General features: G+C 41.0%; 38 protein-coding genes (2 of these 38 cut by a window edge). 11 read left to right on the forward strand and 27 right to left on the reverse strand.

Annotated features, from left to right (window positions below; translation table 11 throughout):
* Nucleotides 1–1,392 carry the 3' portion of a GumC family protein gene (locus tag AACU25_RS24965; protein ID WP_096580266.1) on the forward strand. 783 nt of this gene lie to the left of the window's left edge, so only the last 1,392 of its 2,175 coding nucleotides appear in the window; the start codon falls outside the window, past its left edge; its stop codon occupies nucleotides 1,390–1,392.
* A 98-nt stretch (nucleotides 1,393–1,490) separates the two neighbouring features.
* On the opposite strand, the gene AACU25_RS24970 is transcribed toward AACU25_RS24965, so the two are convergent.
* Nucleotides 1,491–2,834: an ATP-binding protein gene (locus AACU25_RS24970; protein WP_321206643.1), complete on the reverse strand. Its 1,344-nt coding sequence runs from the start codon at nucleotides 2,832–2,834 to the stop codon at nucleotides 1,491–1,493.
* Nucleotides 2,835–3,234: 400 nt separating this feature from the next.
* On the opposite strand from AACU25_RS24970, the gene AACU25_RS24975 reads away from it, so the two are divergent.
* The gene (locus AACU25_RS24975; RefSeq protein ID WP_096580268.1) at nucleotides 3,235–3,738 is read left to right on the forward strand and encodes a hypothetical protein; all 504 of its coding nucleotides are present in this window, start codon (nucleotides 3,235–3,237) and stop codon (nucleotides 3,736–3,738) included.
* A 600-nt stretch (nucleotides 3,739–4,338) separates the two neighbouring features.
* On the opposite strand, the gene AACU25_RS24980 is transcribed toward AACU25_RS24975, so the two are convergent.
* Entirely contained in the window at nucleotides 4,339–5,193 is an 855-nt protein-coding gene (locus AACU25_RS24980) for an eCIS core domain-containing protein (RefSeq protein ID WP_096580269.1), read from the reverse strand.
* 653 nt (nucleotides 5,194–5,846) lie between these two features.
* Between AACU25_RS24980 and AACU25_RS24985 the strand changes: the two genes are divergently transcribed.
* Nucleotides 5,847–6,239 carry a hypothetical protein gene (locus tag AACU25_RS24985; RefSeq protein WP_190445709.1) on the forward strand — a complete coding sequence of 131 codons (393 nt, stop codon included), beginning with the start codon at nucleotides 5,847–5,849 and terminating at the stop codon, nucleotides 6,237–6,239.
* A gap of 32 nt (nucleotides 6,240–6,271) precedes the next feature.
* Here the strand turns inward: AACU25_RS24985 and AACU25_RS24990 are convergent, their stop codons facing one another.
* The 18 genes from AACU25_RS24990 to AACU25_RS25075 all read right to left on the reverse strand — a co-directional run bounded on the left by AACU25_RS24990 (nucleotide 6,272) and on the right by AACU25_RS25075 (nucleotide 37,826).
* Nucleotides 6,272–7,459, reverse strand: a complete 1,188-nt coding sequence (locus AACU25_RS24990; protein WP_096580273.1) for a type III secretion system chaperone family protein — start codon at nucleotides 7,457–7,459, stop codon at nucleotides 6,272–6,274.
* 124 nt (nucleotides 7,460–7,583) lie between these two features.
* Complete coding sequence (locus tag AACU25_RS24995) at nucleotides 7,584–8,327, reverse strand: hypothetical protein (protein WP_096580275.1); 744 nt, start codon at nucleotides 8,325–8,327, stop codon at nucleotides 7,584–7,586.
* A 57-nt stretch (nucleotides 8,328–8,384) separates the two neighbouring features.
* Nucleotides 8,385–12,794, reverse strand: coding sequence for an eCIS core domain-containing protein (locus tag AACU25_RS25000; protein ID WP_096580277.1), 4,410 nt, complete (start codon nucleotides 12,792–12,794; stop codon nucleotides 8,385–8,387).
* Nucleotides 12,795–12,798: 4 nt separating this feature from the next.
* A complete protein-coding gene (locus AACU25_RS25005) occupies nucleotides 12,799–14,844 on the reverse strand; it encodes a contractile injection system tape measure protein (RefSeq protein WP_096580279.1) in 2,046 nt (681 codons plus the stop codon).
* Between the two features lie 72 nt (nucleotides 14,845–14,916).
* On the reverse strand, nucleotides 14,917–20,820 hold the full coding sequence (locus tag AACU25_RS25010; RefSeq protein WP_096580282.1) for a hypothetical protein: 5,904 nt from the start codon (nucleotides 20,818–20,820) through the stop codon (nucleotides 14,917–14,919).
* 127 nt (nucleotides 20,821–20,947) lie between these two features.
* A complete protein-coding gene (locus AACU25_RS25015) occupies nucleotides 20,948–24,988 on the reverse strand; it encodes a hypothetical protein (protein WP_096580285.1) in 4,041 nt (1,346 codons plus the stop codon).
* Nucleotides 24,989–25,158: 170 nt separating this feature from the next.
* Nucleotides 25,159–25,647, reverse strand: coding sequence for a carbohydrate-binding protein (locus AACU25_RS25020; RefSeq protein WP_096580287.1), 489 nt, complete (start codon nucleotides 25,645–25,647; stop codon nucleotides 25,159–25,161).
* A gap of 197 nt (nucleotides 25,648–25,844) precedes the next feature.
* Nucleotides 25,845–29,537 carry a hypothetical protein gene (locus AACU25_RS25025; protein ID WP_096580289.1) on the reverse strand — a complete coding sequence of 1,231 codons (3,693 nt, stop codon included), beginning with the start codon at nucleotides 29,535–29,537 and terminating at the stop codon, nucleotides 25,845–25,847.
* 199 nt (nucleotides 29,538–29,736) lie between these two features.
* Nucleotides 29,737–30,162, reverse strand: a complete 426-nt coding sequence (locus AACU25_RS25030) for a GPW/gp25 family protein (RefSeq protein ID WP_096580291.1) — start codon at nucleotides 30,160–30,162, stop codon at nucleotides 29,737–29,739.
* A 1-nt stretch (nucleotide 30,163) separates the two neighbouring features.
* Nucleotides 30,164–30,466 carry a PAAR domain-containing protein gene (locus AACU25_RS25035; protein ID WP_096580293.1) on the reverse strand — a complete coding sequence of 101 codons (303 nt, stop codon included), beginning with the start codon at nucleotides 30,464–30,466 and terminating at the stop codon, nucleotides 30,164–30,166.
* 32 nt (nucleotides 30,467–30,498) lie between these two features.
* Nucleotides 30,499–32,271, reverse strand: coding sequence for a type VI secretion system tip protein VgrG (gene vgrG, locus AACU25_RS25040; RefSeq protein WP_096580295.1), 1,773 nt, complete (start codon nucleotides 32,269–32,271; stop codon nucleotides 30,499–30,501).
* A complete protein-coding gene (locus AACU25_RS25045) occupies nucleotides 32,268–32,975 on the reverse strand; it encodes a CIS tube protein (RefSeq protein ID WP_321206644.1) in 708 nt (235 codons plus the stop codon). Before AACU25_RS25045 ends, vgrG begins: the two co-directional genes overlap by 4 nt.
* Nucleotides 32,976–33,056: 81 nt before the next feature.
* Entirely contained in the window at nucleotides 33,057–33,230 is a 174-nt protein-coding gene (locus AACU25_RS25050) for a DUF5908 family protein (protein ID WP_190445710.1), read from the reverse strand.
* 181 nt (nucleotides 33,231–33,411) lie between these two features.
* Nucleotides 33,412–33,891 (reverse strand): phage tail protein, encoded by a 480-nt coding sequence (locus AACU25_RS25055; protein ID WP_096580297.1) that lies wholly within the window; start codon nucleotides 33,889–33,891, stop codon nucleotides 33,412–33,414.
* Between the two features lie 156 nt (nucleotides 33,892–34,047).
* Nucleotides 34,048–34,485 (reverse strand): phage tail protein, encoded by a 438-nt coding sequence (locus tag AACU25_RS25060; RefSeq protein ID WP_096580299.1) that lies wholly within the window; start codon nucleotides 34,483–34,485, stop codon nucleotides 34,048–34,050.
* 55 nt (nucleotides 34,486–34,540) lie between these two features.
* Nucleotides 34,541–36,043: a phage tail sheath family protein gene (locus tag AACU25_RS25065; RefSeq protein ID WP_096580301.1), complete on the reverse strand. Its 1,503-nt coding sequence runs from the start codon at nucleotides 36,041–36,043 to the stop codon at nucleotides 34,541–34,543.
* Nucleotides 36,044–36,054: 11 nt separating this feature from the next.
* Nucleotides 36,055–37,248 carry a hypothetical protein gene (locus AACU25_RS25070; RefSeq protein ID WP_096580303.1) on the reverse strand — a complete coding sequence of 398 codons (1,194 nt, stop codon included), beginning with the start codon at nucleotides 37,246–37,248 and terminating at the stop codon, nucleotides 36,055–36,057.
* Between the two features lie 14 nt (nucleotides 37,249–37,262).
* Nucleotides 37,263–37,826 carry a Pvc16 family protein gene (locus AACU25_RS25075; protein ID WP_321206645.1) on the reverse strand — a complete coding sequence of 188 codons (564 nt, stop codon included), beginning with the start codon at nucleotides 37,824–37,826 and terminating at the stop codon, nucleotides 37,263–37,265.
* Between the two features lie 539 nt (nucleotides 37,827–38,365).
* Between AACU25_RS25075 and AACU25_RS25080 the strand changes: the two genes are divergently transcribed.
* The 4 genes from AACU25_RS25080 (at nucleotide 38,366) to AACU25_RS25095 (ending at nucleotide 44,687) form a co-directional block, all read left to right on the forward strand.
* On the forward strand, nucleotides 38,366–38,725 hold the full coding sequence (locus AACU25_RS25080) for a DOPA 4,5-dioxygenase family protein (protein WP_096580309.1): 360 nt from the start codon (nucleotides 38,366–38,368) through the stop codon (nucleotides 38,723–38,725).
* A gap of 1,183 nt (nucleotides 38,726–39,908) precedes the next feature.
* Nucleotides 39,909–40,439 carry a DUF2808 domain-containing protein gene (locus AACU25_RS25085; protein WP_096580311.1) on the forward strand — a complete coding sequence of 177 codons (531 nt, stop codon included), beginning with the start codon at nucleotides 39,909–39,911 and terminating at the stop codon, nucleotides 40,437–40,439.
* A 165-nt stretch (nucleotides 40,440–40,604) separates the two neighbouring features.
* Nucleotides 40,605–43,172, forward strand: coding sequence for a two-partner secretion domain-containing protein (locus AACU25_RS25090; protein WP_321206646.1), 2,568 nt, complete (start codon nucleotides 40,605–40,607; stop codon nucleotides 43,170–43,172).
* Between the two features lie 351 nt (nucleotides 43,173–43,523).
* Nucleotides 43,524–44,687: a DUF3095 family protein gene (locus AACU25_RS25095; RefSeq protein WP_096580313.1), complete on the forward strand. Its 1,164-nt coding sequence runs from the start codon at nucleotides 43,524–43,526 to the stop codon at nucleotides 44,685–44,687.
* A 17-nt stretch (nucleotides 44,688–44,704) separates the two neighbouring features.
* Here the strand turns inward: AACU25_RS25095 and AACU25_RS25100 are convergent, their stop codons facing one another.
* The 6 genes from AACU25_RS25100 to AACU25_RS25125 all read right to left on the reverse strand — a co-directional run bounded on the left by AACU25_RS25100 (nucleotide 44,705) and on the right by AACU25_RS25125 (nucleotide 51,492).
* On the reverse strand, nucleotides 44,705–45,904 hold the full coding sequence (locus tag AACU25_RS25100; protein WP_190445711.1) for a DUF4336 domain-containing protein: 1,200 nt from the start codon (nucleotides 45,902–45,904) through the stop codon (nucleotides 44,705–44,707).
* 194 nt (nucleotides 45,905–46,098) lie between these two features.
* Nucleotides 46,099–46,584 carry a DUF1772 domain-containing protein gene (locus AACU25_RS25105; protein ID WP_096580319.1) on the reverse strand — a complete coding sequence of 162 codons (486 nt, stop codon included), beginning with the start codon at nucleotides 46,582–46,584 and terminating at the stop codon, nucleotides 46,099–46,101.
* A 2-nt stretch (nucleotides 46,585–46,586) separates the two neighbouring features.
* Nucleotides 46,587–47,270, reverse strand: coding sequence for a class I SAM-dependent methyltransferase (locus tag AACU25_RS25110; protein WP_096580321.1), 684 nt, complete (start codon nucleotides 47,268–47,270; stop codon nucleotides 46,587–46,589).
* Between the two features lie 133 nt (nucleotides 47,271–47,403).
* Entirely contained in the window at nucleotides 47,404–47,748 is a 345-nt protein-coding gene (locus AACU25_RS25115) for a DUF3703 domain-containing protein (protein WP_096580323.1), read from the reverse strand.
* Between the two features lie 15 nt (nucleotides 47,749–47,763).
* Nucleotides 47,764–48,381 carry a type 1 glutamine amidotransferase family protein gene (locus AACU25_RS25120; RefSeq protein ID WP_096584019.1) on the reverse strand — a complete coding sequence of 206 codons (618 nt, stop codon included), beginning with the start codon at nucleotides 48,379–48,381 and terminating at the stop codon, nucleotides 47,764–47,766.
* A gap of 408 nt (nucleotides 48,382–48,789) precedes the next feature.
* Entirely contained in the window at nucleotides 48,790–51,492 is a 2,703-nt protein-coding gene (locus tag AACU25_RS25125; protein WP_190445712.1) for a winged helix-turn-helix domain-containing protein, read from the reverse strand.
* Nucleotides 51,493–51,776: 284 nt separating this feature from the next.
* Between AACU25_RS25125 and AACU25_RS25130 the strand changes: the two genes are divergently transcribed.
* On the forward strand, nucleotides 51,777–52,355 hold the full coding sequence (locus AACU25_RS25130) for a DUF2808 domain-containing protein (protein WP_096580325.1): 579 nt from the start codon (nucleotides 51,777–51,779) through the stop codon (nucleotides 52,353–52,355).
* 329 nt (nucleotides 52,356–52,684) lie between these two features.
* Here AACU25_RS25130 and AACU25_RS25135 read toward each other — a convergent pair whose 3' ends face one another.
* Nucleotides 52,685–55,270: an adenylate/guanylate cyclase domain-containing protein gene (locus AACU25_RS25135; protein WP_096580329.1), complete on the reverse strand. Its 2,586-nt coding sequence runs from the start codon at nucleotides 55,268–55,270 to the stop codon at nucleotides 52,685–52,687.
* A 955-nt stretch (nucleotides 55,271–56,225) separates the two neighbouring features.
* On the opposite strand from AACU25_RS25135, the gene AACU25_RS25140 reads away from it, so the two are divergent.
* From AACU25_RS25140 to AACU25_RS25150, 3 genes are all read left to right on the forward strand, one after another.
* The gene (locus AACU25_RS25140; protein ID WP_096580331.1) at nucleotides 56,226–56,417 is read left to right on the forward strand and encodes a hypothetical protein; all 192 of its coding nucleotides are present in this window, start codon (nucleotides 56,226–56,228) and stop codon (nucleotides 56,415–56,417) included.
* A 787-nt stretch (nucleotides 56,418–57,204) separates the two neighbouring features.
* The gene (locus AACU25_RS25145) at nucleotides 57,205–57,585 is read left to right on the forward strand and encodes a hypothetical protein (protein ID WP_045871065.1); all 381 of its coding nucleotides are present in this window, start codon (nucleotides 57,205–57,207) and stop codon (nucleotides 57,583–57,585) included.
* Nucleotides 57,578–57,671, forward strand: the 5' end (the start) of a protein-coding gene (locus AACU25_RS25150; RefSeq protein ID WP_096580333.1) for a hypothetical protein. The gene runs 362 nt beyond the window's last position; only the first 94 of its 456 coding nucleotides appear in the window; it begins with the start codon at nucleotides 57,578–57,580; its stop codon lies beyond the right edge, outside the window. The genes AACU25_RS25145 and AACU25_RS25150 overlap by 8 nt, the downstream gene beginning before the upstream one ends.

The following is a 57,671-nucleotide window of genomic DNA, read 5'->3' on the forward strand; positions in this document are numbered from 1 at the left end:
GAATCACAAATTGAGCTTCTCCGTAAGGATTTGCGACCTGAACACCCTAATATGATTCAGTTGCAACGTCAGAAAGATGCGGCGGAGGAATTACTTAAACAGCGCGCTGCTGAAGTAGTCGGTGGTGGAGGTACAGCAGCGCCGTTGGCTGGCGATGCTTTGAATATTCGCACTCAGAGTAATTTAGATCCAGCGCGTCAAGAACTAGCAAACCAGATGGTGGCTTTGCAAACCCAAAGGGAAACGCTGCAACAACAATTAGCGCAACAAATTAAAGAAGAAGCGCGATTACGGCAAGTATATTCTCTCATCCCCAATAAACAATTAGAGCGATCGCGTTTGGAACAAGAAGTAGCACTGAAAAAATCTGTCTATGACAAAATGCAGGCGAAGCTAGCTGATGCTCAAACCGCAGAAGCAGAAACAGTTACCAGTCTGAGTATTGCAAGACAACCAGTCGCCATTGCTGATGCTATTAAACCAAAGAGTATGCCGATGACATTGGCGGTTGGCGGTTTGATGGGGTTGGTGATTGGTGGTGGTGTAATATTCTTGTTGGGTTCGCTGGAAGGTGTTTTCAAAACCAGAGAAGATATTCGCGAAAGCCTCAAGCAACGGGAAGTTGCACTGCTGGGAGAATTGCCATTAATGCCAGTTGATGATTTAGATAAAGAAGCTATACCTGTTTTACTTTCCCCAGATTCTCCTTATTTAGAGTTCTATGAAAAATTCCGCAGTAATGTCCGTCGTCTGGGCGGTAAAACTTTAAAAGTACTTTTAATTGCTAGCGTTGGTAGAACTGAGGGTAAGACTACAAGTGCTTATAACTTAGGTATAGCTTCTGCTCGTGCTGGTAAAAGAACTTTAATTATTGAAACAGATTTGCGATCGCCTTCTAGCTGTACATCTCTCAAAGTTACTCCTGACCCAGATGCTAACATTGAACCCCTGCGCTATTACGGCAGTTTGAGCGAATGTATTCACATAGTTCCTGATATTGAAAATTTATACATTATTCCTAGCCCCGGCCCTTTGCGTCAGTCTGCTGCAGTTCTGGAATCTAGCGAAATGCGTCGGCTAATGGAAGATGTACGCGAACGCTATGATTTAGTAATTTTAGATACTAATCCTCTAAGTTTATCTAATGATGCTTTATTGATTCAACCCTACAGTGACGCGATGGTAATTGTAGCGCGACCAAACTATACACAAGAAAACTTATTAGGTGAAGCAATCGATCAATTAGTTGAATCTGAATTAGGGTTGTTGGGAGGTATTATTAATGGTGCTGATATCAACGTTGCTTGGTCTGCTCCAGTTGAACCATCACCAAACTTTTCATCACCAGAAGAAGCTGGAGCAGAAGTATCAATAGGCGCTAATAATAACTGATACCAATTCAAAATTAAAAATTAATCATCCAGACAGCACAAAGGTATGGATCTGTATCTGTTTCGCATTCTTTTTTCAATTTGGTGTAATTTCTCTGCTCACATAATTTTTCCAGCTTTGTTTAATTCCCGCTTAATAGCGTCAAGTATATCCTCATGATGAATTACTACATCGCCTCGCTGGAGTGCCTGTAAACAGCAATGCTGGACTATATTTAAGATATCAGAGCCAGTTAATTCATAAGCGGCTGAAAGCTTTGGTAAATCTACAGATTCAGCTAGCTTAATTTGGGATGGGAAAGCCATTTGCCAAAGTTGCGATCGCTCTTTGACATTGGGTATAGGAAATTGAATAATCGATTGAAAGCGGCGAATAAAAGCTTCATCAATATTGCTTTTTAAGTTGGAAGACAATATAACTAGCCCATCGTAGTTTTCTATCCGTTGTAGTAGGTAACTTACCTCTTGGTTAGCATATTTATCATGTGCATCGCGCACATTAGTACGTTTACCAAATAGCGCATCAGCTTCGTCAAAAAACAAAATCCAATCTTTACTTTCAGCGCGCGCGAAGAGATTAGCTAGGTTCTTTTCTGTTTCCCCGATAAATTTTGATACCACCATAGAAATGTCTATCTTGTAGACATCTTTACCTGTGTATTTTCCTAAAAGACTGGCTGTGAGGGTTTTACCTGTACCAGGGGGGCCATAAAAAAGTGCGCGGTAGCCCAGTTTGAGCTTCTTTTTCATGTTCCAATCATAAAGAATGGTTGGGCCATGAGTAATCCAAGCTTCTAGCTCATGAATTTGTTGTAAGGTTTGAGCATTCAGAACTAAATCTTCCCACTCCATTTCTGTGGTGATGCGTTGGGCTGGAAAGTTAATACTGAAATGAGGACGAGAAAAGCGCCCTTGGGTGAACAATTCGACATAATCTTGAAGCATCACTAGCTTACCACTCATCATCGGTTCACCCTCAGCAGGCGAATCGAGATAGATGACGCGATCGCGCGCAAAGGGATGTTCTTCGCTGAACATTTGCTGCAGACGCAGCCGTTCCGCAAAGCGATCGCCTCCCAGCATGAACAGTACTGTTTCACCCGTAGGTAAAAAACCCCGATGCGCCTTACCCCGCCAGCCACCAATTTGAGGATAATCCCCAGCTTGAGGTAAATTAGCTGTAATCAGCCGATCAAAAAAATCGGGTTGCAAATGCGGTGCGATCGCCATCAGTAAGGTTAATTGCTCTGCAGTATCTAATTTATGTTTGCGAATAAAGCTAGTTAGGGGCGTTTCAGCACTCAGCCAGTCATCTGGCAAATGAGGTATTGGTGCTTTTACTGACTCATCCCTGCCGAAGTAGTATTCCATGCGCCACTCAATTATCTTAGCCAGGTAATTAAGTGCATTTTCTAGGGTTTGAACATTAAGCAAGTGCGTCACGTCGCTTTGCTCCGAATTCAAAATTTAAAATTAAAGACACTCATAACAAAATTGGGGGCTTGTAACAAGAACATAGTATTTCGAGACGCACAACGCGAGAAATAAGTTTTTTGGCTTCTCCATTATTGAGTTTTTAATTTATATATCAATTTTCTTTCTCAGAATGTCATCCCATAATAAATTAGACATGATTGCAAAATAACAGGCAAAATCACTCAAACTTTAGCTCGTCATAGTACAATTTCAGCTTCAGAGGTTACAAAACTAGACATAATTCTCTTTAAATTAGCCGCAAACATTAGTTTTTTCTGATGCTGACACAAAAGCATATCTATTTTTGTTAATCAATCGCAATGTACATTGAGTGTATTGCTATCCAACTAAGAGGTTGACTAAATTTATGCCAGGAACAGAGATTCAACAAAGTCAAACATCATTGAGTAGCCTTCCAGTTTTGTATACAAGAGATGCTGCTCAACCTATAGAGTACAATCCTTTTCAAGAAATCACCCAATTATTCCAAACTCTTTTTGAAGAAGATACTTCATCGGTTTACCAAAAAGCTGGGGCGAAAACCTGGAAGATTTTTAAGCAAATAATTACTGTTGTTACCTTTTTATTTCTGTTATTATGCGCCCTAATTATTTGGGTATGGGGTATTGGCTTTAAAAGTGGTCTTTATTTTCGGACTTGGATAGAGACGAAAAAACCGACAATTGATGAACTCATAGTTGCAATTCTGAAAATTATTTTATGGCCTTTAGAGCGGACATTTGAATGGGCTAATTCATTCATTAAAGACTTGTTTGGCTGGGAAATTAAATTTAACGAGTTAAAACCAGAACCAACTTCTACTCCAGCAGGGGGTGAAGCGACTCCCCCACCAGCATCATCCCAGAGTTGATTACCTTGATAGAGGTTATTTATTAACGTAATTTCTCAACTTGAGCAACCTGGCGTTATGTTACGGCTATAAAACTATTAGAAATTTCGAGACAATGGGAATTAGCCGTAACAACAATTACGCCAAAAAAACAAAACAGATTCAATTTCGTAATTACCAACTACGAATATTGTTGCTCATGATGAAACTAGATTTGCAGCCTTTTCTAATTTTTTCTTGGTAGAATTAGAAATCTCACCAATACCATAGCTCATGAACCCAATAATGAATGCCAAAAAGAAGGGAAAGGTAAGAAACCAAAACAATGATTCCAGCATAAAACACCTCACAAAATTAATATAAAAACTAAAATTTGATATCTTTTAAAATCCAATGCTTGAGAACATATTTTCCCTATTATCTCTTGCCATACTCTCATTTTTCCTTTACATTGATTTCTATATTTATCATTAGTTTTTGAGTTTGGATCTGTTGCTGAATTTTGGAGAATTGGTATTACATCTGTCAGTTCTATCTACTCTGGTACAGGTGGGTGTAAATCAAGCTGCCATTTCAAACTGTCACAAGCATTGATGTACTAACCTTTTGACTTTTGACTTTTTACTGAATCTTGTGCTTGTCTGGGTTCTGTTGCACCACATGGGTCAATTCATGGACTAAGAGATGTTTCCCTGTAACTGTATCTGGGTCAAATTTTCCCTGATTAAAATATATGTGTTTTCCGTAAGTGAATGCTTGAGCTTTTAATTCCCGAGTCATTTGCACAGATTCTTCATCGGTGTGAATGTAGACATCGCTAAAATCTGTACCAAAAGCAGATGCCATTTCAGCTTGGATTTTCCTTGGTAATAAATTACCACGCCCTTTGCTATTTTGGAGACGCTCAGAAAAAGAAGGGTTTGCTTTTTGGGTACCAGCCTCAACCTTAGTCTGCACTTCCTCTTTTTTGGGTTCTTCAACCAATTGCAATTCTGGTTTTGTCTGCACTTCCTCTTTTTTAGGTTCTTCAGCCAATTGCAATTCTGGTTTTGTCTGCACTTCCTCTTTTTTAGGTTCTTCAGCCAATTGCAGTTGTGGTTTTGTCTGCACTTCTTCCTTTTTGGGTTCTTCAGCCAATTGCAGTTGTGGTTTTGTCTGCACTTCTTCTTTTTTGGGTTCCTCTTGGCGTTGAATTCGGGAGTTTAGCGTGTCTTCTTGACGCTGTACGATCGCCTGTGACGAAATATTCTGAGAATTGCGATCGCTACTTGAATGATTCACTACAGCATCAGCAACTGTATCGGCTTCTCTCTCAAAGCTATCATTGGGCTTGCCAATAGTTAGTTTGGCTTGGATACTATTTCCCTGAGTGCTAGAGAAAAAATGACTCTCATTACTTCCTTCTTTTTTAAAGAAAGATTCATGATTTTCTTGAGCAGGTGCTTTACGGGAGCGTTTGAATTGGAAGGTTACCATAAGAGAAATTATCTAAGGTTGATGAAATTCCAACATTGAAATAATTATCTCATTTTAAGATCAAAAATACTGGTAGTCTTATTGCTATGTTTCCTTGACTCGCTCTGGTTACAGAGCGAGCAGATATTTTCCGATTTTTCAGTCCTGGTTATTAATGCAAATACTAAAATTTTTCTGGAATTTATAATACAATAAATTCAATATTTAACAAATATAAATAAAACAGTAATTTATAAACTTAATTTCAAATCATTTATATTTCTTATAAATTGATGACTTGAGGCTAAAAATAATTATTCACTCATCTTCAATGATTTAGAGGCAGTAATTATTGTGCAGTTATAATTTTTTCTAATGTAAATCCTTGTTGATAAATTTAGGTTTCAGAACGCTAATGATTTATTATTTAGATTGCCAGTCATCAGCAGCTACTAGATTGAGAAATCTTTTGTTATCTAAGAAAAATCAAGGCTGTTTACCTAAATAGGCTGTGAACTTATCAAAATTTGGACTCTTAGCTAAGAGAACTGGCGTAAGATAACTCTGCCAAGCAGCTTTTTAAGTATTTGACTTGAGTTGGAACGAACAGCAAAAGTGATGAATCCGACATTTCCACTTATCAACACAAGAAGGTAAATATGGCAAAAGTTAATGTGTCGCTGACAGTGCAAGTAGTTGGAGGGCCGACAATTAATGTGGCTAAAGAATTAGCTGTAGAAGCCTATGACAAAATTGATATTTCGATTGAATCAGGAAAAGACATATCTGTAGAAGTTCAACCGTCGGAAGGAAAACGGATCAGTTTCTTGCTGATTAAATCAAGTATATACAGCGACGCTAACAAAAACACTAAACTATCATATGGTATCGATGATGCAGGCAAGATAGACTTAGACCAACCTCATTTTTATTTAGGTTCAGGAGTAGTTTCTCTATTAGGTAGTGACCCAAAAATTCTTAAGTTTAACTTTAAGAATGGATCTGAGAATAAACCCGAAAACAAAGCTGAACTAGAAATTCTAGTTGGGCGTGATGCTACGCCGTAACCGACTACCTAGCGATCGCCTTTTTCACTCTCTCAATTAGTATTACTTTCCACAAGAGCGATCGCATCAGTTGGCGACAGTTTTCCTTCAATCACAGCTAGAATACCTGGTAAATATTGGTCTAGGGTGATAACGTTTGCATATACCAGCCGTTCGATTAGGCTTGAGGTGATGCGATCGCCTGTAACGTCAATGCTGGTTTTGCAACGGATTTCGCCAGTGTCAAAGTTAAATTCAAAGTTACCGATCGCCATACCATAATTAGCACGAGCAATAAATTCGGCGATCGTACTTCGATTCAGGGAAGGTACTTCTAACGGACAGATGGAATAGAACAAAAATTGCTGTTGGTCTTCGTTAGCTAGAGCATAACAGTTCCATTGTCCGTTTTTTCCTTGGCAAGCAACACGTAAGGTAAGTTCTCCTTGAAGTTTGGTAAATTCCCAATCTTCTTGGGAGAAAAAATCGAGCATTGCTTGATAAATTTTTCCCTTGGAGTTGGCTTTGGTTTTACTAAACGCTTGATTTGGCTCAACCCAACTTTCTAAAGCGTTTGTGACTTCTGAGAAAAAATCTGAAATTGCGGTTTCTGTTTGTTTGAGAAATTCAGTTTCATCCCAATTTTTTAAATCATGAGAAATTTCTTCTAAGACTTTTGAGATAGCTTGTTCAGCCATTAATAAATTAGCTTCATTGCGGTCTTTGAGAAACTGTTCCATTGCTTGAGGGAACTGACCGTTGGCGATCGCATCTGGTGTTAAATTTGCCGGATTTAGGTAAGCCCAGAAGGTGCGATAACCAATTTCGCCGGATTCTAGATTTTGTGAAACCTTTAGTGCAAACCAGCTTTCGGTAGAGAGTAATGGATGAGGAGATGAACAAGCAATGAGGTAGGCGATCGCACTTTCTTTATCGGTTGCGTGTTCTGCTAATTGAGGTAAAAGTTGAGGTTGTAAAGTAGCTTCGATTTCAATATCAGGGTCATTATCAAAACTGGCAACATTGAAAGCACCCCGTAACTCAGATTTGAGATTGAATAATGATTCAGTTTCAATCTGTTGATAAAGTTGTGAGTCTACCCAAAATGTGAGACGGCATTCAAAAAGCGTATTATCTTGCTCAATTAGATTGATATCCACAACCTGTAGCGGTAGGGAGGATACTGAAGGATTGAATAATACAAGTTCTGTAGTTTGGGATCTCTTAGTAGAGTCACTCATTAAATACTTCTATATTTTCTTTAAAGTTTGTATGCAATGCCAAAGCACTTCTTTCAAAGTTGTAACTTCATTTCAATGTAAACTTGATAGAATTTTTTTTACATGGTTATGATAGACACAATTTTTAATCTAAATCATGACCTCTAAATAATTTAGGGACATATTGTTGATGTTCTATCCAATAAGCTTCTGGTGTCCTAAATAGAGGTTTCTTATGTCCTTCATATTCTCCATAGATTCTCGATCTACTTTCCACAATACCTCTTGTTACTAATAACATTTCTAAATAAGACTCAAAATCAGTAATTCGAGATTCCTCCCATTCTATATAGTAATCTGACAATAACAAAACTTTAGGATTATCGTTATCATTCTCTAAAATAAAGGACATACAAGAATAATCACTAAATACATCAAACGGTTTCAATCGTTTAGTAAAATCACTATGTTGATAGCTTACATTGGCAAATTCAATTGTTTCATCCGGTTGAGGAATAATTATTTCTTGCCAATTTCGCTCAATTAAACAATTTTCTAGAGGTAATATATCGATCTTGGCAAAAGGAATGGCATCTGTTTCATCTTCTGGCCATTTAATATAATAATCATCGTATCGATCTCTAATTTTTTCAAATGCCTGCTCGTCGTTAGCCAAATCTGGCTTAACTCGCCAATTTAGTGTCAACCCATTCATCTGTCGATAAAAATTAATAATTGACTTATCTAATTTTTTTTCAATAGCCACCTCTATATCTGCCAATTTTTGCTTAGATATAGGCGAGTTAACCTTAAATTCCGTCACCTCTAAAAACTGATTAGATTCAACTTCTCTAACAAGAGTTTCAAATTTTTCAACATAGTTTTTCATGATTCTACTCCTCAAGTTTTTGTGAAATCAGTTAATTTCTAATTAGTTGAGCGCAAATTAAATATCAGGTACTTCATTGGGCAGTTCGCTGGTAATGGTTACAGCGGGTTTATTTTGTTTAGTTACCCATTCCGAACCATCATGTTTTAAGATTCCCCAATTAGCTGTCAAGCTAGTTGCTAAATATTTCGCTTCGTAGTCCATGATTTCTAGTTTTTCTTTCATATTAGTTAGTTCTTCTTGATGTTTACTTGTCGGTCGTTTTAATTGAGCGATATGATTTTTCAGTTCTTTATATGCACTGTTTAGTTCTGTATGTGTACTACGCCTAGGATGCTTTCCATAATTAACTGTTACCTTATATCTGACTACTTCACCCTGGTTGATAACGGCATCTTTAATATCTTTTTCTACATCAGAATGATGCGTTCCATTAGCTGAACGGGTAATTGGTGTCATATTATACATTCTTCCAGGTCCGCCAAGGTTATCATTCAGCAAATGTCCTTGAATATAAATTCCTTTTCTTCGATTAGCTTTTTGCCAAATGGAGGCTTCATCAGACGGGCCGCTACCTGCTTGATGATTCTGCGATAAAATTTGAGCATTCATACTAGTAGCACCTCCTTCTGATGTCAGTGAGCCATATGTCACCACAGTGGGAGGGTTTTTAGCCATCAAATTCGCTAGTATCTTTGTGGGTTTTACCAAGGCATTAAGTTTTTTGCCAATATATTCCGCTTTTTTCTTCCGTGCATCATCATCGAATGTACGTTCATTTTGTTTTTGACTAATGTCTTGGGCAATTGCTAAGGCTTGTGCATGAGCAGTCTTAAATTCTTCTGATTTTCCCCTTGTACTAATGTTTGTAATAAATGTTTCATAATCTTCTTTATCGCTTGCAATAGTTAATCGAGCTTGTTCATCTTGACCTACGAAATATAGCGAATGAGGTTCTCCATCACTAGTGGTAAATTCTTCTCGTGCTTTCCACCAATCCATTAATGCTGCTATTCCTGCCTTGATTGCTCCAATTAACGCCTCAATGCCTGCCTTAATCTTGTCGATTAGCCAGAGAATTGCTGCGTCCACTTTTTCCCTAAGCTTATCGACAACATCGCGTAATGCTTGACCAACACCTCCTAAGCCCACTTGATCGGCTAAAAAGCCAATCACTATAGGCATAGCACGGTGCATAATCTCCTCAAGTTTGACTCCCACAGGTTCTAAATTGCCAGCAGCGATATCAATAATATGATCGAAGGTTTCGTTTACCATGTCGAGTATGCGCCGCGCCCAACGAACGGCAGTCTTAATCGCCTTGTAGATGCGACGAACGACATCGAGAACTTCAGAAAGTCCACCGGAAGCCGCCGCCGCCGCCGCTAAAATCGCCAATTCTTCGGTAACCTTGCCTGCAACCCACTCGGCAATGCCCGTCAAAATACTGGCACCAAACTCTTTAGCTTGATTGAAGATGCCTTGGGCGTTTTCCGCAGGAGATTTAGAGGTGTCGATCGCGTGAGTAATCCACTCTACAACTCTGGTAACTTTTCCAAACAAAAGTCTGACTTTCGCTACTTTTTCTGGCGGTAAGCGTTTGGCAAGTAATTCCCAAATGCGATCCATCGATAGTCCCAGTACGTCTAATACAAAGTAAAAGATGGCTTTGGGGTCACTCCAGCTAACAGGCGGGCTAATATTTTTCTCGGCTAGTTCGCCAAACAACCAGCCTTGAAGACCGAATGTGATGTGTTCTCTAATCTTTTGCCAGAGTCGCCGGAAACCATGACCGATCGCTCTGACTGCATTCTTGATAAATTCGATTGGCTTCTTGCTGACTGTATCCCAGGCATTTATGGCTTTTTGGGCAATGCTCACCACTAACTCCGGTGGCACGTTAAACACCCGCAGAATTAAATGGAAGGTGGCTTTGACTGCGCCCATCAAATCGTGATTGACGAATACGAGATTAATAATCTTCAATACGTCAGCTTTCGTCTTTTGCCAAGCCTCTTGGTCTTTTGCTAGTTCTTGGAATATCTCTATTTGGCGCAGAATGATCGGGCCAATGAAATCAATAATGGGGTCGCGGATACATTGGGGTATCCAATTCCACACTGTTTTACCTAAAAATGCAGGCAATAACCAGATATTTAAGACAACCTTACCGACCTCTGCAAAGAAGTTGAGCATTTTTTGCAGGAAGGTCTGTAGGGTGTTCAGGGTTTGTTCTAACCAGTTAGTCAGGTTGCCGAGGGTTTGTCTAGCCCAATCTGCCAGTGCAACTACTTTATCAGCAATCCATTGCACGACAGTCATCGCCACTCGCAACAGCGAACCGCCGATCGCACTGACGGCATTCATCATACCTGTGGCTAAACTACCTAGTGCGGAGTTGACAGCATTTGCCATGCGCGTAACTGCGGCACTAAAACGATTTGCTCCTGCTATCAGCATGGGAATCAGGGATTTCTCCAGGTAGGTGCGTGCCTGGACGATCGCATTTCCCTTGCCCCAATTGGCAGAAATCCAGCGCAATCCTTTTACAGCCCCGACAACGGCAGTACCAATTGCCAACACTGGGCCTGCTGGGGAAAGGGCCAGGGCAACCCCACCGACAGCCAAACCAATGGAGATCAGTTGTTGTTTAAACGGCTCTAATTTGGCTTTAATGGCTGTCCATGCCGCATCAATTTTCTTCTGTACCCATTGCAGTAGCCCGTTTTGTCCTTCAGCCCCGTCACCAATACCCAGTTTATTCTTCAGCCAAGTCCACATGCGATCAGCAACTGAGCGGATTGTGGCTGTTTTATCCCAGATCCACTTGCCAACTGCTTGCAACTTCTGTCCCAACCATTGAATTTTTTCCCATTGGGCGGAGGCAAACTGCTGAATCCATCCCCAAATCGGCGCACCGATTTTGTCCCAAACTCCGTTAAGAAAATCTTTGATTTTGGCGACGACGGGCTGTAATTTTTCGACAATGGGTGTAATCAGCCGCATTGCCGCTTGCTCAATTTTTTCGGCGGCTTCCCGGATGGGCGTACAATCATTAGCTGCTATTTGACTGGCCGCAGCTTGAATTGATGCTAATATCGGTGCAAATTGGGCTGTGAGTTGGCTATCAATTCCTGCGATCGCTCGTACAGGACTCATTAAATTGTTGAAAACGCCTTCGATAGCAGAACCGACCAATTCTTTGATCCATTCAAAGATACCATCTGGCCCTTTCCGGATAATTGGCTCTAGCCCTGGGGCAAATTCCCGTACAATTCTCCAGCCGACATCGTCGGCAAAATCTATCAAATCATCCCACCACGAACCTTGAATCATCGGTTCGCTAGTCTGAGATGTGGCGTTCTGGCTGCGCTGCACCGATGCTCCTTGTTGCAGCGTGTGAGTTAATTCATGGGCGAGTAAGTGTTTCCCCGACGACGATTCTGGTTGATATTCACCCGCATTAAAGAAAATCTGATTTTTGTGGGTAAAAGCGCGCGCGCCTAAATCTTGGTTCAAGGTGGCGGCTTCTGATCCGGTATGAATCTGGACTCCGCTAAAATCGGCATTAAATGCCCCTTCCATCTCAGTGCGGGTTTTGGTATCTAGGGGTGAACCGCTACCTTGGGACTGGAGGCGACTTTCTAAATTTTTGGGTGCGGGGGTTGGGCTACCCTCTGCCGCCTGCCGCATCAGCAATTGTACGCCTTGATTTTGTTTGCGGTTTACCTGTTGAGAGTAATGATTTCCCAGGTTTTTAGCTGTTAAGTCAGATGCCATTGACCGGGGCATTGCTACCACCCGATCAGCCATTGCATCAGCTTCCCGTTCATAGGTATCTCCTGGCTGACCAATGGTTAAACTAAATTGCACCCAAGGCTGCTGGCTATTTTTATCGTCCCCATCATCTGCATCATCGGCGTTGCCAAACACAGGCATCTTTTGTATCTGTGGAGTTTCTGCGATCGCCTCTTCTTGTGGTTCCTGTTCTTTGGTTTCAGTAGCTAGTTGCGTTTTTGGGGTAATAGCAGTGACGCTGGACAAGCGTTTTGCTTGCACTCCTCTTTCACTTTCAAACGCAGGCATTCGCTGAACCTTGGGCGTTTCAGCTTCACTTTCAAACGCAGGCATTCGCTGAATGTTTGGCGTTTCAGCTTCACTTTCAAATGCAGGCATTCGTTGAATGTTTGGCGTTTCGGCAGCTTGTGTCCCTACTTGAGATTTTTCCTCTGTTTCGCAGGTGGCACATTTTCTTTGAATTGTGGCAGTAGAAGAAGGTGAAAAGAAAGGCGATCGCTCACCGATGAATTTCGGTTGCACCCAGGATGCTGCACCAGGATCAAAGAAAGCTGTCTGTTGCGGTGCTGACTCCGAGAAAAAAGCTTGATCTCGTTCCTGCACTCCCCAGGACTGATCTGCCTTGGTGTGCTGTTGACTAGAGGTGCTTTTGTTCTCGGTGGTTTTCATGGTCTTAATTCCATTCCACAATCAACAGTTCTTCCATCCAGGGCAATTTCACCATACTCAGTCCCCAAGGTAAGCGACTTAGCAAGATATCAATTGACTGTTGCTCTACCTGAAGCTGCCAGTTACCATCACTACTGCGGGTAAGTTTGCCTGCGCGTTGTAAGAAGCCTTGCCGCAGTCCATCCGGGCTGGCACTTTTCAGTGCTTGCCAATAGTTGATTACGGTTTGCAAGAGGTTTTCTGCTTCCATGAGGGCAGCCTCGGGTAATTCGATTCCACGGTTTACAGGTTCATTGAGCAACCAACCACAGAGTAATTTAGGCAGTACCAATTCATATTCAGGGGCATCGGTTTGCCGAGTTGCCAAGTAATGCAGTAGGTAAATCGCTGTTTGCTGCGCTGACTGATCCGCAAAAGCATCACCATCTAATAGCCCAACTGCATTGAAATAGTTACGTAAAAATGGATGTAACAGCACCAGTCCGGCTTGGTTAACAAACAACCCGGCTGTCTCCTCTGCTGGAGATAAGGTGTGGGCTGCTTGAAGGTTTTGCGATCGCGTATTAATATCAACCGATGTAGAAGTTAGCACTTGGTTGAGTGCAGTCTGCCACAAAGATTTTTCGGTAATTGGCAATGCTGCAATAATATCACGTAGGTATTGGCTCAGAATCTGGCTAGGAATTTCCCGCAATTCTGGGGAATTTTGTAGAAGTTGGGCTAGCCAATTGCGACTCCAAGTATCAACTGGCAAAGGTCTTAATGGTATATTATCTAACTCAATTTCCCCTAATAGCAATAGCCAAGCTTGCCTTTCTAATTCCTGGCAGGTGTCATCGCTGAGGCTTAAAGACTGCATCAATTCTCTTGCTTGCTCCAACAAAGTACGCCAAATTATCCAAGCTGGCTGTAACTTTAATATCAACTGATGCCGAAAGCCTTCTGGCAATTGAGCAATTAATCGCTGTCGCGCTGCTGGGTTATTTATCAGTAATTCCCGAAAATGTATCTGTAAAAAAGTTTCATTTTGGATGATAGCTTCCCAACGTGTCAGCAAGTCGCCAGAAGAATGTCCAGGGGGTAGATGCCCAAATGCTAAGAAATACAGCAATATTTCCCCATCGGTAATCGGGCGATCACCTGTCTGATCTGCTGATGGATTTAAATTTTCTGATGTTAAATTTAATACTTGTGCAAGTGCATTTAGCCAAAGGGATCTCTCGCTAATGGGCAATGCTGCAATACTGCTGCGTAGTTTTTGTTGTGCGAGTGGATGCGATCGCCCAGTTTGCAACACTTGAGTTAGCCAGTTAAGACTCCAAGTATCAGCTGGCAAAGGTCTTGTCGATGGCTGCTGTGGGCTAATTTCGCTCAAAATTAATAGCCAAGCTTGCCTATCTAGGTAACGGGTAGTGCTGCTGCTAAGTTCTAGGGATTGTATCAGCTGCCGCGCTTGAGTAAGCAGGGTAGCCCAACTTGTCCAAGCGGGTTGGAGTTGCAATATCATCTGATGGCGGAAGGATTCTGGTAACTGCTCAACTAAACGCTGGCGCACTGCTGGGTTGGTTGCTAGCAATTCCTGCAAAGGTAAGCGCCAAGTAGTTGCAGTTTGCATCACCGCCAACCACCGAGAAAACCAAGCCTCCCAATCTCCAGATGTCACCCACCAGGGTAAGCGCCCAAACTGCAAAAAATACAGCAACACTTCCCAATCAGCACCAAGGCGATCGCGGGAAATAATTTCAGTATTGTTTGCGATTAATGGATTAGTGAGGCGATCGCGCAGGGTTTGTTCCAGCGCTGCTAACAGTTTGTTGCCAAATTCATCCGCCAAAAATTGCCGATCCACCGATCCAACTTCCACAACTAGCCGATCCAGTCGGATAATGCGATCGCCTTCCACCAGTTGATCAAAAAGACGCTCCATTTTCGGTGCAATTTGCTGCTGAAGCAAGCGGCTAACATCTTCCTGTAAACTCGATACATCTGCTAAGTTCCCAGTATCGAGTTCTAGTAATGTTTTGGCGATGATGTGGCGTTGTTGGCTCATAAGGGGGTTGGGGTGAGGAAGAAAACGATTCTTGATTCTTGTACAGACGCGATTCATCGCGTCTCTACGTCTCTACGCTCCTTGTGATTTTTGCTCCCCAACTTTGCCTAGGTTAATTTCCTTCCCTGTGGGGAAAATTAGGCGTAGACGGTTGAGTAGTGTAGTTGTTTCCGGGGGTTTTGGGGTTTCTGCGGTCAAGGAATTACTATCTTGAATACGTATAATTACAGTGGCGGCAATCCCTTCTACCTGACGACCATTAACTTCGCGGAAAACTTGTGCCTTTAGTTTATGAACACCAACTACTAAGTACCAGCCATCGGGCATCTTGTAGATTTTATTATTTCCTGCTGGTTGGACATTCTCTTCGTTGGTGGGGTTAGTATAAGTGAAAACAATATTTTCCACCGTTGCTGGTACAGTTACGGCTTCGATGTTGTACTCATTATTGGCGTTGAAGTCTGACAACCGAAAAGTGCGCTCGTTTCCTAGTGAGATGCTATTAATAACTTGGTTATTACTACTATTGAGCAGATTAAATGACACTACGCCACCGCAAGGAATGGCAACGCGTTTGTTGACAGGTTCACTGCTACAACCACCTAAAGCGGCTGGTGTCTCAATCCGCAAGGTGATGCTGACTTCATCGCCAACGACCCAACTGTCAAAATCATAAGTATAGTTAATCAGGAATTCTTGATTGGCGGGAAGGCTTTCGTCTCTGGTAGCACCAGGATGTCGCCAAACATAGCTGAAAGATGTGTCTGCTGGTTGAATGCCAAAGACGCGCACGGAAAATCCTTGAGCGTTGATACTGGCAATTTCTGCTTGAAAGTTAGCTACTGGAACACGATGCACTGTGAGGACATTAGCATTGTTGTTAGTCATGCCGTTGTCGTTGGTAATGCTGTACTCAACAGTTATTTGTAGCTGTTCTGCGTTACCGAGATTGACTGCACTTAAATTTAACTCTGGTGGATTAGATTGAGTATTCAGTACCGCAGCCGAGATATCTTGTCCGCCCAGCAGTACGCGAAAGCTACCACCTCCTTGCTGTGGCGTTAAAGATAGCTGCCCATCATTGGCACAGAAGTTGGTTTTATTAGGCACACTACCTATTTGGAAGTTGGCATTTGGCAGGGCAAGAATGGTTACTTGCTGCTGCGTTTGGTTAGTTAAGCCATTTGCGTCGGTAATAATGTATGCGATGGTAATTTCTCGCTGTTCCGCATTGCCTAAATTGACTTTACTAGGAATTAACTGCGGTGGTTGCGATTGAGTATTGAGTACATCAGTAGAAATATCTTGTTCCCCAGCTAGGATGCGGAAGCTACCACCCGGTTGATTGGGTATGAGGGATACTGGCGGATGATTTGCAGCAAAAGCGGTTTGATTTGGCTGTTCACCGATTTGGAAGCCGGCATCTGGTGGGGCGAAAATAGTTACTATTTGCTGCACTTGGTTAGTAAAGCCATAGCCATCGGTAAAGGTGTATTCAATAATTACCTGTTGCTGTTTGGCATTACCCAAATTTACCGCACTGGGAATAAATTCTGGTGGTTCAACTTCAGTATTTATTGTATTTATAGTGATATCCTGTTCTCCATGTAGGATACGGAAGTCACCACCAGCTTGATTAGCTATCAAGGGTACTGGTGGATGATTAGTAGCAAAAACGGTTTGATTTGGCTGTGCGCCAATTTGGAAGCCTGCATCTGGGAGGGCAAAAATTGTTACCTGTTGCTGTGCTTGGTTAGTTAAGCCTTGCTCATCGGTAATAATGTATTCCAAGGTGACTGGTAGCTGTTTGGTATTGCCTAAGTTAACTGCACTGGGAATAAATTGCGATTGATTAGATGTAGTATCAATTACAGCCGCAGAAATATCCTGTCTGTCAATCAGTGCGCGGAAGCTACCACCTACTAGTTTGGGGATGAGGGGTACTGCTGGATTGTTAATTGCAAAGGTAGTTTGATTGGACTGTGCGCCAATTTGGAAGCTAGCATCTGGAAGCGCAAAAATTGTTACCCGTTTCTGTGTCTGGTTGCTAAAGCCATTATCATCGGTAATGGAGTATCTAATATTTAGCTGTAGTTGATCGGCATTACCTAAATTGACTGCACTAGGAAGAAACTGCGATCGCTCAGATTCATGTTCCAGTACATTAGCAGAAATATCCTGTTCCCCAGCTAATACTTGGAAGTTACCACCCCCTTGCTTGGGTATGAGAGATACTGGCGGATCGTTGGGAGTAAAGGCTGTTTGATTGTCGCCGATTTGGAAGTCTGCATCTGGTGGGGCGAAAATAGTTACCTGTTGCTGTGTTTGGTTAGTGCAAGCATGATTATTGGTAATGGTGTATTCAATCGTCACCTGCAACTGTCCTGCATCACCTAAATCTACCCGACTGGGAAGAAATTCTGGTGGTTGAGATGCGATATTTAGCACCTCAGCAGAGATATTATGATCGCCAACCAGCACCCGGAAGCTACCACCCGGCTGTCTAGGTACGAGAAGTACTGGCGGATCGTTGGTAGCGAAGCGGTTTCGATTGGATTGTTCGCCAATTTGGAAACGCGCATCTGGTAAAGCAAAAATAGTGATTTGCTTCTTGGCTTGGTTGGTGCAATTTTGCGGGCTGGTAATGGTGTATTCAATTGTGACTTGTAGCTGTTCCGCATTACCCAATTGCACTGCACTAACAAGTAATCTTGGCGGCTGCGATGTCGTATCCAGTACATCAGCAGAGATATCCTGTTCGCCTACTAACACACGGAAGTTACCACCCGCTTGCTTGGGTGTTAGGGATAGTGGCTCATTATCAGCGCAGAATGTGGTTTGATTTGCATTTATACCTACCTGGAAGCCTGCATCTGGTAGGGGGTAAATAGTGACGGTGAGAGTATCAAAGCTATCGTCTACTGCATAGGTAAAGGTAATCGCCACTTCTGCATCTATCTCTTGGGTGATATTGCTAGGTTTAAAGTAATGTTTTCGCCCTTTGAAGAAAATTCCTTCTCCCTTGAGTGTGCCACCTTCAGGTTCTAAGATAAATTCGTATTCTGTAGTATCGCCTTCACAGAATTCTGTTTGTGTGAGTAAAACAATGGGGCGTGGTCTAGCTAATATATAACTGACTCCAGCAGTATCACTACTACAACGGTAAGGTAGACAAAAATCTGCGACGACAATATCTTTGCGTTCTTGATATTCTTTAAACAGCAATTCCCAACTGGGGATGATTTCTTCTGGTGCAGCTGGGGGTAAAACTGCATTTTTGGTTATAGCCGCAGTACGTAAGGTTTGCAATTGATAGATAGCAGGGTTTTGGTTCGCAGCCAAAAGTTCTTTAACTTCTTCTCCATCTACATATACCAAGACGAATGTACCGCCTTTGGGTACTCCGCCTAAATGTTCCATACCTGGATGCTGTTGGGCAAATTTATGGAACAACTGCAACTCCATAAGTTGCTTGAGTCGTTCCCGATAGCTTTCTATTAAATCTTGGAGTTCAACATTATTTAAAAGATCAGCCGCAGCGCGATCGCCCGCAATGGAGTCACCTTCAGGTACATCTCGCAATAAGCCATAAAGGGTTGCAAAATCTTGAAACTCTGATTGATTAATGATTGGTAAATTATTTTCCAGCCTAATAGTAAAGTAATTGAGCGAAATTATTGCTATTTTGGCTTTACCCCTGGGTGCAGTTGTAGTTGCATTGATGGGTAAATCTAGTTCATCTATTATAGATAGCCGCAGGTAATAACTCAGCGAATTACTTGGTGACTGACGCACAAGACTATAAGTAATTGTTGTAGATTTTAAGTAAAAGGATAAATCTTGAACAATTCGCTGCTGTTCTTGGGTAATTTGCTCGTTTGTCAGTCCGGAAAAGTCTAAGGAAATACTTTGATTAGCTGCATTTTGGAAGTCATAGCGGGCAATACGCGTACCTACATTATTCTTGAGGAACAGCTGGTATTGATTGCTAGTATTTGCTTCTGGTACAAATTCATAGTTTGACTTTGACTGCGCCAACTCTACAATTGGATTGACTAACTGAGTATCTGCGATCGCAGATAGACGCGGTTTGTCAAAAAATGCGCGCTTGAGTGTGTTTAAAAATACATTTTGTGACCAGTCTGAATTTGCTTCCCAAAGTGAATTAAACCAATCTTTCACTCGCTGGAATTTAACTTCTAAATCATCAATCTGACCTGAAATATTTAAATCTTGAAAACTTTGGAAGGAAGAGCATTTCAAGATAATGACATCAAAGGGTAAGTTATATTGCTGTTGATATTGTTGAATTATATTCAGTGCTTTAGAAGTAGATTTACCGATATGCCCCTCAATCCGGTAAAAATTATACCCATCTAGGCGATACAGCAACTCGTCACGTGGCGAACTATTCTGAGGGCAAAAATACGCAGGTATCTGTTCACTACGACTTTTACGGTAAGCATCGTAACTCCAGTACTGATACAAGTTTGGGTAGTTAAAGTAATAAGGAATCGCCTGTTGGCTGAGTGTTACCGAACGGTCTTTACTAGGCGTGATTTTAATCGGTGTATTGTAATAAGGTAGCAGGTAATAACTATCTGGTCGGCACAGGTTCAGGAGCCGTTGATAAAGATAACGCACCTGCTTGACACGGCTTTGCTCGGCGTTGTTGATGGGAGGCTGGGTGAAATTGCTACGATAAGGGGAAGGTGGTGCAATTACTGGATCAGCCTGTTCGGGTGGGAGAATTCTTTCTACTGCATCGGTTTGCTTGGGTGGGGGAATTATTCCTAAGAGTAAAAATTTGGGAAACCTTCGAGTGTCAGGCGCACAGTCATCCATTAAATCAAAAGCAGCCTCAGCTAATTCATCATAAGCAGCTACTATTTGACTGAGGTAATCATAAAAATATTGCAGTGTATAAGGAGCTTCTGGAACCTCTACTGTGGTAGTTGACACCGTTGGATTTTGGATGCTATTCAGCAGTTTTTGCAAGCTTTGTCCAATCTGCTCAAAGTCTTTATAAGAAGCAGGTTGAAAGGAAGAGAAAAACGGCGAGAACAACTGAAACAGTTTCGGGAATGCTTTTTCAATTGCTGCGATCGCATTCTTGCAAACTAGGTAGTAGTTATGCCAAAAATCAGCGTAGTTGCTAATTTTACTTAAGTCTACCTTTTTTTCTGCCACATAACCAAAGCGCTGAACTTTGGGCGCATAATCTTTAAATGCTTGAATTTCCGAGTCAAATTCTTGGAGAAAATGATTGCTGGTTTCAAAAACTTTGGAAGTGCCGGATTTAGCAATATTTGCCCAAGGTTCTGGCAATTTATCGAACGGATATCCTCTTTTCAGGAGTCTATCGGCACTAATTATATTTGGCTGATTTTCTGGTTGAGAACGTGGAAGCAGAAAAAAGCGGAGATTAAAATTACGCTGATTGCTTAATCTATCAAAATCAAGTAAGCAGTAGTCGGTTTCTACGTCTTGAATTTCATAAACTACAACTAGTACGTTTTTGCTCAAAAAAGTCTCGAATGCTGCTTTATCGGGCGGATTCCCGTTATCAGCTTGATTGAGTGCAAAAAGATTATCAGCACTTTTCTGAAATAGTTCTATGACTGGAACAGATTTAAGTTGCGTAGTAGTTACTTCATCATCTTGGGGAGTTGGTGCAAATAAAGCCTCAGAATCTAGTTGGTCATTTTTATAATGAGTGAGTATTGTTGTCGGCACAGAAATCAGATACCCTTCCGAAGTAATGCCACATCCTGCCGAGATTTGAATCTGAGCCTTTGTAGTATCAAATGTACTGCTCAAATCCATGCCCCAAACAATCCCTGTCCCAATCAAGTAGGCACGGGTGAGCCGATTCTGCCCATCAAGATAATTAACAACTTGATTCAAATCATCTTTAGTTAACACCTGGTTAGGCGTAAAGATGGGGTAGCTAATGTTTTTAATAATTGTGTTCATAAGTAAGTCGTTGTTATTTGTTATTTGTTATTTGTCATTTGTCATTTGTCATTACAATCACCAATTACCAATTACCAATTACCCATTACCAATTACCAATTACCAATTACCCATTACCAATTACCAATTACCCATTACCAATTGCTATCCCCAACGCAGTCTGATTCAATACAATCGGATTCTCTTGATTACCGCTTTCTTGGGAATCAAGTAAAATTCCCTTGGGATAAACACTCCGCAGGTTGGGTAAAATTTCCACCAACTGATTAAGTGCGTCAGTCAAATTGCAAGCTGCATCATCGCAAGCATCTAAAGCTAATTGTTCTAACCATTGGTGATAAGCATCTTCAAAATCGCGCATTTGCTGCACATCTAACCAAGCAATTTTCAAGGCGACGTGCGCCGGTGCTTCTAAACGTAGGGTTTGTTCAATAAATCGGCGGAAGTTAATATTACGAAAGCGTTCTGGCCAGTAAGGTAAAACTATAGTCACCCAAAATGAGTAGGGGTCTTGCCAAGTTAAACGAGGTTGTTCTCCCTCTTGTGTTTTAGCATCATCTGGAGTCACCAAAATTTGCAAAAATTCGTCTAAAACTGGAGCATTTGCTTTGGTTCGCGGACGCAACAAAATATGCTCTAATACATGAAATCCTTCATCATTGTTGCGTGCTTGCAAGGTTGCGATCGCTCTCGTGCGCTCATCTTTATTGCTGTAATATTGACTAGCAAGAATTTGGTCTTTGCCTTCGTTGGTTAGTTCCCAGCCATAAACACCATTTTCACTGTCAATTAAGCGATAATTCTCCTCATCTTGCGCCAGTTCTACTAAGGTGTTGCCTTGTTCCCAAGCATCTGCCTCTGTCTGATAACGTTGAGCAGTCTGTAAAATAATTTGCTGATTATCACCGTAAATTTCCCCAATAAAGCCAGCTTGTTGTTTTTCTGGGGTACAAATTAAACGGGCAGTGCGGATTAAGAAAAATAAACGATTAATCGCCGCATCCTGCTCTTTTTCTGAGGTATAGGTACGTGGGTGAATTGCAACTTCAGTTTTGCGATTACCTGGTTGACTCAGGATGCGAAAGCCGAAACCTTCTTTGCTGGTGGTGAGGGATATTGCACCAGGCTCAAACAAGTTACCTAGCACATCATAATAAAAGCGATCGCGGGCTGTTTTTTCATCTGCAAATCCGGGAATACTTTGCAGTAAAATCTCACCCTCATGTAGCAATTGCCACCGATATTCAGAAGTTGATTCCGGTAGCAGTTCAATCCGCAACATCGAGTCTACGGAGTTGAGTTGTTGAAAGATTTCCCCTGGAGTCTGTTGTATATCAGCTACAGCTATCAGGTTGCCATCTTTATCTTTAATCCCTACTCCGTGGCTTTGACTAGCTGGGCTGACATAACGTCGGAAGTAGCGCAGACTTTCGGCAAAAGCTTCTGTAGCTTGCCAAGCCGCATTTACTGTGGCATAAGTGTTTAAACTTTGCAGCAGAATTTCATTGTTAGTACAATTTTGCAATACAAAACGATAGTTCTTATCAACTGGTTTTACTGCTAATTTAAATTGATTTTGGTTAGCTTGAATACTACTAATCCAGCTTTGTAAATCTAAATCGCGTTCTTCTGGTTTTAACCACCGTTGATTGCGTTCCGATAATACTTTCCCGGCGTTATCTACCAAAGCATAGCCATAGTAGGTGAATTTTTGGGGATTATCATCACCTAAGCGACTTTGACAGTAATTTCGTTGCTTTTTAATTTGCTGTAAGCTAGCGATCGCGTTTTCTTGGGTTATGGAACGAGAAACATAGCCTTCCACCCCTGTGAATGTAATAATTTCCCCTGGTGCAGATGCGGTTGGCGGAATGCTTAAGCGAAAGTAATATAAATCGCCGTCAAATTCGATGTTGATAAAATCTGCAACTTGGGTACTAGTAGGGGTTTCCACTTCTGGTATTTCAGCTAGCCGCACAGCTAATTCTGCGAGGAGAATTTTTAAATTAGCTTGATTTTCAGCTGCTGAGGGAAAATAGCGATCGTATCTGACTAAAACCTTTTTACCTGTTTTATCTACTACTTGCCAGCCGTAGTGATAGAAATAACTATAAGCAAGGCGTTGATAAAATTGATTATGTAAAGCAAATGATAAAAACTCTTCCTTAGCCGCAGCCGCAGATGCTTGACTAGGATAGCTTTGCCGAGTTTTTAATGACTGATTCTCTAAACCAGAATTTACAGCCAAGATATAACTTTTAGGCGCTGGCTTAACGCGATAATGACTGTAATCACGCCGACGCACATCTGCAATCCCTAACAGCCGAGAAACCCGCTTTTTGAAACCCGATACATTGTTGGTATCCCAAACTTCCTGACAGTTGCAATAATGAAAAGCACGGAAGCGATCGCGGCTCAATGTGGGATAGTCTTGTAAAAATCGCGCCTTATCCTGCATAATCTCGGTTTGATGCTTCACTTTATCCGCGTGATTCTCGAATATGCGGTAGTTCAGCAACACATAATCTGTAAAGGATTCCGCAAAACGGCCTAGTAAATGATCGAGAAAACGGTTACGGCGATCGCGATAGGTTTCTCTCGTGGAATTATCTACATCCTCACCAATTGCGGGTAAATAATTTTCCGCACCGAGAATCTCTTCCCACCCTGGAAAATTTTTTAACCTCTGAGTGAAATAAGTATACTGCTGCTCTAATGTGCGGTTAGCATAGCCTTTTTGTTCTTCCTCTGCATCTATTTCCCAAGAAAAGAGGTCGCGTATATGAGAAAGTTGCACTAAATAATTTGCCAATATCTGATCGAAAAATACCAAATATCCTTTTAATTGCCTAGCTTGGGCTTTCCGTAATGTGGAAGCAGTATCGGGTAAGCCATCCTCACTAATGCCGTAGGTTAAAGGAAAATCATGCTGGATGGAATAATGATCAGCTAAGTCGTAATAACTGCCTTGCGGTACAATCAAATCTAGTTCACTTTTGTCGCGTAAAGCTTTGATACGTGCCGCTTGTTGTTCGTAGTAGCGGCGTTGCACCTCTGCCATATTCACTTCAATGGGAAGATTACCTTTAAACAATCTAACTTTTGAATATTTCACCCCCAGCACCGGACGGTGTTTCTCAGTAAGTTGCAAATACCAAGGGTGCTGTGATTGCGGTAAACCGTTAATGTAGCTGATGATACTCAGTTTACCAATTGCCGCTACACCAGGAACTTTGAGAATTTCTTGATATAAATCTGAAGTATGCAGAATTTTTGGCGGAGTCAAGGCTGCTAATTCGTCGGTATCGATAAAACCATGACTATCGTAAGGTTTAGTGTAAGTTGGATCGTGGAGGGCTGAAGGTCTACCAGCAAAGATTTCGGTGGGACTTTTGCCTTTATCTAGTAATTCTTGTAGAGTATAAAATCGCAGATGAGGCGAAAGAAATGACTGTACTTGTACGTAAATATCTACCAGTACATCCTCAGCATCGGCATTAGCTGCTAATTCGATATCGGTACAGAGAGCAATTTCTTCCTCATCCAAAATTACCACATCATAAATATCTTCGCAGAGGTTGCGATATTTACATAAAACGCTGTTGACATTATCTAGTACATCGGCCCAAGAACGATAAAGTTGCCCACAGGCGTTTTTACTATATTCAGGTTCGAGGTCAATATTAACAGTGTAAAGCCCACGGGGATTGAGGCGAAAAGCCGTGTCTTTTGTCTGTGCGCCTGGTGGAGTATATTGCAGAGTACTCTTAGCAAAGTCTACATAGATATCTGGTTCATAGGTTGTGACTTTTTCCAGCATGGCATTACGCACACCAGGAATATCAATTAGACGCTTACATAAATCTAGTTCTGTAACTGGATTACAGGTGAGTATTTCATCAACCGTAAAAAAGTTGTTCTCTTTACTCTGTGGATTTGCCTTTGCCAACAAATCTTGAATATCTAAGTTATTGCGATAACCTAAATCTGTTATGGCATAGCATAGTACCTCTAGTATAGTTACACCTGGATCGTGCAGATTATAATCTGTCCAAAGTTTTCCAGACAAACTTTGTAAGTGTTGAATCCCGATATCCCGCAAGGTTTGAAAATTCAAATATGCGGGAAATTGGGGCTGACTTTTCGAGATACTTAGGTATTCCAGCATGGAATTCAGGTGCGTTCAGGATATAAAAGAACAAAGTCAATTCAAAATTTATTCATGTAGATAGGCAACAGAAAAGCAATGATTTAATTAATTCTGTTTAAGTGCTTGAGGAAGATAACAACCATCAACAACACTTCTGGTTATTTTGATAGTAGCATGACAAATTTTGCTCAATTCGTCCCTGTAACAATATGATGAGTAGAGCCAATAAATAACCAAACAAAGGTAATTGCTAATCCCAAGGTGAGCAATGTAATATATCTGAGAAATTGGTGTAACCGAATTTTCATTTGCTCTTGATATTCAGCAAATGCTTTACTCAGTTCTGTTAAATCATGTTGCAACTGATTGACTTTTTTTTCTAATTCTTTGACCAGTGATTTCCATTGGTTACCTTTGCCAGGTGCTTCATCTTCATGGGCGCAAATTTCGGTTTCTGCTTGCATTTCCCAAAGTGCACCTTGGTAATAGACGACATCGCCTTTATGATAGGTTCTGCCCTCCTGCCACAATCCATGAAATTGATCATCATGTTTGTTGAGCATGGAGGTGATCAAGTCTTTAAAATGGTCTTCTGAGAGGCGACTTTTATTTTTGAATAAACTTTTAAGTTCTTTGCGGCTTCTTAAGATATTGGCATCGTTCGATACGGTAAACATAAGTGATAATCCTGCAATTTATTGTAGTGTTGGTAGAAATTAACGAACCTCAAAATTAATGGTACAAAACAAGCTGCTATTTAAGATTTATACAAAATCATGCATAAATGAATATTTTCATAAAAAATTAACATCTATAAACCCTAATTTGTGACAAAAAGTAACTTTATAAATCTTTGTTTCCTATTCCCTTACATTCACGACAATTCCAAATCTTCTAAAGATTCATAACCTAAAATACCAGACTCAATTTTTTGATTAGGTACAATTGTTGTTTCTTGAAATTCTTGAATAATGTGACTTTGAGCGCTAGTTTTTAACGAGACTGAAGTTAAAACCGATCGCGCAGTAGAGGCGATCGCTTCTCGGATATCTCGCTGGGTGTCTTGGTGCATTTTAAAATCCACAACATAATCTATGTATTCCTGTTTTTCGATAAAGTTGACAATTGCTGAACGGTAGAGTTTACCGCCAAACTGAATTTCCGCCTGAGTATCCATTGTCCAAGGGGCGAGAAAATAAGTGATAGCTTGTTCTAGTTGGCGGCGATAGTAGCCAAAGTTGGCGGAATAGGGAGATTTAAATTTCACCTGAAATTCCACCTGAATATGTTCGTAGGCCGGATTTACCACCTGTATTGCAGCCCAAGGAGAACTAATACTAGCCAGATATTTCTCAATTTGCTGTAGCAGGTTAATGTTAACTTTGGGTTCTAATTCATTAGTAATCCCCATCAATGCTAAGTTGGGAATCACAGCTAAAGTTACTGCGCCTGGTGTTAATTCCTGTAACTTGCCGTTTTGTAGATTAACTTCTCCGTGGTTGATGCAGCGAACTTTATAAATTTCGGGAAACTTTTCTAGTACTAATCTTTCATAGTCAAAGATGGTAACAGCCCGACCTTTGTGGCGCAGATGTTCGCTAATACGGATATAAAAATCTGTTGGCTGCTCTTTAATCTTCCCACCAAAGGAGTCATAGAGCTGCTCTATGGTTTTGACTTCTGGGTTGGGGTTAACCTGTTTGGCAATAGTACCAGCAGGTAAGGGATTGGCTAAATGGTTGGGATCGTTACCTTCATCTGTAAAACTCACCCTTGCAGCTTGGGTGTGGACACCGAAGATTTGACAGATAGCACCACTGCGCGCTGGTACAGTCACCTTCAGCCAATACAAATTGGGATCGAGAATTGTAGTTTTAGCTTTACTAATATCTGCGGGAATCCCCAGATGGATGATACCAGAGGCAATTAAACCGTTGGTATTGTCGCTGACAATGCGATCGCTCAAAGATTCCCAAATATTATCTTTTAAATAGAACCATTTCACATCAGCTTTTTTTAACGCTGTATCAGCGCTGGCTTCCGCTACTTGGAAGAGTAAAGGTAATGCTGTCGGTGGTTCGAGGTTCTCTAACCCAATTAGTAATTCCCCTTCATTAATAAACTCTGGTAAAAAGTCTGGCTGTTTCGCCTCCAAATGCTCAAACCCGCCAAATGGGTAAAGATGAAAGATTGTACAATCCTGGGTTGTCGCAACTGCGGTGTATTTAAGATAAAGCGATTGAATCGTCGGTGTGTAAGGTTGATTGAGGGTAATTGGTGCTACCTCTCCTTTAGTAAATATCACATCTGGTCGCCATCGCTTTAGGCTGTTGTCTTTTAGTTCATAGACCGCTTCGTTAACATATTTCTCTTCTCCAAAATCTTTAGCCGCAGCCAAGGTCTGAATTGCATATTTTGTCACAAACTCTTCATGCAAAAAGTCTTGATTGAGGCTGAAACTCAAAAAACCACCAGTTGTTTGATTGTCAAAGCTGGTGAAATTATCAATCTCTTCACCCTGTAGTGGCGTTGCGGAAGCGTTAACAAGAGGGCGATCGCCTGACGTAAAAAGTCCGTAAGGGTTCTTCAAACCGACACCTGACCAAGTGCGTTTAGTCAAACGCTCTAATTTTGCAGAAAAATTGTCAAAGTCCGGTTTATTTGTATCATTGCTTACGTAGTAGCCGCGATAATAGTCTTTCAAAGAAGCGGGTAATTTTTCCCATGTAATATTGATTTGCAAATCCAAAAGATTTTTCAGAAAAATTTCTCGACTCCCAACATAAAATTTTGACCCTACTGCTGGTCTGGGGCCAAAAGGTTGAAAAGGTTTAGTAGCATCTAATACACCTAAGTCATTTTGCACAACCAAATTGCGAACTTTGTCCACCCGCGTGGTAATGGTTACCTGATCTAGCTTGGCAGTACGGAAATAATGATATGCTGGCAAATTATCCACTAAAACCTGAGTTTTTAATTCTATGCGCGCTACTGGTGTAGCTTGCTGGAGTTTGAGGGGGAAGTTAGGAACATCAGGGTTATAGGGAATCGGCTTGTCTGGGAGGTAAGGTAAAACGGGGTCAATCTCAGCCGCTAGTACCACTACTAAAGACAACTCCGAATTATTCCAGCCAGTTTTTTCTGTACCACCTCCAGTTAAAGACGCGCCTGATTTTAAAATGTCGGCTTTGATCCACTCTTTTTCACCACTGAGATAAACTTCAAAGACTTCATGCAGCTTATTTTCTGGAAGTACTGTCCCCAAACCACTGAGGGAAAAGGTGAACTGAATCACCCGTTCACTTTCTTGCAACAATAAAACATCTGATGCGATCGCTAAACCTAATTGTGTGGGTTGGCGTTTGTCATTCCCAAAGGGAAGCCAGGTTTTTATAGTTTGTTCCTTGGGAAAATCTCCCCCCTGACCGTCAAACGAGTTCGCCACTGGGGAGGAGTACAAACCAGGATTGCGTGGAGGTTTTTCACCAGATTTGACTGCTTGTAAGTCTAAAAATAAACCTTTGAGGCTGGTAATCTGGGCTTTGTGAATAACGATATCTGCATCAAGACTGTAGAATAAATCCTTGCCAGTAGCATCTTTCCCAGCTTTAAACTGAGTCCCAGCAGGTAGCGCAAATTCAGTTTGAGACTTAATCAGTTCAAAAATGAGGTGGGCGTGGTCTGGTTGGGCTGGGCGATCGCGCAAGCGCAGTACTTGACGATAAAAAAAGTCGAGATGTCGCTGCGTCATCAAATTCAGGTCATCTCTTGCGGGTTTCATCACCTCCAAAAAAGCCAAATAAAGAGCTAAATAAGGTTGATGATCCTGTCTAGCTTGCAGACTCTTTTCTAAATACTGCGGTGCTTGTTGAATAATTTGATAATAGTTCTGAAATAAAATTTGAAATACAGCGTCTAGTTCCTCTCGCACTTGTACAGAATTTGCATTAAAAGGAGTGCGATCGGCTACTGGAGTAGTGAGCTTTAACCCAAATTCTTCATTAAATTTTGTATAAATATTACCTGATTTTGCTACTTGTTTAGTAGCAGCTACATAAGCTTGTTCAAAAGCCCAAATCCGCAATATAGGCTCGCGAAGATTAGTTTTCACCAATCCTCTAATTACAGATTGTAGAGGTGTATAAGATTCTAAACTTATATACCAATTATATATTTGATTAAGGATTTCAATCCAAGTAGCTAATAAACAGGCAAACTTCTCAAATTTCTGACTTGATTGCCCGCCTTCACCAGATAAATTAGCAAGAAACTCTCGCAAATGCTGGCTATATTGGTCTTTGATTTTTTGCGGGCGAGTTTTGCTAATCAGCGCAATTTGTATAGGAGTATTGCCACTAAAAAACGTTTGCCAATTACCATCAGCTTCATTTGCATCATTGTAATAAATAACCTGCTCACTGAAACGATAGGCAAATACCAGAAAATCGCCCAAGTCATTTTCATCCACCTTCACAAAATCAGGCGATAAAGCTGGAACCTGACGCTGACGCTGGCTCACCCCATCGCGAATTAGTGGATTTTTAAGTTTTTCTGGGCGGATTTTCATGATAATTCGTAATTCGTAATTAATTATTTGGATTTTACATTTAACATTGCAAATTTCTATATTATTTTCTTGTTTTCTCTACAAATTAAGTAAGTCGTTAAAAATAAACCAAACTAGATTACGAAATATAAACAGGCTTGAAACTCTCACCAATGACCAATGACAGCCTTAATTAGTTATCTTTCTTTGCACTACCTACTTAAATAATTGCTAACGAACCAACGCCTTCTTGTAAATAGAAAGGATAAACGAAATTGAAACGAGAATTAGTAGTAATAATTATGTAATCTACTGTGATATTGATGACTCCTTGTAACTGATCATCAAGGTTGAGATCCAAACGTTCTAAGCGAATGCGAGGCTCATGATAAACAATAGCAATCCTGACTAATTCTTTAATATTGCTAGCTACAGTTGGACTCAGAGGCTCAAACAGTAAATCTTCTAGGTTACAGCCATAGGTAGGCTGCATCACCCGTTCACCCAAGCTAGTTGTCAGGAGAATTTTGAGACTTTCGTTAATATCTTCCTCAGCACTGACAAGCCTGACACTGCGAGACATTTTATTAAATTGCGGCGGAAATCCCCAGCCTGTGCCCAAAAAAGCATTATCGTTTTCATCCATCTCAACCTCCGATTAATACAGTAAAATTTCCCAAAACAATCGAGCCGCCATGTGCTGTAGTGTCGCCCAAGCGCGCTGCAGGTTTCCCCCCAATCAACACAGTTGTTGAACCTATCACAATAGCGTCTGGTGGCCCAACGCAGGTACAAGTATCACCCAATACAGCAGCAGGTAATCCACCGATTAAGACATTCGGTTGTCCAGGGCCAATTACAGGGCCACCCACATGAGGAATCGGGGGTACTCCTGGAGTTTGCATCGGACAAACGTGCATATCAGTAATTCGCGCAGCTGGTTTTCCCATATCTAGTTACTTTTAAAATCCAAAATCTAAAATTAATTAATCTGAACTAAAGAACCTTTAAGAATCGCGATCGCACTTGTAGAAACTTCCGCACCAGCATTACCTTGGGCTTTAAACTGAGCATTGGCTTTAACATTGACGTTCAATCCCTCAATGCTCGTATCTTGGCTGGCTTTAAGTGTTAACTTACCAGTGGCTTCGATGGTGATATCTTTGGGGCTTTTCATGACGATACCGCTATTATTCATAGTCAAGGTATTACCGTTTTGGTCTTTTAAAGCAATTCCCTTATCCTCATCGGAGATGGTAATTTTGTTACCACCAGGGGTTTCCAGAGTGATGAATTTCTTTTCATCATCGAAGGTAACTTTGATTTGCGATCGCGTGAAAAATCCTTTCTGGTGATTGTTATCGGAAGCTTGTAAGGGCGCTGGTTTTGCCTTGCTGTTGAGCATTCCCAAGACAATTGCATCGCGCGGATCGTCGTTCAGAAAGCCTAATACTACTTCGTCACCAATTTCTGGGCGAAAAAAGGAACCGCGATTGTTACCAGCATCCAGAGTAGCGATACGAGTCCAAATTCCCTGAGACTGAGAATCGAGGGTAGGCACTTTGACTAAAATCCGGTCTTCACCATTAGGGTCGTTCTGCAACTGCACTACTACACCAATTTGTAAGCCATGAACACCAGGGAGCATTCCTGATGCTGGTCTATCCACGATATCAGCTTCCTGGTAAAACCACTGAGAATTCATACCAAGCTGTATATGAGTAAACCAAGCTCCACCGATAACTTCGTGACGAATGCCAGACACATAGGCTAATCCGTTAAAACGCTGACCAATTCCTTTCAACTCAATCAGGGCATCAATTTGAGCATCAGGATAGCCTTTAATCTTCACCCTGCCTTGAATTTTCGCTAATCGGCTTTTGAGCAATTGAGCATCTGCCCATGCTTGCAGTTCTTGGGTTTGTAAATGACCGCTATGACTGAGTTGGAATGCTTTCAACGCGATCGCATTACCCAACTGTTTACCTGAGAGGTTACCCTGTTTGTTAACTGTAGGCTCCCTCCCTTCCGCCTGAAGTAACGCCTGATCGCCATAACTCCAAGCTTGCGCCTTGACCTCTGGATATTGCGATCGCGCGTCCATTTCGGCTTCAAACTCTAGGATATTGATGCCATAGGTGAGGGTAATAATGGGATTACCGCTAGTATTCGGCGATTTTACCTTAAATTTGTCCTTTTCTACAACAACAATCTGTCCGTTCATTTCAGCGCGAGACAGAATAAAATCCCAATCAGTAGCGTAGTATTGGACAATTTCCGGATGCTTTATTTTGCTGTCGGTAACTTCTACTCCTCCTATACTGTAGTTACCGAGAATTTGTGCGATCGCATCACTATCCTTGATGTCCTGAAAATAGCGACTGTGGCGACCCACGGTCAATTTGGTGGCAGCAGCTTTACAATCAAGAATGAGCATTGAGTCGCCATTAGTACCCACTTTCAGAGCTTGTTTGACAATCAATCCTTTAAATACCTGGCGATCGTTGCCATCGTAACCCAGGGAAATTGTGATTTCGTTACCTGGAACTAGGTCAGGCCCTTCACTGCTAGCAAAAGTTTCTGCCGCAGGGTCACCATCTCGCAGTATCAACCGCACTGTTGGTACTCGATTCACCACTAAGTTAATTGTTAGGGACAACAGCGCATAATCGTTGGTGATGTCCTTACCATTAGCAAGCAACTTGTAAGTACTAACCTCATAAATCGCATTTTTAGGAACAATGAGATCGCTCATGATTCGGTTTTCTCAAGCGGTGGAAATCTCAAATCGGTGTTAGTAGCTAAACGGCGAAAATTAATCAGACCATTCACCTTGGCAATTTGCAGGTAATAAGTTGGGTCACCGTAAATGTCATAGGTCATTAAAGGTAAGGTTTTGCCAGCTGTGACTTTGCGTTGATGGGTGACATCAGGTGATTGTCTCCCTTCTTCTCTTAGCCGACGTTCTTGCTCGATGTAGTTAACAAAGTTAGCACTAAGCCTAGCCCGCAATGGCTGTCCATCAGGGGAAAATAGGGTGTAGTTAATTTGTAAATCTTTGAGAATGCAATCAAAGCCGTTTTTATTCCCAAAAGAAAAGTTACCCCACAACAAGCGCAGAAAGTTAGGTTTGTGGGTTCCACCATCCATTGTGTAGACCGCATTCAGAAAATCCTGCACTTGTTGCGCGACATTCTTATGAAACTGATTAGGTTTACCTTTGATGGGTACAACATTTGTACCATCAAAAGTAAAATCAAGCTTCATTTCTTCAGGACGCGTAAATTTAAATTTTGGATCATTCCCTTGCGAGCCTTGAGCTTGGGATAAATCGTATTCCACTTTAAAAGCTTGAGAAAACTGCTCCGGATTTATAGGGAGGTCAAATTCTCCAACTTTCTTATTCATTTGCTTGTTCTGGTAGACCAAGATTTTAATTTTTGTGAGTTCACCTGTCACGTCGCTTTGCTCCGAATTCAAAATTCAAAATTCAAAATTCAAGCGCTATGAATTCATATTGTTTCACTTTTTTACTATAGATTAGCGCTCTGATTTTTCTTTGAGGATAGCTAGTACTTGTTCTACACAGGCTGCAATAATGGCATCTTGGTCATTAGCGCCATTCTTCCCTTGTGTTCCAGAAGTTTTATTTTGACCTGCTTCCCCATCATTAATTGAGGTTTTGATCACCAGTTCTCTAATCTCTATTGGCATCAATATTACCCTCCAAATTTGTTAACTAGACTTCTCTTCAAAGTCCTGCTTTTCACCTTATCCTTTGCGTCTCTAAGTCTTTGCGTGAAACAAAAAAATTATGCAAGAGACTTCATGATCTGCACTTCCAAGAAACAATAAAAATCAATCTTCCCATGCCCAATGCCCAATGCCCAATGCCCTAAGTCAGTGGCTCAAAGTAGCTATAATTTAACTCCAAAGATTCAATTGCAATTGAGTTCTGCTCGGCGTTAAATTCGGAAATTGACCACTTTTTAGGCCAAGCATTAATAACTTTCCAGGTCATCAAGGGTTCAATATCTGCCTGAGGTTGGCTAGGATTAGAACGCTTCAGATGTAGCAACCGTACTAACAAATTCATCGGGCGAATTTCAAAGTTGAGAATAGCATCCATACACCACTTCACCATCTTTGAATCTTTAACTAAGCCCCGTTTCAGTACCAGGGGACTATATTTAGTCCGCACTGGTAGGATATGCTCAAAGCGATTTTCACCGCCTTCTTTGAGAGTTTCAGTCTGCATATCTACACTCAGACCGGCCACACTCTGAAAGCGAGTTTCTACTGCTTCTTTATCCAGGTTTTCACCCTGAAAAACTACATCAAAAAAGAAACCTACTGGGGGATAAGCAGACACCATAACTGTTACCAATTCGTAATTCGTAATTCGTAATTCGTAATTCGTAATTACAGAACTTTTACATCATCTGGGTTTGAGGGTTTGTATTTGTTGATGATATTTATTGCATAGTTTGTCAACAGTCAACCGTCAACCGTCAACAAACAACACCATTAACTATCCATTTTGAATTGTTAAACCTTCGTGGGCAATTTCAATAGTTTCAATTGCGACTTCGTTACTATCGCCTTTCAAATCGCTAGATTGAACTTTGGTAGGCCAGGCGTGTTTGACTTGCCAGACGACGACTGGCTCATGTTTTTCATTGAGCAAGCTGATAGTTAAATCGCGGCGTTCAATGGTGTTGAGGGCTACTGTATTCCACCATTTATAGAAATCGTTGTCTTTCTTGAATGTGCCGCGCTTCATGGTGATTTTGCTCAATTTCTGCATTCCGGGCATATTGAGTTTGTGATATTCGGGCATATTGCCTTCGCGGTATTCGATCATGTCCGTTTCTACATTCAAACCAGAAACTTCGGTGAATCCTAGGCGAGAACCACCCCACTCTACCTGGAAATGAAATTTGGGTAAAGGATAAGCATTATCAGTCATAACTGTTGAGATTGATGGGTTAATTTGATGATTGAGGAATTAGCGATCGCAGATATTAACTCTCTTGCATCTTGTGGGAGAACTTCAAGATGATGAATTCCGCAGGACGTACTACTGCCATACCAATCTCAATAATCATCCGACCTTCGAGAATATCGAGTGCAGTCATGGTTTCATTGAGTCCTACTTTTACAAAGAAAGCTTGTTCGGGTTTAGCGCCCGCTAGTGCGCCAGCGCGCCATTGCAAGATGAGGAAGTTTTCTATCATGGCGCGCACTTTCACCCAGGTGTTGGCATCGTTAGGCTCAAAGACAAATCCCTCGGTGGCTTTTTTAATCGATTCTTCGGCCATATTAAAGAAGCGGCGTACTGGCACATAACGCCATTCGTTATCATTTCCGGCTAGAGTCCTCGCGCCCCAAATCAAGGTTCCTTTACCAGTAAAGGCACGAATCGCATTGATAGATTTACCAGTCGGATGGACGTTAAGATCCTCTTGTTGCGCGCTGGTAATTTTGATGGTGGGTTTAATGACTGAACTGAGAGCCACATTAGCTGGAGCCTTGAACACACCGCGAGTATTATCAACTGTGGCATATTGACCCGCCACAAGAGGACTAGGAGGAAGTACGAGGGGAATTGCTTCTACAGCAGCTTTGGCTAAGTTAAACAAAATGGCATTGCCTACATTCTTGTCTGTTTGACTCGGTGCCAAATTAGACATCTTTTGATCATTAAAGGGGCCAGGAGTCTGAGTTTTATCAGGCCTTATTTGCTGATGGATGATGCTAACAGACGCAGGGTCATACTCATAATTGAAAATAGTCTCAACATTGGGTGCATACACAGCCCCATACTTGAGGTTATTCAAAGATAAACTCAGTTCGCGAAACTTATTGGCTGCATCGTTGATAGTCTGTTGAGGGTCGGGTAATTGCAGATCCATAATTACAAATCGGTCTTGCAGTAACCCACATTGATTGAGAGCATCACCAAAAACACCGACTCTATTGTCTTGAGCTAAAGTATAGAGGGCTTGTGATTCTGGGAAGACAAACAAAGTCACTTCATCTTCTTTCGCTACTTCTTCAATACCTGCCTGTAAAAACCTATCTAAAATTACACCTTTAGCTGCCTTTACACTGCCTACAGAAACGATATAGCAAGGCCCGCCACCATTTTTAAAGAATGCCTGGAGAGCATAGTACATATTATGCGGCGAAGGTTGGCTGATGCTACCTGTGACTGTGCGATCAGTGGCATTGGGAGGATTTTTGTCATCAACTTGTTCTACAATGGTGACCGTAATCCCGGTTTCTGGCTCGGTCTTACCAAAGTATTGTTCGTATTCCAACAGCGAAGTAATGCGTTTGACTGCGATCGCAGTGTCGGCGGTAGGGTCGGCGACAGGCTCGGCGTATAAATCACGACCATCAATTATAGCTTGTTGAGTATATCCCACAAAAGCGGGAATCGCAGTTGCTACTTCAGCTATAGAGGGGGGTAACTTGGAGATTTCCTCGATGTAAACCCCTGGAGTTTTGTAGGTGCTTGGCATAGTTTTTTACTCTACAAATGGATGTCAGAATAAATGGTGAGACCAGATGGTTGCTTAGTTTCGGGTTTAATTAAAGCTACTCCTGGTGCTGGTAGTGGATTATCTTTACCGTCTGTAAGCAAACTATCAGGTTGCAGGCGTAAACCCAGTGGTCTTTTTGTCGCATAAGTTTTAGCATCTATTAATTCAAAATCAGGTAATTTGTCAGCAGTAAAGCCATGCGGTTTCTCGTAGCGATAGCGCCAGCGAGTTGAGCGATTTTTATAACGAATAACGTAGGTTTTGGGTTGAATTAGGGTTTTGTCTACGTCGGGTTGTAAGAAGTTAAACGCTGTGGGTACGACATTGGAATTGACAGCAATTTCAACTAAGGCAAATGCATCCCTTCCCGCAAAGGGGTCAAAAAGTACAAACTCATCAACTTCTGCACCATTGAGTAACAGCCGATAGCGTCCAGGAATTTGCCCCGCAAAATTTAAGTTAACGGCAAAATCATTACCAGGAGTATGCTGATCTGAAATCGTGACTTCCTTAGCGTAAGTTTCCTGTTGATTTATATCTACCAAAGTGAAGCGAAAGCGATCGCCTGGATTGGCGTTATTAATGCTATATGTGCGCTCAAGCCTCTGACGCGATAGCAAGTCTAGTTGAGAAACATACTGGGTATTGGGTAAGGTTTGCCAATCACTATCATTAGGAATAGCACTGGCAGAGGCTTGGTAGCGCAAGGCTTCCAGGGTTTTACCTGCGTAGCTAACTAATTGTCCTACACTGTATTCACTGTTAGCTGTGTAGGCCGATAAAGGTTGCGTCAGAAATAAAGCTTGTCCTTGATTGCCAGAAACGTTGGAGAAATAGTAAATTTGCTGGCGAGTTGTAGTCAGGGGTAGATTTGTGAAATTGGCAAAATAGCGATCGCGCACTACTAGCCAAAATGTCAGCCTTAATGGTCGATCAATTTTCAGCAGCGTCTTAAATACATTAGGCGACACCTCCACTACCTGAGCAAAGATGCTTCCACCGCAAGGCTGGGGACGAAAAACCCAACGCAGATTGCGAAGCGATCGCAAACACTCTAGAGTCGGAACTACAGCCAACGTACCAGAGATGTCATAATTGCTTGGTAGAGACTCTGGCGGCTCAGGTTGACCTAAATAATAGTCATGCCAGAGTTCTAAATTGAGGAGCCTTTTGTATAGATTCATCGCTACTTCTCCCCTCACTCATTGATAGAGATTCCAGTAATGACTTCACTTTCCGCCTGGCGTTTTTGCGCTTCTACGGCTACTAAACGGGCACGATAGAGAACAAAAGGTACTTGTTTGCCACCTAAAGACCCCCAGAGATGATTAAGTTGCTCAAAGGAGAGGGAATAAAGGTCTGGTACTATCCTGATATCGCGTGAACCAATACCAGTTCCAGGTGTAGCTTTAAACGAGATTTCGGTTTGCGATTGAAAAAACTCCACTACCCGCGACAAGAGTCTGAGGGCTGTATCGTACTTATTATGTAGTGCGGAAAAAAGGATGAACAGGTTGAGGTGAATCGGTGGGTTTTGATAGATTGTGCGATTGTTTTCCAACCGATAGTAAGAAGAATTTTTCAAAGTAGTCTCCTCTTGGAGATTTACTAGACTCATCACTACATGGCCATTCAATTGATTGTTGGGGCCACCGAGTTCTTCAGCCATAGCAATGTTATCTATCAGCACAATCGGCCCGGCTCCAAGTTCTGGCTCCATCTCCAAGATGTAGCGTTGCAAAGCAACCTGTATCAACCTCATTGCATCAAATATCATAAGAAGTTGGTGAATAAATCAGCAGATGCCTGGATGTTTTCATCTACATAAGTACTAGTAACTAGTTAAAGTAGGGCACTTGTATATAAAAATGCCCATAAAATTTTAAGAATATTTTTAAAATATTTATATATCTTTTCCGCAAAACTCTAGAGTGACTGGAGTACTGCTGAGAAGGTTTTCGGGTAATTTTTCCCGAACTGCAAGCTGATTTATAACCTGATTATTAATCATTAAAGACAATATCTTTTTTTCGCCTTTTCTTCTGACGAATGTAATATTTATTTTTATTCTCTGTATTTTTAGTCGCTTAGTTCTGTTATCAAAACCTACAGAACGTAGCAAAATTCAGTTTTTGCGGAAAGTTAAGTTTTATGATCCTGGCTCGTGAGTGCTGAGTAAAAAGACCAGTCTCATTTATATGCTTGGCAATAAAAATTATTTCATCTCCCTCACCTCCCTATACTTCCTCTGCCGACAAAGCAAAGAGATAATTTTGGTAGTCCTAAGTGGAGTTAAGAGCTATGACAGAAAATAATGTTGGTATTACAGGGTTTCACGCTCATGTTTACTTTGATATTGCAACTCGTGAGGCGGCTTCTCGTGTAAGGGAAGGATTAGGCGCTAATTTTGATGTTCAATTGGGACGTTGGCATGAAAAGCCTATCGGCCCACATCCTCAATCAATGTATCAAGTAGCATTCGCTCCAGATCAGTTTGCTAAGGTTGTTCCTTGGTTAATGCTTCATCGTGAAGGGTTAGATATTTTGGTTCACCCTTTAACTGGTGATGATGTCGCAGATCATACAGACCATTCTTTATGGTTAGGAAATAAGTTAGATCTGAACATTCATGTTCTGAAGCAAATTAGTACAAAATTATAATTAAGACTTACGCAAGTGTCATATTTTTTTAGTTTAGGTTTGCCCGGGGTCAAATGTCAAGAGTCCAAAAAACCTCCATTTTTGAACGCCAGTCGCCTCTCCTGTCGGAGACGCTACGCGAACAAGTCGGGAAACCCGCCCACGGCGCTGGCTCCCCTTGACTCTTGACTCTTATGCCAGAGGATCACTGTGCCAGTTGCGTAAGTCCTGATAATTTGTGATTAGTAATTGTAATACCATGCCTTTAATGTTTGTTTACAGATAGTATTACCTTGCTCCCTATATGTAACTTAATTTTAAAGAATTGGTATTACTTAAGCTGCTTCCAACATAAATATTGGATAGGACTTACGCAAGTGTCACATTTTTTTCGTTGAGGCTGTCCAGAGTCAAGAATCAAAAGTCCAAAAAACTTGAATTTTTGACCCTTGACCCTTGACTGTTGACTCTTAAACCAGAAGATTAGTGTACCAGTTGCGTAAGTCCTGTTGGAATTCGATTTAATTTTTTAATATTATAAATGGTGATGTGCGTTAGCTACAGTGTAATGCCTCCTACTCGAATGACACAGATATTAAATTTAATATTTTTAGCTGCTTCTGCATCACAATATTGATATCGATAATTTTTATTTATCCTTTTAACAAGAAAGAATATTTGATTCAATTATTTACCTGGTTTTATCTTGTAAATATAACCAATAAAACATCGAACTGAACAATTTAAAGCTAGAAGTTCATGAGATAAATTACAGGGATAAAGCATGAAAACCTCTCTTCTATGCTGGATTAAAACATCTTCACTTGGATTACAGCCTATATTTTGAAAGCCATAAAAACGCTCTAAATCACATGGGATTATGGGTGTTTGTAAAGCAAAAAAAATATTTAGTTATTGATATATTTTACTTGTAAAAATCTCAATAATTAAGCCAGAATATATTTGCCATGTTCCGAAAATTAGGCTGAGGAAGATGAAGTCTTCGATATGATGAGAAACCGCCAGATATATGACGCTGGCATAGTTTCTTCGTCTACTTACTTATGGCAAATCAGCAAATGTGACATCAGCTTATAGTCATAAATTGGCTATAACTTGAGGATGCTTTTGCAATTGGTTTGCTCATTTTAAAGCCTAGTTTAACTATCCATCCGTATCCATCCGTATCCATCCCGTAACTGTCATGAAGAATATTTCTAGATTATCTAAAGCTGTCTTAGCTCTCAGTTTTGGACTCTGTTTGCTGCCGATTTCCAAAACTTATGCTGCTAATACTGATGTTTCAGCACCTCTGAGTGCTAGAACTACATACAACCAAACCAATGTCTCGACAGCAACCTATTATTTCACTGTCGCTGTACCCGCTTCTGCAACCAAACCCTTACAACAGGTGACACTGACACAGATTCAAGGTGGCGAAAATATTGAGTTTGATGCTCAACAAAGTAGCGCCTTTGTGGGAACCAGCAATCGCGCTGGAGAAAATCTGCCAGTTGCGATCGCCAGTAACCCCAATCAAGATAATACTGTGACAATCCAATTTGCACAGCCTCTACCACCTGGTCAAACCGTCACCATTGCTCTCAAACCATATCGTAATCCTGCTTACGAAGGATTTTACTTGTTTAATGTCAAGGCTGCTCCCGTAGATCAAAGTACAGAAGGTCAATCTCTGGGTGTAGCAAGGTTACAGTTTTACCAAAACGACTTCTAACTGGATAACTACCGTAACTAAGTCTGGTAATTAAATTTGCAATTGTTTCCAAACCACTATTGGGGGCGTACAGATGTGCGTCCCTATTTCATTTTTATGAGTATGAGGAATTACTAATTGGTATAATGCCAATTTGCCATTGATTATCTTTTTTAATGGGTAGAGATGTTAGGAGTAACACCTCTAAAAAATTTTGCATCTCTAATTAGAGATAAATTTATACACGATGCCATTGCAGGCGCTATTCATGGCGTTTTCGTTGGTAGTTATAGAGCAGAGGCAAATCTTGAGATGGCTCAAAGTAGCAAAAATTGTTTTTGGCAATTAGGTTTAGTAAGGGTTGGCGGATTCAGCTTTGGCATTAGCTTGGCGATGACAAATACTGTATTCGCCCAAAGTGCGATCGCTCCTGATAACCTACTAGGCAATGAAAGTTCTCAAGTTATACAAAACTACCAAGGTAATCCTACGGAAGCGATCGCAGGCGGAGCGACTCGTGGTAATAATCTCTTTCACAGTTTTTTAGAATTTAACATTAGCGAAGGGCGTTCAGCAGTTTTTTTAAGTCCTAGCGCTAATCTACAGAATATTTTAGTGCGCGTTACAGGTAATAATCGCTCAGAAATTTTAGGTAGGCTAGCTACTGCTGGTTCTAACGCCAACTTATTTTTAATTAATCCCAATGGCATCTTTTTTGGCGCAAATGCCACCCTCAATGTAGGTGGTTCATTTGTGGCGAGTACAGCCAACAGTATCAACTTTGCCGATGGTAGTGTTTTTAGTGCCACTGCGCCCCAAACAAAACCTTTACTGACAATCAGTACACCCATTGGTTTGCAATTCGATCAACCAGGGAAAGATATCAATCAATTCGGTGCGCTAGAAGTTCCAACAGGTAAAACTTTAGCCTTAGTCGGTGGCAATATTAACCTCAGCGGTAACGGTACCTTAGTAGACACTCGCAGAACACTCCAATCCCTTAGCGGACAAATAGCTGTCGGTGGAATATTAGGAAGTGGAACAGTAGGAATTAACCTGGATAGCAACACCCAAGCTTTAAGCTTTCCTAGTAACGTCACCCCTGCAAATATTTCATTGAATAATCTCGCTGTTGTCTTAGCTGATGGTTTAGGTAGTGGTTATATCCAGTTGCAAGGTAAGCAAATAAAAATTAGCGATGGTTCTATCATCCAAGCAGAAACAACAGGTAGCGAAAATGGTCGAGGTATCTCTGTACAAGCAGAACAGTTAATTCTGCAAGATGGTTCGCAAATCAAAGCTGCTACTACTCCAGGTTCAACAGGCGCAGGTGGAAGTCTAACAATTAAAGCTACCGACTTTGTGCAAGTTAGCGGTACTATTCCCCAAGGAAAACCTTTTAACGGTTTTCCTAGTGGTTTGTTTACTCAAACTTTTGGAGATGGCGTAGCTGGCCCTTTAACTATAGAAACCGGAAAATTAATTGTTGAAGGTGGCGCAAACATTGCAACTAGTGCTAGGCGAGGTAGAGGTAATGGCGGAACCTTGAAAGTAACTGCCGATTTAATTGATGTTAAAGGCGCGTCTTTTTTAGATTTCCCTAGTGGCTTATTTACTCAAACGCTCGATGTAGGAAACGCAGGTTCCTTAATAATTGACACCAAGCAATTAATTACTCGAGGTGGAGGAGTAGTAACATCTGGTACAAACGTCAATAGCCGGGGTAATGGTGGCAATTTGACAGTACGCGCTTCTGAGTTAATAGAACTGAGTGGTACAACGCCAGTTGATAAAGACCCCAGTGGCTTATTTGCGCGTAGCCGAGGTAGTGGTGAGGCGGGTTCATTATTTGTGACTACAGACAGGTTAATTGTACAGGATCGAGCGAGAGCTACTGTAGAAGCTTTAGGTTCCGGTAATGCCGGACAATTAGCAGTTAATGCCCGTGAAGTTCGTTTGGATAGACAAAGCAAAATAGTTGCTGAAACAGTATCTGGTAATGGTGGAGACTTAATTCTACAAGTCCAAAACTTACTGTTGTTACGCAATAATAGTCAAATTTCTACCACAGCAGGGACAACTGGTGGTGGTGGTAATGGTGGCAATATCACAGTTAATACCTCTAATGGCTTTATTGTTGGTGTTCCTGAAGAAAATAGCGATATCACAGCCAATGCCTTTACTGGCTCTGGTGGTAAAGTTCAAATCAACGCTTTTGGCATTTTTGGGATAGAACAGTTAAGCCGGGAGGATTTAGTCAGGTTACTCAACACCAATGACCCAACAAAACTTAACCCCCAACTGCTACTAAGTAACGACATCACAGCTATTTCCCAGACAAACCCCAATTTAAGCGGCATAGTAAATATAGACACACCTGGTATTGACCCCAATAAGGGCTTAGTAAATTTGCCCACCCAACCAGTAAAACTCACACTCGATCAAACTTGTCGAGTCATTGCAGGCAATAATCAAAGCAGCTTTACTGTGACTGGCCGTGGTGGTATCCCTTCCAGCCCCACAGAAACCCTGAATAGTGATGCTGTGCTAGCCGATTGGATTGCTGTTGATAGAGTTGCTGACACCGCTACTGGCGCAACTGTGAGTCAAAATTATCCTAAATCTGCACCCGCAAAAATTGTCGAAGCTACAGGCTGGGCAATTACCCCCAAAGGCGAGGTAATTCTCACAGCTAATACAGCCAATGTTACCCCCTATAGTTCTTGGCAAAAGCAAACTAACTGTATTCATTGAAGTCCTTTCAAGGGTAAGTTTTTTAGAATCTCAAAAATAGTTGATAAAATTATCAATTGTTTAACTTTGCCCAAATAATGTAACTTAAATGCCGATTAGATTACTCAAAACAGAGCCATCTGGACGATTGCAAAGCTTGTAAATCTTGTTCCTCATCGTTGCAATGCGATCGCTGATAATTATGTTCGTACCCTGGCAATTACTCTATTTAAAATTTAACAATATTTGTGGTTGTTTAGCTATTACTTAGTTTTTTTCATTGATGTTCATCATTCAACCTATTTGGGTAACATAAAGCAGTAGAAAGAATGCAGAACAAAAGGGAAGGAAAGTATCTTAGGATAAGTTTATATGTCAAATTTGTATTTTTATGAACAATTAACTACGTTTAACAACTTCAAAGACTTTACTAATTTAGATCTTTATTTAGATGCGCCCGAAGATTGGTATCTTGTAATTACAGATGTAGTTAATTCTACAAAAGCAATAGAAAAAGGAGAATACAAGTATGTAAACATGGCTAGCGCTCTTTCACTCGTTGCAGTAATCAATCTCAATCCACATCAACAATTACCATTTATATTTGGCGGTGATGGGATTACTTTGTTGATACCAAAAATAATAATTTCTGATGTAGAAAGTGTTTTATCTGATACTTGTAAATTAGTGCAAGAGATTTTTAATCTTAAGCTAAGAGTTGGATGTGTGCCACTCAGAAAGATTTATGAATCTGGCTACAGGCTAAAAATAGGAAAATATCAAATTTCACCTAAATATTTACAGATGATAGCTATTGGTAACGGTATTGATTATGCAGAATATCTAGTCAAAAATCATCAAGAAAGTGCTAATTATTTGATTCCCGATAATTATCAAATCCATAAAAAAGCTGATTACTCTGGATTTGCTTGTCCTTTCGAGGATTTTTTCAGCCACAAAGACGAAATTTTATCGCTAATTATTAAAGCTAAAGGTGATGATTTTCAAAGCCAAAGACATATTTATCAAGAAATACTATCTAAGATGGAATATATTTTTGGATCACTTGAAGAATGCCATCCACTATCTGCATCTAAATCGAAATTTAGATTAGCCGATATCCGGACAGATAGAGGCCAAGTTTTAATGAGATTAAATTTAGCAACCAAAAATAGTTTTAATATTCAGATAGCAAAATTAATTTTTAAAATAAAAATTATTATCGAACAAATACATAATAAAATATTACTTATTTTTTTTAAAGGTAAGAAAAACTTAATTAAATCTTCCGAGTATAAAAAGTTTGATGGTTCGCTAAAAATGACAATATCTTGCCATACAGAAAAAAGAGAAATATTTCAAATATATCTCCAGAAATTACAACAAGAAGGTAAAATATATTTTGGATTACATATCTCTAACCGCGCTCTAGTTACTTGCTTGATAGGTAATCAAGAAGTACATTTAGTTGATGCTGCTGATGGTGGATATACTCTAGCAGCAAAACAAATAAAACAGCAAATGTTAGAAAATTAGTGGTATTGCTTGCGATTTCAAACTCTCTCCTTCGGTGGGGTGGCGATACCGCGCTTGAGTAAATCAGCCTCCAGTCCAGTGATGAATTGCAAATCTTCTTTTGGTAGAGAATGGCTGACAGATGGATTCTTCTCTAAAAAGGCGAAGGCTTGCCTAAATTGATGCGGAGTGGTTTTAATTGGGGAGTCAAAATGACAGCTAATAATTTGGTGAAAATCCCAACTAGCAACTTTGTCTGCCCAGTCGAGGACTTGTTTTGGCCCTTGGGGAAGAATCAGGGTTTGCAGAATTGGAGCGACAAATGGCCGGCCATTACCTCGCAATGCGGTAAATGACTGCTGCCAATTTTCTTGCCAACGGAAGGGAAATAAACCAAAATAAGCCTTTTTTGACCTTTCTGCTGCTGTAAAACTATCACGCAACATATCGCCCATTTCCGCTATTTCTAGCGCGCTGGGGCGGAAGTATATGGCAAATAATGAAATGCGTTGCCATCCCTTGCGGCGATTAGCTGGAGTATCTACGATCGCTTCTTGTCCGTTGTCTCTAGCATGAAATAATAAGGGATAGGGATTGATTTGCGCGATCGCAGGTGGTTCTTCTGGTATAGAGAGTATGGTATCAGTCAGCAATAGAGTATGCGATCGCTTGTGAAATACTGCAACTTCTCCAAACGATCCCCGCCCTAAATTAATATCTAATACCGCATAGTCAAATTCATCAGCAAAGGGTACTTGGCTCTTGTCTTCAGGGATTTCTTGGGTGCGACTTTGGGGAAAACCTAGCCAACTCAAAGGCAAGTTTAAGGGAAAACTCCATTGGTGCGGTGCCACAAACACTTGCGCTTTGGGAAAGCGTCGGGCAAAGGGGCCAACAAAAACCTTATGTTCTAAACCAGAACTTGTAGGCAGAATAATGTATTTAACATCACCATACTTTGATACTAACTCGTTAATTAAACGGATACATTCAGTTGTGGGTGCAACTGGTGCATAAACCAATAGACCGCCTGCTTTCAGTTTCACCACAGTCATCCGAATCGGCACGATAGTGTAGAGAATGCCGTGTAATTGGTCAAATGTCCAGATAGTATCTTTAACTACTTCAGTGCAAACCGTCCGCCGTTTGCTGTAGGGGTAAAGAGGTACAGTCAACCAAAACGGCCATGACCAATCACGCGGATGCATTGTTTCTGCTTGCGACCCCTGTGCATTCATAGTTCGTTTACCCCTTTCATGCTCCTTACCAATTTCTAGCATTAGAAGGAGCTAGTGGAACGAAGAAATTGGGAAGGGGGAATGGGTAATGGGTAATGAGTAATGAGTAATGATATTTCTCTCCTGCTCCCTCATCTTCCTCATCTTCCTTATCTCCCTCATCTCCCCCTGCTACACAGCGATAGAATATTTTTTTATTTAGAAGTCCTTTGAGGAACATCAACTAGTACAGAAATCAGCAATGCACTAAAGCCAGCTAAACTGCAAATAAAGTTTGTAGCGTGGGCATATTCCCATTGATTTCTTAGCTGTTGCCAATTGGTTGGTAGTGAGGTTGCATTAGCCTGTTCAATTACAACATTCACAGGCTCAATCCGGAGGAAATAGATTAAAGGAAAAGCGATCGCTAAACATAGCGTACCTGCCAATGTCCACCAAAAAGCAACGCGGTGTTTTCGTACCAGAATTGTAAGTGCGATCACACACAGCACTGCACCCACAGTAATGAAGGCCCCTGGCCCTGGCGCACCAAAATAACCGTACAGACTATTCTGAATCGTCACATATAGCGCTCCATCGTACTGCATTTTGGGAGGCAGTTCTAAAGCATGGGCAAACTCTAAACCCATAAATAGCGCGACGATAATGAGTGTAATTAAACGCCAAATTTTAAGAAACATTGTTACCTCTTAAAGCCAATACAAGCAATGCTGGTGAAGCGAGCCAGACCAAGGGTAAAAGGTACAAATTGCAGCTGAGTTAGCCCGACTTCATGTATAAGTTTTGATAGTTCTTCCTGGTTGAAACATCGATTTCCCCAATACGACTGAATTAACCAACCTAATAGTCCAGACTGAGTCACTACCAAAATCAATGGTGCGCCGGGACGCAGGACTCTGACTATTTCTCGTAATCCTTGTTCTGGATTTGGCAAGTGTTCTAAAGTGTGGGCACAAATAACAGCATCAAAAGTATGATCTGCAAATGGCAGAGCATTTAAATCACTCTGACAAATTCGATGAGCAACATTTACCTGAGATAATTTTTGATGTGCTTTATTCAGCATCTCGGATGAAATATCTACTCCGGTGATATGGGCATTGGGGTTAATGATTTGAGCAAATGCCAGACTGAAAGCTGCTGTACCAATACCGCAATCACAAATGCTGACTTTATCTTGATTTTGAGGCAGGATATTGGAGTTTTTGAGCGATCGCCATAATTCTCTATAAGCATGGCTATAACCCAAAAGCTGAAGATGTTGATGCCACCAAGAAGCAGCTTGATTATAGGTTTGAGACAGTTGTGCGTTACTGGGATAAACGCGTTGAACTGAAATTTGCCACCATCCAATCGTCCATTCCATCGTGACACTCCTTGATGCATGACTGTACTTTCACAGTCGCTCAGAAGTGCAAATTCACCCCTCACCGAATGGATAGTTGAAAGGATAGTTTTTGATAATTCGTAATTCTTAGTTCGTAATTCGTAATTCGTAATTACTGATTCAGGAGTTGTTGAATATCTGGAGGAACAGACATTTTTTCTGAGTCCTTAACATTGGCTTTACCACCTCTGAGGTATCTGTTTTTGCCATACAAAAGTGTTAAAGGAAATGCCGAAACTGTTGATATTAATTGTCCAATAATCTCCTGAGAATCTCTCTGTCTCCAGGCAAGTTTCAGCATATTCCAATGGGCAATCGTATGAGCGATCGCATCTTGTTGCCCAAGAATGTGAGCGCGTTGTAGGGCTATCCATGCGGTTTCAAAGTCTTGCTCTGCAATGGCTATTTTTGCTCTATCAAGTTCTGCTTGGAAATGTTCATATACAATTGCTTTCATTTGATTATCCTCCAACTAAGAGCTTGTCAGTTTTTCTAAGGTGGAATAATAAGAAGCATCACCTGTCTTAAAAAGTCCATACCAGGCTTCGAGAATTGGCTCATCGTAAAGCTCAAGCTTTTTAAATATGTGATAAGCAAACTCCAGGGGGGCGGTTGAGTTGGCAGTAATCACATTACCAGCCGTCACCACTGGTTGATTTTGATAAAAGGCTGCTCCCTGATAGTTTGTTGATTGCAAATACTCTGCGGCGTTACTGGTGTGTGGTTTATCATCCAAAATGCCAGCACGCGCTAACCCTGCAGTTGCGCCACAAATCGCCGCAATCGGGATACCTGCTGCCAAAAACTCTTTTGCTGGCTCCAGAATTTCGGTATTCTCGCCTGCATCCCATGCCTCACCTCCTGGCAGAATCAGCATGGCGCTTGAGTTCAATTCCTCAAGGGTGATATCGGGGAGAATTGTCACACCGCCAATCGTTGTGACAGGTTCAGCATTTATGCCAACGGTTTGAATGCGATAGCGTCCAGGATGTTTTTGAGATGACGGGTTGTTGATTCCTGCAACGGTAAAACCAGTTTCCCAATCAGCAAGGGTATTAAAAACGAATAGATGAACGATTTGCTTGTCCATAAACTGCATAGGGGGAATTAAGTTGTGTGATTCCCCAACCTCCCCAGATCCCTCAGCTTAACAAGCGTGTTGTAATTATTTCACTAGCCAAAAGGATAGGTCTTAAGGCGATACACTTGGGTTGCGATTGATTTGTCACTTATTAAAAAAGCCAGAAGAATTGGGGGAGAATCCCCCAAACCCCCGATTGGGTGACGGTTGCGTCCCCCAAACCCCCTCCAAAATTATTGTTCCGTTTTTTTGTTGAGTCACTAGTTTTTTGGTTTTGTTATCAATTAATTTTCCTAGGGACTTCTAACTGAATAAATATTCCATCACTAAGTCAAGCTGGGGGATTGGGGAGATGAGGTAAGAAAATCCCCATTACCAATTACCAATTACCAATTACCCATTACCCAGTTTGAGTTATTAAGATAAAACCCCCAATTCTCTAGCTTTTGCTACCGCTTGAGTGCGATTACTCACTTCCAACTTGCCGTAGATATTGCGGGCGTGCCATTTTACAGCTGCGAGACTAACAAATAATTGATCTGCGATCGCCTGATTTGACATCCCAGTTGCAAGATAATGCAAAACTTCCAATTCTCGCTCAGTTAATGGCTCAATCAACGCTGAAATGGCAGCTGATTTTTTCTGCTCAACAGAACCAAATACAGCTAGCAAGCGATTCACTTCATGAGAATGAATATTCTGGGAAACAGCCCGTTGTAATAACTCTTTCATTGGGTTTCCTTCATCCAAAAACAAACGAATGTAATTGCCTTGGCGAGGAATATTCAGGGCTTGAGTTAACAAATTCAGGGATTGCGCTTTATCTCCTTGCGCTTGGAAAACTAACGCCTGTAATAGCAACGTTTCCATGACGCGGATAGTTCTTCCACCTGTTTGAGCAAATTTAGATAATCGCTTGAGCAAGTGTAAGGCATCTTGTAAATGAGATGGCGATGAGTGCTGTTTACCGTAAGCTAGCAGTACTCTGGCATATGTTAAATAATCAAGTTCGGAACATCTGGGATACTGTTCTGTTGCACTGTAGTGTAGTTCACTCTCGACACTCAAATTACTTTTCTCCGCCCAAGCGATCGCACTATCTAAATTTCCTTCTGCTAAGTACAATCTCGCTTTACAGGCTCCAACAGAAAGCATAGTAGGCCAAAGCCAGGGTTGACAGCGTTCCGCAGCATGAATTGTTGTCCAGGCTGCTTGAAAGTCGCCTTGAGATAGGCGCACTCGTGCCAATGTAATGTAGCCCATCATCAAGCCTGGCTGCTGATTCTGAATGGCGCGCTCAATGCTTTGGGTGAGATGTTGTGCGGCTACTTCTAATTGATTTTGTTCTCTGAATAAATCGGCTAATGCTACCTCTACCAATACTCCCGCATAGGTGGCTAACCAACGCCGTTCTGTGGCTAATTCCAAGCCTTGCTGACACAGGGAAGTTGCTGAATCTAGTTGTCCTCGCAAGGCGAGAAACTGCGCTTGTAAATAAAGCCCTGCGATCGCTGGATCTGCAGTACCTCTGACTTTGCCAATGGCGCTAATTTCTGGGAGTAATTGCTTTGCAGACTCATAATTATCAGCCACAAAATATGTGACACCGAGATTGAGCAAGATGAGCGATCGCAACCAAGAATTATCTGACGGCAATAATTCCAAGGCTTTTTCCATAAATGCGACTGATTCCGCCGTATTTCCTTGCTGACGGGCTTGCATTCCTTTGAGCGCCACAACTAAACCCCAAAGGCGATCGCTGTTTTCTGTGGCATCAATACCTTGATTGAGCAATCGTTCCAGGGTTTGAATAACTGCGATCGCATCTACAAATTGAGAAGATGTAAATGCTGCCCAGGCTTGCGCTACAAGTAACCAAGGACGGCTATTAGTCAGTTCATTAGGCAATTTTTGCAGAATAATTCGCAGGAAGATTGCATCAATCCGCGGGTTTTCTTTGGTTTGAATTTCTTGCTCAATTAAAGCGGCTGCATACTCAAACGCCTTTGCTGAGATAGCCTGTTGAATAGCATCAGCAATATATCCCTGCTGTGCGTACCATTGGGCAGCACGATCATGATATTTCCCGACACAGTCCGGTTCGATGCGGTGTAAAATGTGACGCAGTGATTCTGCAAATAAATGGTGATAGCGGTACCAAGTACGATTACCATCGAGGGCAATTACAAATAAATTTTGACGCTCTAATTCCTCTAAAGTCTCAATTCCATTTACTGCTTCTTCCCCCAAAACGGCTTCACAGAGCGAACCACACATCTGCTCTAAAATAGAGGTTCGCAAGAGGAACAATTGCAGAGGCGGCGATTGTCTTTGTAAAACTTCTTCTACCAGATAATCTAGGATATAGCGTTTATCTCCTCCAAAAGATTTAATAAACACATCTATATCAGGATTATCACGTAATGAAAGCATAGCTAGCTGTAACCCCGCAATCCAGCCTTCGGTTTGTGTTTGCAAGGTTGCTATTTGTGACTCTGTTAATGGTAATGGCATAAACTGATGCAAAAATGTTGCGGCTTCTGCATCAGTGAAGCGTAAATCCTCTGCCCGTAATTCTTTTAATTGACTGCGGACACGCCATCTAGCTAAAGGTAGCGGTGGATCAACACGAGTTGCGATCGCTAAATGGATCTGTGTTGGTAAATGCTCCAGAAAAAAAGTTACTGTCTGATGAATTGCGGCATTAGTAATCAGATGATAATCATCTAAAACGAGAATTAATTCAGTTTTTAGTTCGGCTAATTCATTAATTAAAGGTGTTAACAAAGCTTCAAATGTCACAGATTCGCTAGCTTGCAACATCGCCAGCGTAGCCTCGCCAATCTCGGGAATATTCTGCTGTAAAGCTGCGACAATATATTTCCAAAAGCGCCTGGGATCATTATCCTGCTCATCTAAAGAAAGCCAACTTACAGGAACTTGAGTTTGATGCGCCCATTCACTCAACACAGTTGACTTCCCAAAGCCAGCCGCCGCCGAAATTAGTATGAGTCTGCTAGTTAACCCCTGATTTAATTTATCCCACAGGCGATCGCGCTGCACCAAAGGCGATCGCAGCGAGGGAATATGTAACTTAGTCACCAGCAGAGGACTAGCCATATGGAATTGGGGACTTCCACTTAAAACTATCACTGTGTAGGCAGGGGGGCAGGGAGCAGGGAGCAGGGGAGAGAAATAGTGGTGTTGAATCTAGATATTGGAATGATTTATTTTTGGGAGTTCCCTTGATTTCTGCGAACCTTTCTTTAGCTTAGACAAAAATTTCTCAATTACTGATTACCTATAGGATGAGTACAACACAAGGGAAATAAAGCTACCATTCAAGATAGACGAAAAGCCTTTGAGTTTCCCCAGCAGTAGTAGTTAGTTATCTAGGTAGAGTAATGCGCGTTGCAGTGATATTGGGTATAGCGATCGCAATGGTAGCTGGTATTCAAGGCTATACCTTAAAGCCCAGTCCAGCAGTTCAGTTGCAAGATGGTACAGTGTATTTTGTTCAACCACCGCGCTTAGTGGAAGCAGTTACTACCTATAAAGAAGTTTATGTTTGGGGTGCAACATATTACTTTACTCTCAACCTACCAGAAAATGCTGGAGAACCACTGCAACGAGTCACAATTAACCAGCGTGAGGGAGTAGACTACGTTCGCTTTGACCTTAAAAATACTTCTGCCTTTGAAGGAACGAGTTCCCATGAAGGACAAAAACTAGGATTAAAAGATGCCACTAGTGATGGCAAAACTCAAACAACAACTCTAGTATTTGATCCCCCAGTACCCCCAGGTAGAAGCATTACAATTGCCCTCAAACCCCGCCAAAATCCCTCAGTTTCAGGCGTTTATCTATTTGGCGTGACAGCCTTCCCCCCAGGCGAGAAATCCCACGGACAATTTCTCGGTTTTGGACGATTAACCTTCTACAGCCACAGTTTTAACTCAATTTTCTCCCCTTTCGGCTGGTGAGTGTGGAAGAAAGCAGGGGAGCAGGGAGCAGGGAGAAAGATTTTCCAGTACTCGGCAATTGGGTTGAAAGCAGCTAAATGTATTAGAGTTCTTGCACTAATACAAAACTTACCCTCATCCAAGAGCCCCTTCTCCCAATTTCGGGAGAAGGGGAGCCGATATCAAAATCCCTCTCCCATGCTTGGGAGAGGGATTTAGGGTGAGGGAAAAGATTCATGCAAGAGGTCTATTGATGCTCAAAGCCATAATCGTCCTGATTAGGTCGCCTTTATGCAATTCTCTCCCTTGCTCCCTGCCCCCTGCCCCTTTTCCTCTTCTTTGACTCTTCCTTATTTCTCCTTAAAAGTCCAAACACCCTCATCCCAATCTGCATCTGATGGGGGTGATTGTATCCAGTGCTGACAGCGGTGCAGATGTAATAAAGCCGCTTTGTCATGGCTATCAATCGCTAAAACTTGATTGAATTTAGCTTGTGCTAGGTCAAACTGGCGATTTAAATAATATTCACGCCCTTTGTGATATAGCTCAATTATTTCTAATTTTTCACTCTTAATGGGATCGGTACGCAAACTTAGCAGTTCATAAATAGCAACTGGTTCATTTCTGCCTTTAACACGAATATAATCTAGTTCTCTAGCCCAAATATTTTCACGACAGGGATTATAAGTATTATCGCTAATAATAATGTCGCAACCGTACTGTTTGCTGACGCTTTCTAAGCGGGAGCCAAGGTTAACACCATCACCAATGGCTGTAAATTCCATTCTTTTACTAGAGCCAATGTTGCCACTAATTACGGTATCAGAATTAATGCCAATCCCAATGTTAATTCTCGGTTTATTAGCTAAGTAGCGGCGGTGATTAAATTCTTGCAAACGATGACGCATTTCTAAAGATGTTTGTACCGCCATCCAAGCGTGTTCTTGTAATGGTAAAGGCGAACCAAACACAGCCATAATTGCATCACCAATATATTTATCTAGCGTGCCTTTATGTTTAAAAACAGCCTCTACCATTGATTCAAAATATTCATTGAGCATACTCACAACTTCTTCGGCTTCGAGATTTTCCGTTAAAGTTGTATAGCCGCGAATATCAGAAAATAGAATCGAAACTTCTTTGCGATCGCCTCCTAATTTAGCATCATCTAATTTTAGTAATTCTTCCGCTAATTCCTGGGTCATATAGCGGTACATTGTACTTTTCAGGCGCTTTTCATCACTAATATCTTCCATTACTACTAGCGCGCCACGTACTTGTTTATTGTCGCTAGCATCGGCAATTGTGTTAATTGATAAATTAATACTATGCTGCTCTGTACCTGTAGTTAAAAGAGTGCGATCGGGATAATATTGTTGTCGGTGTTTGTAGTTAGCTCCATTTAAAGCATTCTCACACCATTTACTAAAGTTACCTTCTTTAATATTGATGACATTTTGAATCGAAAGACCTTCTAAACGGTCTTTTTCTTGTAAATCTAGTAAGCGTTTAGCGCTTTCATTCGCTGCAATAATTAAACCTGCTTTATCTGTAGAAATTACCCCATTAGAAAGACTCCGCAAAATATCTCGCTGCATTTGTTCTTGCTGCTTCACTGTGGCGAATAATTGAGCATTTTGCAGCGCTACACCTGCTTGAATATTAAAAGCTTCCATGAATTCTTCATCGTTATGATCGAAGCTAGCTTGGAAGCATTCAGGAGCTTTGGGCCAATGTTCGTGATTATAAGCTGGGAAATCCCCTGATTTTCTTTTATTGACTAATTGCGTCACACCAATCAATTGTTGATCGGCATTAAATACAGGCATACATAATAAACTACAAGTTCGGTAACCATTTTGTTGGTCAAGTTGTTTAGCTGTATCGGAATCTGGGTGATCGTACAAATCAAAAGGAATATTCAGCTTTTTACCAGATGCAGCGACTATACCAGCAAAGCCTTTACCGACTGGAACGCGTAATTCTTTTGTTGTACCATTATCTTGAGTAATTTTTGTCCATAATTCCTCGCGATCGTGGTCTATTAGCCATAATGTACTGCGATCCGCATTCATTAATTCCTTGGCTTCATCCATTACCCTTTTGAGGGTATCTTCTAAGTCAAGATTACTTTGCGAAAGCGACTTGATTGCTTTCATTAATGCGGCTGCGGCTCGTTGTTTTTGCGTAGCGACATAAAACGAGCGTGATGATTCTAAAATTAGCCGAATTGAAGGCGCAAATTCTTGGAATAATTCTTCATCAGCATAAGTAAATCCTTTAGTATCAACTCGTTCTGCAATGGGAGCGTTAGGATTATGCGGACATTTTAATTTATTCAGTAATTGTACTACTGCAACTAATTCGCCTTGCTCATTTAACAACGGCAAAGCCAACATTGTATAGGTACGGTAGCCAGTAATTTGTTCTTGCTTTTGAGCAAATACTGAGCGAGGATCGTCATAAAAATCATAGGGAATATTGACAACTTTTTTGAAAGTAGCAACTTCCCCAGCAATTCCTTTATCTGCGGGAATGCGAATTTCTAAAGAGCGATCGCCTTCTCCTTCTGCTAATATTGACCAGAGTTCTTGCTTCTCTTCATCTAATAAAAATATAGTTGTTCTATCTGCTCCTAATAATTCTCCAGTTTTTAAAGTAATCGAATGCAACATTTCTTCGAGGATTGTGTCAAACCCATGAGAATCTAACCTCGTGAGAGTTTGATGCACAATCTGCAATTTCTGTTCGACATCTTTAACAACTTGTTTAAAAGTTTCCTGGGTTAAGGGAGCCAAAAAACTAGAAATAGTTCCCTGTCTTTTAGCAAGTACACCTACAGGAGCAGTATTTTCTTGTACATAGCCATTTTCTGAATGGCGCACACCAATAATTAAATCGGTAGTCTCATCAAAACTATGTTGATGCGATGACATAACTAGCTTTTTATAGATGATGAATATATTTTAAGAATGTTATTTAATTGCTGCCATCAGCAACAATCGCTTGACATTATCCACAGTTTAATCTTTTGTTAAGCTAGCGTCATCCTGTGGAAATCTGGGGAAGATTAATAATCTCAAATTCACATTCTACTTATGTAAATAATCAAGAAACTAAGGAAATAGGCTAGAAAGGAAAGCGGCTTTTCTATCATCTATTGCTTGCGCTTAAAAGCGCTACTAAGAGGCTGATATGTGACACCATTTTCCCTCAAACTAGGAGCGATCCTGCTCATAACGCAAAAATCAAGTTTTAAGCGCAAGTTCAGCAGTATCCATCTTTTCAAACTTGCAACAGAGCCAGTAATACAACATAAAAATCAAGTTACTCCCACGCTTTGACTCCTTGTACGATCCATCTACCGATTTTCTTGAACACCTGGTTTCTCCACAATTAAACGACAATCAAGGAATACCCTAATTCAGGCTAACTGTAAAGAGCGGGCTTTGACATATCTGGTAAATTTCTCCCAAAAGATTAGAAATTTAGAGGAATTTTGTAGACATTCGGCAGTAAACTCTATATTACATAGATATCCGACTCTGAGAATGAGATTAGTATACTGTCTCAGAATGGAACACCAAGGGTAATTTAAGTAGCCACAGAAAGTCCAACCGGAAGATGCATGAGACTGCGATCGCAGATATTACCTCCTCCCTTCAGCCATTGGCTATGTGACTGACAATATCTGTGGGAGTGGCGTATCCTATAGTTCCCATATATTTTGCACAATTAACACTGATACCACAAAATCTTAACTTTTGTAACAAATTTAGCCGCTTGCATAAAACTTAGCTCATACACAGATACTTAAGCAAAGAGTAGTGACTGTCATTTAGATAGCTCCTAACCTGATTCTGCTGACTATTTTGCAAAAGGTAAATTTACATGGTTTATACATTAGAAAGAACCAGCGCCCCAGTTGAGAGTAGTTACACTCCACCTAACCCCAAGCCTTTATTACCCAATCAAGAGCCACCAAAAACCACAACCACCGATACAGAAGAAACTACTCCACCCAGCGAGTCTGAAGAAACTACTCCACCCAGTGAGCCTGAGGAAACTACTCAATCTACATAAAATAGTTATGCGTAAATGCTAACGAATCCTCTACTTGAGTATCTGGAGTGCAATACAACAGTGCTGCAATCCTCATATTTAGGTAGGTGAGATATGGATGAGATTTTCATCTCATCCATATTTTTTTGGTTAACAATCTACGATTTTGGATTTTAAATCATACCATTTTGAAAAAAGAATGCGACAGATGGGTAGGGAACATCCACAATCTTTTGGCATATCAGATTATCTTACAGGTGCCGTGCCCTTACAAAAAATTTATCTGCCGCAAACATTATTTGATTTGGTATCAATACAGTTCAGTTAAAAAAATAAATTGACAACAAAACAATAATTTTGGAGGGGGTTTGGGGGACGCAACCGTCACCCAATCGGGTGTTTGGGGGAGAATCCCCCAATTGAGCTAGCTTTTCCACAACTGACAAATCAATCACTAATGCTTTTATCTAAACTGTATTGGATTTTAAATTCCTCCTCCACTGTCGATGTACCATCAAGGAATAATTGGCTAATTCAAAATCTATTGATCCTGAAGCTGAATTTAATTCCTGAAATAGCTTTCAAGCTAGGAAAGAAGAGAGATAGAGATGTCTAAATTTTTCGCAAACACCAAATTAGAGTTCTAGATAAATTTTTGGGTGAATAATTTTTACAATTCACTAACTTTTTTGATATAAAAATAATTTTTATATCAGTTACGGTATAAACACAAATCACACCTTAATATATTGACTGTCTTAGCAGCTATTAAATCTGCAATATATTGGTTTGAGGTGGAGGATGAATTTTGGAAATACAATGGGGATTTAATCTTTTATCCAAGTTTATTCAGTTTGAAATTTGGTTATTTCTTGTGGGTTTAATGTCCTCTGTATTTTTTCTGATTATCAAAAAGAAAATCAATCTTAGAGGATTACTTTTTGATAAAACAAAGAATCAAAAGTATAGCCCAGAGCGATTGCAGTTATTGCTATTCACCCTGATATTTGTTGCGTACTACCTATTTGATGTTAGGCAAAATTTAAATACTTGCAAAGTTTCAAGCTTGCCATGTAGTATGCCACAAATCCGAGCAGAATTTCTCTATGCATTGGGAGGAAGCAACTTTGCTTATCTTTGGAGCAAGTTGACTTCACTTATTAAAGAACGGAGGTCAGAGCGTGCCTAGCATTAATGATCTTTTTGTAATTTTGGCGCTGGTTATCGGTTGTGTTATTACGATTTTTGTTGCAGTTTTAGAAATATTTATTCTGA

Source organism: Tolypothrix tenuis PCC 7101, assembly GCF_963874875.1.
Taxonomy (GTDB): Bacteria; Cyanobacteriota; Cyanobacteriia; order Cyanobacteriales; family Nostocaceae; genus Aulosira; species Aulosira tenue.

Coding starts and splice junctions, on each gene's coding strand:
- AACU25_RS25060 (WP_096580299.1), bottom strand. CDS start 34,485: ATGACTGATAATGCTTATCCTTTACCCAAATTTCATTTCCAGGTAGAG.
- AACU25_RS24990 (WP_096580273.1), bottom strand. CDS start 7,459: ATGAGTGACTCTACTAAGAGATCCCAAACTACAGAACTTGTATTATTC.
- AACU25_RS25015 (WP_096580285.1), bottom strand. CDS start 24,988: ATGCTGGAATACCTAAGTATCTCGAAAAGTCAGCCCCAATTTCCCGCA.
- AACU25_RS25090 (WP_321206646.1), top strand. CDS start 40,605: ATGTTAGGAGTAACACCTCTAAAAAATTTTGCATCTCTAATTAGAGAT.
- AACU25_RS25035 (WP_096580293.1), bottom strand. CDS start 30,466: ATGGGAAAACCAGCTGCGCGAATTACTGATATGCACGTTTGTCCGATG.
- AACU25_RS25005 (WP_096580279.1), bottom strand. CDS start 14,844: ATGAGCCAACAACGCCACATCATCGCCAAAACATTACTAGAACTCGAT.
- AACU25_RS24995 (WP_096580275.1), bottom strand. CDS start 8,327: ATGAAAAACTATGTTGAAAAATTTGAAACTCTTGTTAGAGAAGTTGAA.
- AACU25_RS25025 (WP_096580289.1), bottom strand. CDS start 29,537: ATGAAAATCCGCCCAGAAAAACTTAAAAATCCACTAATTCGCGATGGG.
- AACU25_RS25075 (WP_321206645.1), bottom strand. CDS start 37,826: ATGAGGTTGATACAGGTTGCTTTGCAACGCTACATCTTGGAGATGGAG.
- AACU25_RS25120 (WP_096584019.1), bottom strand. CDS start 48,381: ATGGACAAGCAAATCGTTCATCTATTCGTTTTTAATACCCTTGCTGAT.
- AACU25_RS25080 (WP_096580309.1), top strand. CDS start 38,366: ATGACAGAAAATAATGTTGGTATTACAGGGTTTCACGCTCATGTTTAC.
- AACU25_RS24980 (WP_096580269.1), bottom strand. CDS start 5,193: ATGGTAACCTTCCAATTCAAACGCTCCCGTAAAGCACCTGCTCAAGAA.
- AACU25_RS25110 (WP_096580321.1), bottom strand. CDS start 47,270: ATGGAATGGACGATTGGATGGTGGCAAATTTCAGTTCAACGCGTTTAT.
- AACU25_RS25050 (WP_190445710.1), bottom strand. CDS start 33,230: ATGCCAATAGAGATTAGAGAACTGGTGATCAAAACCTCAATTAATGAT.
- AACU25_RS24975 (WP_096580268.1), top strand. CDS start 3,235: ATGCCAGGAACAGAGATTCAACAAAGTCAAACATCATTGAGTAGCCTT.
- AACU25_RS25095 (WP_096580313.1), top strand. CDS start 43,524: ATGTCAAATTTGTATTTTTATGAACAATTAACTACGTTTAACAACTTC.
- AACU25_RS25020 (WP_096580287.1), bottom strand. CDS start 25,647: ATGTTTACCGTATCGAACGATGCCAATATCTTAAGAAGCCGCAAAGAA.
- AACU25_RS25085 (WP_096580311.1), top strand. CDS start 39,909: ATGAAGAATATTTCTAGATTATCTAAAGCTGTCTTAGCTCTCAGTTTT.
- AACU25_RS25135 (WP_096580329.1), bottom strand. CDS start 55,270: ATGTCATCGCATCAACATAGTTTTGATGAGACTACCGATTTAATTATT.
- AACU25_RS25030 (WP_096580291.1), bottom strand. CDS start 30,162: ATGGATGAAAACGATAATGCTTTTTTGGGCACAGGCTGGGGATTTCCG.
- AACU25_RS25100 (WP_190445711.1), bottom strand. CDS start 45,904: ATGAATGCACAGGGGTCGCAAGCAGAAACAATGCATCCGCGTGATTGG.
- AACU25_RS25140 (WP_096580331.1), top strand. CDS start 56,226: ATGGTTTATACATTAGAAAGAACCAGCGCCCCAGTTGAGAGTAGTTAC.
- vgrG (WP_096580295.1), bottom strand. CDS start 32,271: ATGAGCGATCTCATTGTTCCTAAAAATGCGATTTATGAGGTTAGTACT.
- AACU25_RS25115 (WP_096580323.1), bottom strand. CDS start 47,748: ATGAAAGCAATTGTATATGAACATTTCCAAGCAGAACTTGATAGAGCA.
- AACU25_RS25055 (WP_096580297.1), bottom strand. CDS start 33,891: ATGGTGTCTGCTTATCCCCCAGTAGGTTTCTTTTTTGATGTAGTTTTT.
- AACU25_RS25130 (WP_096580325.1), top strand. CDS start 51,777: ATGCGCGTTGCAGTGATATTGGGTATAGCGATCGCAATGGTAGCTGGT.
- AACU25_RS25070 (WP_096580303.1), bottom strand. CDS start 37,248: ATGAATCTATACAAAAGGCTCCTCAATTTAGAACTCTGGCATGACTAT.
- AACU25_RS25125 (WP_190445712.1), bottom strand. CDS start 51,492: ATGGCTAGTCCTCTGCTGGTGACTAAGTTACATATTCCCTCGCTGCGA.
- AACU25_RS25000 (WP_096580277.1), bottom strand. CDS start 12,794: ATGAAAACCACCGAGAACAAAAGCACCTCTAGTCAACAGCACACCAAG.
- AACU25_RS25010 (WP_096580282.1), bottom strand. CDS start 20,820: ATGAACACAATTATTAAAAACATTAGCTACCCCATCTTTACGCCTAAC.
- AACU25_RS25065 (WP_096580301.1), bottom strand. CDS start 36,043: ATGCCAAGCACCTACAAAACTCCAGGGGTTTACATCGAGGAAATCTCC.
- AACU25_RS25105 (WP_096580319.1), bottom strand. CDS start 46,584: ATGTTTCTTAAAATTTGGCGTTTAATTACACTCATTATCGTCGCGCTA.